Annotated in this window: 59 protein-coding genes, 1 tRNA gene and 1 riboswitch (2 of these 61 only partly in view); of the genes, 49 read left to right on the forward strand and 11 right to left on the reverse strand. The window is 39.0% G+C overall.

What is annotated here, in order from left to right; genetic code table 11:
• The 6 genes from ACPF7B_RS01970 to purH form a co-directional block, all read left to right on the forward strand.
• Positions 1–2,026, forward strand: partial view of a phosphoribosylformylglycinamidine synthase gene (locus tag ACPF7B_RS01970; protein ID WP_490505962.1) — the 3' portion only. Its footprint begins 1,715 nt before the window's first position; the window shows 2,026 of its 3,741 coding nt (coding positions 1,716–3,741); the start codon falls outside the window, past its left edge; the stop codon is at positions 2,024–2,026.
• A gap of 18 nt (positions 2,027–2,044) precedes the next feature.
• On the forward strand, positions 2,045–2,758 hold the full coding sequence (gene purC / locus ACPF7B_RS01975; protein ID WP_490505963.1) for a phosphoribosylaminoimidazolesuccinocarboxamide synthase: 714 nt from the start codon (positions 2,045–2,047) through the stop codon (positions 2,756–2,758).
• Between the two features lie 3 nt (positions 2,759–2,761).
• Positions 2,762–4,129, forward strand: coding sequence for an amidophosphoribosyltransferase (purF, locus tag ACPF7B_RS01980; RefSeq protein ID WP_490505964.1), 1,368 nt, complete (start codon positions 2,762–2,764; stop codon positions 4,127–4,129).
• A gap of 57 nt (positions 4,130–4,186) precedes the next feature.
• The gene (purM, locus tag ACPF7B_RS01985; RefSeq protein WP_490505965.1) at positions 4,187–5,200 is read left to right on the forward strand and encodes a phosphoribosylformylglycinamidine cyclo-ligase; all 1,014 of its coding nucleotides are present in this window, start codon (positions 4,187–4,189) and stop codon (positions 5,198–5,200) included.
• The gene (gene purN / locus ACPF7B_RS01990; protein WP_490505966.1) at positions 5,197–5,763 is read left to right on the forward strand and encodes a phosphoribosylglycinamide formyltransferase; all 567 of its coding nucleotides are present in this window, start codon (positions 5,197–5,199) and stop codon (positions 5,761–5,763) included. Before purM ends, purN begins: the two co-directional genes overlap by 4 nt.
• Positions 5,764–5,858: 95 nt before the next feature.
• Positions 5,859–7,397 carry a bifunctional phosphoribosylaminoimidazolecarboxamide formyltransferase/IMP cyclohydrolase gene (purH, locus tag ACPF7B_RS01995; protein ID WP_490506483.1) on the forward strand — a complete coding sequence of 513 codons (1,539 nt, stop codon included), beginning with the start codon at positions 5,859–5,861 and terminating at the stop codon, positions 7,395–7,397.
• Between the two features lie 197 nt (positions 7,398–7,594).
• On the opposite strand, the gene ACPF7B_RS02000 is transcribed toward purH, so the two are convergent.
• Positions 7,595–8,569 (reverse strand): XdhC family protein, encoded by a 975-nt coding sequence (locus ACPF7B_RS02000; RefSeq protein ID WP_490505967.1) that lies wholly within the window; start codon positions 8,567–8,569, stop codon positions 7,595–7,597.
• Between the two features lie 156 nt (positions 8,570–8,725).
• On the opposite strand from ACPF7B_RS02000, the gene ACPF7B_RS02005 reads away from it, so the two are divergent.
• Positions 8,726–9,100, forward strand: coding sequence for a hypothetical protein (locus ACPF7B_RS02005; protein WP_490505968.1), 375 nt, complete (start codon positions 8,726–8,728; stop codon positions 9,098–9,100).
• A gap of 69 nt (positions 9,101–9,169) precedes the next feature.
• Here ACPF7B_RS02005 and ACPF7B_RS02010 read toward each other — a convergent pair whose 3' ends face one another.
• Positions 9,170–9,772, reverse strand: a complete 603-nt coding sequence (locus tag ACPF7B_RS02010; protein ID WP_490505969.1) for a hypothetical protein — start codon at positions 9,770–9,772, stop codon at positions 9,170–9,172.
• A gap of 370 nt (positions 9,773–10,142) precedes the next feature.
• On the opposite strand from ACPF7B_RS02010, the gene ACPF7B_RS02015 reads away from it, so the two are divergent.
• The 7 genes from ACPF7B_RS02015 (at position 10,143) to ACPF7B_RS02045 (ending at position 18,878) form a co-directional block, all read left to right on the forward strand.
• Positions 10,143–11,702 (forward strand): DEAD/DEAH box helicase, encoded by a 1,560-nt coding sequence (locus ACPF7B_RS02015; protein WP_490505970.1) that lies wholly within the window; start codon positions 10,143–10,145, stop codon positions 11,700–11,702.
• Positions 11,703–11,799: 97 nt separating this feature from the next.
• Positions 11,800–11,922, forward strand: a riboswitch (FMN riboswitch).
• Positions 11,923–12,079: 157 nt separating this feature from the next.
• A complete protein-coding gene (gene ribD, locus ACPF7B_RS02020) occupies positions 12,080–13,219 on the forward strand; it encodes a bifunctional diaminohydroxyphosphoribosylaminopyrimidine deaminase/5-amino-6-(5-phosphoribosylamino)uracil reductase RibD (protein ID WP_490505971.1) in 1,140 nt (379 codons plus the stop codon).
• Position 13,220: 1 nt separating this feature from the next.
• Positions 13,221–13,850, forward strand: coding sequence for a riboflavin synthase (locus ACPF7B_RS02025; RefSeq protein ID WP_490505972.1), 630 nt, complete (start codon positions 13,221–13,223; stop codon positions 13,848–13,850).
• 58 nt (positions 13,851–13,908) lie between these two features.
• Positions 13,909–15,126 (forward strand): 3,4-dihydroxy-2-butanone-4-phosphate synthase, encoded by a 1,218-nt coding sequence (ribB, locus tag ACPF7B_RS02030; RefSeq protein ID WP_490505973.1) that lies wholly within the window; start codon positions 13,909–13,911, stop codon positions 15,124–15,126.
• Positions 15,127–15,234: 108 nt separating this feature from the next.
• Positions 15,235–15,699 (forward strand): 6,7-dimethyl-8-ribityllumazine synthase, encoded by a 465-nt coding sequence (ribH, locus tag ACPF7B_RS02035; RefSeq protein ID WP_490505974.1) that lies wholly within the window; start codon positions 15,235–15,237, stop codon positions 15,697–15,699.
• Between the two features lie 161 nt (positions 15,700–15,860).
• Entirely contained in the window at positions 15,861–18,536 is a 2,676-nt protein-coding gene (acnA, locus tag ACPF7B_RS02040; protein WP_490505975.1) for an aconitate hydratase AcnA, read from the forward strand.
• A 123-nt stretch (positions 18,537–18,659) separates the two neighbouring features.
• The gene (locus ACPF7B_RS02045; protein ID WP_490505976.1) at positions 18,660–18,878 is read left to right on the forward strand and encodes a YMGG-like glycine zipper-containing protein; all 219 of its coding nucleotides are present in this window, start codon (positions 18,660–18,662) and stop codon (positions 18,876–18,878) included.
• Between the two features lie 170 nt (positions 18,879–19,048).
• Here ACPF7B_RS02045 and ACPF7B_RS02050 read toward each other — a convergent pair whose 3' ends face one another.
• The 4 genes from ACPF7B_RS02050 to ACPF7B_RS02065 form a co-directional block, all read right to left on the reverse strand.
• Entirely contained in the window at positions 19,049–20,734 is a 1,686-nt protein-coding gene (locus tag ACPF7B_RS02050) for a coiled-coil domain-containing protein (RefSeq protein WP_490505977.1), read from the reverse strand.
• 254 nt (positions 20,735–20,988) lie between these two features.
• Positions 20,989–22,380 (reverse strand): APC family permease, encoded by a 1,392-nt coding sequence (locus tag ACPF7B_RS02055; protein ID WP_490506484.1) that lies wholly within the window; start codon positions 22,378–22,380, stop codon positions 20,989–20,991.
• A 134-nt stretch (positions 22,381–22,514) separates the two neighbouring features.
• Positions 22,515–24,233 (reverse strand): amidohydrolase, encoded by a 1,719-nt coding sequence (locus ACPF7B_RS02060; RefSeq protein ID WP_490505978.1) that lies wholly within the window; start codon positions 24,231–24,233, stop codon positions 22,515–22,517.
• 214 nt (positions 24,234–24,447) lie between these two features.
• The gene (locus tag ACPF7B_RS02065; protein ID WP_490505979.1) at positions 24,448–26,601 is read right to left on the reverse strand and encodes a YgiQ family radical SAM protein; all 2,154 of its coding nucleotides are present in this window, start codon (positions 26,599–26,601) and stop codon (positions 24,448–24,450) included.
• Between the two features lie 374 nt (positions 26,602–26,975).
• Between ACPF7B_RS02065 and bfr (ACPF7B_RS02070) the strand changes: the two genes are divergently transcribed.
• Complete coding sequence (bfr, locus tag ACPF7B_RS02070; protein WP_490505980.1) at positions 26,976–27,449, forward strand: bacterioferritin; 474 nt, start codon at positions 26,976–26,978, stop codon at positions 27,447–27,449.
• Between the two features lie 23 nt (positions 27,450–27,472).
• A complete protein-coding gene (bfr, locus tag ACPF7B_RS02075; protein WP_490505981.1) occupies positions 27,473–27,946 on the forward strand; it encodes a bacterioferritin in 474 nt (157 codons plus the stop codon).
• 123 nt (positions 27,947–28,069) lie between these two features.
• Here bfr (ACPF7B_RS02075) and ACPF7B_RS02080 read toward each other — a convergent pair whose 3' ends face one another.
• Positions 28,070–28,849 carry a restriction endonuclease gene (locus ACPF7B_RS02080; protein WP_490505982.1) on the reverse strand — a complete coding sequence of 260 codons (780 nt, stop codon included), beginning with the start codon at positions 28,847–28,849 and terminating at the stop codon, positions 28,070–28,072.
• A 262-nt stretch (positions 28,850–29,111) separates the two neighbouring features.
• Here ACPF7B_RS02080 and ACPF7B_RS02085 point away from each other — a divergent pair, with 262 nt between their 5' ends.
• From ACPF7B_RS02085 to ACPF7B_RS02115, 7 genes are all read left to right on the forward strand, one after another.
• Positions 29,112–30,533, forward strand: a complete 1,422-nt coding sequence (locus ACPF7B_RS02085; protein WP_490505983.1) for an aminotransferase-like domain-containing protein — start codon at positions 29,112–29,114, stop codon at positions 30,531–30,533.
• A 180-nt stretch (positions 30,534–30,713) separates the two neighbouring features.
• Complete coding sequence (locus ACPF7B_RS02090) at positions 30,714–32,084, forward strand: cytochrome ubiquinol oxidase subunit I (RefSeq protein ID WP_490505984.1); 1,371 nt, start codon at positions 30,714–30,716, stop codon at positions 32,082–32,084.
• Entirely contained in the window at positions 32,084–33,091 is a 1,008-nt protein-coding gene (gene cydB / locus ACPF7B_RS02095; protein WP_490505985.1) for a cytochrome d ubiquinol oxidase subunit II, read from the forward strand. The genes ACPF7B_RS02090 and cydB overlap by 1 nt, the downstream gene beginning before the upstream one ends.
• A 58-nt stretch (positions 33,092–33,149) precedes the next feature.
• Positions 33,150–33,278 (forward strand): DUF2474 domain-containing protein, encoded by a 129-nt coding sequence (locus tag ACPF7B_RS02100; protein WP_490505986.1) that lies wholly within the window; start codon positions 33,150–33,152, stop codon positions 33,276–33,278.
• Positions 33,279–33,410: 132 nt separating this feature from the next.
• Positions 33,411–33,487 (forward strand) — tRNA-Met (locus tag ACPF7B_RS02105).
• A gap of 396 nt (positions 33,488–33,883) precedes the next feature.
• A complete protein-coding gene (locus ACPF7B_RS02110) occupies positions 33,884–34,171 on the forward strand; it encodes a hypothetical protein (protein ID WP_490505987.1) in 288 nt (95 codons plus the stop codon).
• A gap of 9 nt (positions 34,172–34,180) precedes the next feature.
• Positions 34,181–34,972: a phage antirepressor N-terminal domain-containing protein gene (locus tag ACPF7B_RS02115; RefSeq protein WP_490505988.1), complete on the forward strand. Its 792-nt coding sequence runs from the start codon at positions 34,181–34,183 to the stop codon at positions 34,970–34,972.
• Between the two features lie 754 nt (positions 34,973–35,726).
• Here ACPF7B_RS02115 and ACPF7B_RS02120 read toward each other — a convergent pair.
• Entirely contained in the window at positions 35,727–36,704 is a 978-nt protein-coding gene (locus tag ACPF7B_RS02120) for a phage portal protein (protein WP_490505989.1), read from the reverse strand.
• On the reverse strand, positions 36,704–38,440 hold the full coding sequence (locus ACPF7B_RS02125) for a terminase large subunit domain-containing protein (RefSeq protein WP_490505990.1): 1,737 nt from the start codon (positions 38,438–38,440) through the stop codon (positions 36,704–36,706). The genes ACPF7B_RS02120 and ACPF7B_RS02125 overlap by 1 nt, the downstream gene beginning before the upstream one ends.
• A 246-nt stretch (positions 38,441–38,686) precedes the next feature.
• On the opposite strand from ACPF7B_RS02125, the gene ACPF7B_RS02130 reads away from it, so the two are divergent.
• From ACPF7B_RS02130 to ACPF7B_RS02255, 26 genes are all read left to right on the forward strand, one after another.
• Positions 38,687–39,508, forward strand: coding sequence for a GPO family capsid scaffolding protein (locus ACPF7B_RS02130; protein WP_490505991.1), 822 nt, complete (start codon positions 38,687–38,689; stop codon positions 39,506–39,508).
• 12 nt (positions 39,509–39,520) lie between these two features.
• Positions 39,521–40,552 (forward strand): P2 family phage major capsid protein, encoded by a 1,032-nt coding sequence (locus ACPF7B_RS02135; protein ID WP_490505992.1) that lies wholly within the window; start codon positions 39,521–39,523, stop codon positions 40,550–40,552.
• Positions 40,552–41,202, forward strand: a complete 651-nt coding sequence (gene gpM, locus ACPF7B_RS02140) for a phage terminase small subunit (protein ID WP_490505993.1) — start codon at positions 40,552–40,554, stop codon at positions 41,200–41,202. The genes ACPF7B_RS02135 and gpM overlap by 1 nt, the downstream gene beginning before the upstream one ends.
• A 102-nt stretch (positions 41,203–41,304) precedes the next feature.
• Entirely contained in the window at positions 41,305–41,769 is a 465-nt protein-coding gene (locus ACPF7B_RS02145; RefSeq protein ID WP_490505994.1) for a head completion/stabilization protein, read from the forward strand.
• The gene (locus tag ACPF7B_RS02150; protein WP_490505995.1) at positions 41,766–41,978 is read left to right on the forward strand and encodes a tail protein X; all 213 of its coding nucleotides are present in this window, start codon (positions 41,766–41,768) and stop codon (positions 41,976–41,978) included. Before ACPF7B_RS02145 ends, ACPF7B_RS02150 begins: the two co-directional genes overlap by 4 nt.
• Positions 41,969–42,514: a glycoside hydrolase family 108 protein gene (locus ACPF7B_RS02155; RefSeq protein ID WP_490505996.1), complete on the forward strand. Its 546-nt coding sequence runs from the start codon at positions 41,969–41,971 to the stop codon at positions 42,512–42,514. Before ACPF7B_RS02150 ends, ACPF7B_RS02155 begins: the two co-directional genes overlap by 10 nt.
• The gene (locus ACPF7B_RS02160) at positions 42,492–42,719 is read left to right on the forward strand and encodes a hypothetical protein (protein WP_490505997.1); all 228 of its coding nucleotides are present in this window, start codon (positions 42,492–42,494) and stop codon (positions 42,717–42,719) included. The genes ACPF7B_RS02155 and ACPF7B_RS02160 overlap by 23 nt, the downstream gene beginning before the upstream one ends.
• On the forward strand, positions 42,716–42,958 hold the full coding sequence (locus ACPF7B_RS02165) for a hypothetical protein (protein ID WP_490505998.1): 243 nt from the start codon (positions 42,716–42,718) through the stop codon (positions 42,956–42,958). Before ACPF7B_RS02160 ends, ACPF7B_RS02165 begins: the two co-directional genes overlap by 4 nt.
• On the forward strand, positions 42,945–43,196 hold the full coding sequence (locus tag ACPF7B_RS02170) for a hypothetical protein (RefSeq protein ID WP_490505999.1): 252 nt from the start codon (positions 42,945–42,947) through the stop codon (positions 43,194–43,196). Before ACPF7B_RS02165 ends, ACPF7B_RS02170 begins: the two co-directional genes overlap by 14 nt.
• A gap of 107 nt (positions 43,197–43,303) precedes the next feature.
• A complete protein-coding gene (locus ACPF7B_RS02175) occupies positions 43,304–43,618 on the forward strand; it encodes a hypothetical protein (protein WP_490506000.1) in 315 nt (104 codons plus the stop codon).
• Positions 43,615–43,971 carry a phage tail protein gene (locus ACPF7B_RS02180; RefSeq protein WP_490506001.1) on the forward strand — a complete coding sequence of 119 codons (357 nt, stop codon included), beginning with the start codon at positions 43,615–43,617 and terminating at the stop codon, positions 43,969–43,971. The genes ACPF7B_RS02175 and ACPF7B_RS02180 overlap by 4 nt, the downstream gene beginning before the upstream one ends.
• Positions 43,949–44,389: a phage virion morphogenesis protein gene (locus tag ACPF7B_RS02185; protein ID WP_490506002.1), complete on the forward strand. Its 441-nt coding sequence runs from the start codon at positions 43,949–43,951 to the stop codon at positions 44,387–44,389. The genes ACPF7B_RS02180 and ACPF7B_RS02185 overlap by 23 nt, the downstream gene beginning before the upstream one ends.
• Positions 44,389–45,108, forward strand: a complete 720-nt coding sequence (locus ACPF7B_RS02190) for a hypothetical protein (protein ID WP_490506003.1) — start codon at positions 44,389–44,391, stop codon at positions 45,106–45,108. Before ACPF7B_RS02185 ends, ACPF7B_RS02190 begins: the two co-directional genes overlap by 1 nt.
• An 11-nt stretch (positions 45,109–45,119) precedes the next feature.
• Positions 45,120–45,452, forward strand: a complete 333-nt coding sequence (locus ACPF7B_RS02195) for a GPW/gp25 family protein (protein ID WP_490506004.1) — start codon at positions 45,120–45,122, stop codon at positions 45,450–45,452.
• Complete coding sequence (locus ACPF7B_RS02200) at positions 45,449–46,351, forward strand: baseplate assembly protein (protein WP_490506005.1); 903 nt, start codon at positions 45,449–45,451, stop codon at positions 46,349–46,351. Before ACPF7B_RS02195 ends, ACPF7B_RS02200 begins: the two co-directional genes overlap by 4 nt.
• Complete coding sequence (locus ACPF7B_RS02205; protein WP_490506006.1) at positions 46,351–46,854, forward strand: phage tail protein I; 504 nt, start codon at positions 46,351–46,353, stop codon at positions 46,852–46,854. Before ACPF7B_RS02200 ends, ACPF7B_RS02205 begins: the two co-directional genes overlap by 1 nt.
• Entirely contained in the window at positions 46,854–47,969 is a 1,116-nt protein-coding gene (locus tag ACPF7B_RS02210; protein WP_490506007.1) for a hypothetical protein, read from the forward strand. Before ACPF7B_RS02205 ends, ACPF7B_RS02210 begins: the two co-directional genes overlap by 1 nt.
• A gap of 9 nt (positions 47,970–47,978) precedes the next feature.
• Positions 47,979–48,368: a hypothetical protein gene (locus ACPF7B_RS02215; protein WP_490506008.1), complete on the forward strand. Its 390-nt coding sequence runs from the start codon at positions 47,979–47,981 to the stop codon at positions 48,366–48,368.
• Entirely contained in the window at positions 48,365–48,517 is a 153-nt protein-coding gene (locus tag ACPF7B_RS02220; protein ID WP_490506009.1) for a hypothetical protein, read from the forward strand. The genes ACPF7B_RS02215 and ACPF7B_RS02220 overlap by 4 nt, the downstream gene beginning before the upstream one ends.
• Positions 48,517–49,689, forward strand: a complete 1,173-nt coding sequence (locus ACPF7B_RS02225; protein WP_490506010.1) for a phage tail sheath subtilisin-like domain-containing protein — start codon at positions 48,517–48,519, stop codon at positions 49,687–49,689. The genes ACPF7B_RS02220 and ACPF7B_RS02225 overlap by 1 nt, the downstream gene beginning before the upstream one ends.
• A gap of 7 nt (positions 49,690–49,696) precedes the next feature.
• Entirely contained in the window at positions 49,697–50,215 is a 519-nt protein-coding gene (locus tag ACPF7B_RS02230) for a phage major tail tube protein (RefSeq protein ID WP_490506011.1), read from the forward strand.
• Between the two features lie 70 nt (positions 50,216–50,285).
• On the forward strand, positions 50,286–50,609 hold the full coding sequence (locus ACPF7B_RS02235) for a phage tail assembly protein (protein ID WP_490506012.1): 324 nt from the start codon (positions 50,286–50,288) through the stop codon (positions 50,607–50,609).
• Positions 50,610–50,623: 14 nt separating this feature from the next.
• Complete coding sequence (locus tag ACPF7B_RS02240) at positions 50,624–50,779, forward strand: hypothetical protein (protein WP_490506013.1); 156 nt, start codon at positions 50,624–50,626, stop codon at positions 50,777–50,779.
• Between the two features lie 53 nt (positions 50,780–50,832).
• Positions 50,833–53,355, forward strand: coding sequence for a phage tail tape measure protein (locus tag ACPF7B_RS02245; protein ID WP_490506014.1), 2,523 nt, complete (start codon positions 50,833–50,835; stop codon positions 53,353–53,355).
• A complete protein-coding gene (locus tag ACPF7B_RS02250; RefSeq protein WP_490506015.1) occupies positions 53,352–53,783 on the forward strand; it encodes a phage tail protein in 432 nt (143 codons plus the stop codon). The genes ACPF7B_RS02245 and ACPF7B_RS02250 overlap by 4 nt, the downstream gene beginning before the upstream one ends.
• Positions 53,780–54,787, forward strand: a complete 1,008-nt coding sequence (locus ACPF7B_RS02255; RefSeq protein ID WP_490506016.1) for a contractile injection system protein, VgrG/Pvc8 family — start codon at positions 53,780–53,782, stop codon at positions 54,785–54,787. Before ACPF7B_RS02250 ends, ACPF7B_RS02255 begins: the two co-directional genes overlap by 4 nt.
• 62 nt (positions 54,788–54,849) lie before the next feature.
• Here ACPF7B_RS02255 and ACPF7B_RS02260 read toward each other — a convergent pair whose 3' ends face one another.
• The gene (locus ACPF7B_RS02260) at positions 54,850–57,561 is read right to left on the reverse strand and encodes a type I restriction endonuclease (RefSeq protein WP_490506017.1); all 2,712 of its coding nucleotides are present in this window, start codon (positions 57,559–57,561) and stop codon (positions 54,850–54,852) included.
• A 95-nt stretch (positions 57,562–57,656) separates the two neighbouring features.
• Positions 57,657–57,671: the final stretch of a WYL domain-containing protein gene (locus ACPF7B_RS02265; protein ID WP_490506018.1), read on the reverse strand. 162 nt of this gene lie beyond the right edge of the window; the window shows 15 of its 177 coding nt (coding positions 163–177); its start codon lies beyond the right edge, outside the window — the gene reads right to left on this strand; it ends in the stop codon at positions 57,657–57,659.

A 57,671-nucleotide genomic window follows, 5' to 3' on the forward strand; every position in this document is an offset into this window, starting at 1 on the left:
TGAGTCTGTTGATGCTGTTGTTATTGCAGAAATCACCGAAGACCCAAGATTAGTAATTGAATGGGAAGGTAAAAAAGTTGTTGATATTGCGCGTTCATTCCTTGATACCAACGGGATTCGTAAACATGCAGAAGCAGTTGTTGTTGACAGTAATAAGCCATCTCCGCTCCTCAAGCATACTGATTATAGTGATATTGAAAAAGCATGGCGAGAATTACTTGCTGATGTGAATATTGCAAGTCAGAAGGGTATGAATCAGAAATTTGATTCGACACTCGGGCGCTCAACGGTCTTATTACCCTATGGTGGTAAATGCCAAGCAACCCCAACAGAAGTATCGTTGCAAAAAATACAAGTAGGCAAAGGCGAAACAACGACGGCAGCAATATTAGCGCATGGTTACAATCCATATATTGGTGAGTGGTCACCATTTCATGGTGCGGCTTACGCAGTCATTGAATCGCTTTGCCGTACAGTTGCAGCGGGTGGTGACCCACGAAAAGCCCGTCTCTCTTTCCAAGAATACTTCGAACGTTTAGATGGAATTCCAGAAAAATTCGGAAAACCGGTTGCTGCGTTATTGGGTTCAATTGAAGCTCAAAAAGCATTCAATGTGCCAAGCATCGGCGGTAAAGATAGTATGAGTGGTTCATTTGAAAATATCGATGTACCACCGACTTTAGTCTCTTTTGCTGTAACAACTGTTAAAACTCAAGATGTAATTTCTCCAGAATTTAAAGAGAGTGGGCATTATCTCTATCTTTTACCAATTAAAGAAGATGTTACAGGACGAATCCCGTATGATGAAATTAATCATAATTTCGAAGTATTCCGTCATATTCATCAAAAATATCAGATTCATTCTGCTAGCTCTGTGCGTCAAGGTGGCGTTGCTGAAGCACTTGCTGTAATGAGTTTTGGTAATAGAATTGGCGTGAATATTGAAAATATCTCTGAACATGACCTTTTCCGCCCACAGTACGGTGCTTTCGTAATTGCAACACGTCAAGCGCTCCCTGAGTCAGCAGATTATATTGCGATCGGAACAACCTTGAGTGAATACCGCTTTGATTACGGTCAAACCACTATTTTAGGCACAACATTACAAGCGGCATCAGAAGATCGTTTTGAGAAAATCTATCCGATCTATTGCAAAAGTGAAGGATTTGTTGATAAAGTCGCGGCGAAAAAAGTAGAGAGTATTGTTAATCGCTTAGAGTCGCCAAATCCAACAGTGCTTATTCCTGTCTTTGAAGGAACGCACAGTGAAGAAGATATGGGACGTGCATTTGAAAAAGCCGGTGCGACTGTGAATATTCTTCCAATTCGTCTGTTAACAGAAGCAGATTATCAATTATCGATTCGTGAGTTTACCAAAGCGCTAGAAGCGGCGGAAATTTTTGCATTAGCATCCGGTTTTGCAAGTACTGAGGAACCGGCAGGAATGGGCGCAACTATGGCACTATTCTTAGAACGTTCAGAGGTAAAAATCGCAATCGAAAACTTTATCCAAAAAGGTGGATTAATCTTAGGTATTAATGCAGGATTCAGCGCTCTATTAAGAACTGGTCTGCTACCTTTTGGTCAATATTGCGAGAATAAAGAGGTGATTTTAGCAACAAATCAATCGGGCGAGTTTAAAGCACAGATGGTGACAACAGAAATTGTTAATACTAATACACCATGGTTGAGTGAATGTCGTGTGGGGGATCAACATGTATTGCCATTTGCATCGTTAGAAGGGCGTTTAGTTATGACACCAGAATTCTTCGAATTACTGAAAGAAAAGGGGCAAATTGCTGCACAATATGTGGATCATAAAGGTCGAGCAACTCTCGATAGTCTCTTTAACCCTGCTGTATCTGCGTATTCCGTAGAAGCGTTAACAAGTCCAAATGGTCAAATTTTTGGAAAAATGGCACAGAGTGAGCGCTATGAAGCGGGACTGTTTCTCAATATACCAGGTAATAAAGATCAAGCAATTTTTGAAAGTGCTGTGAAGTCAGTAACAGCTAAAAAGCACTAAATGAGGGAGAGGATTTAAATGTCAAAGTTATTATATGAAGGTAAAGCAAAACAAATTTATAGTACTGATAATGCCAATGAGGTATTAATTCATTATAAAGATGATGCCACGGCAGGTAACGGCGCTAAAAAAGCACAATTTGAAGATAAAGGTGTTTTAAATGCGGCAATTTCCACTATGATTTTTGAATATCTCATGGAAAATGGTATTAAAACGCATTTAATCAAGCAGATAAATGGTCGCGATGTTCTTTGTGAAAAAATTGATATTGTTCTTCTCGAAGTAATTATGCGCAATATCGCCACAGGCTCTCTTTCTAGTCGTTTAGGCTTTAAAGAAGGTACAGTCTTGAACCCGCCTATTTTAGAGTTCTGCTATAAAAAAGATGAACTAAATGATCCATTAATTAATGCTGACCATGCTTTAGCGCTTGGGCTCGCAACTCGTGAAGAGATCGAAAAGATCTCTTCAGAAGCACGTAAAATCAACGAGCTTTTAAAAACTCTTTTTGCTGAAATCGGTGTCTCTTTAGTGGATTTCAAAGTCGAGTTTGGTCGCAATCCTCAGGGGGAAATTGTTCTTGCCGATGAGATTAGTCCAGATACATGTCGCCTATGGGATATCCAAACTCAGAGCAAGTTAGACAAAGATCGTTTTCGTCAAGATTTGGGAAATGTAATTGAGGCTTACCGTGAAATTCATGCGCGTCTGTTAGCTCGCAAGGAGAAATAACGAGTGTTTGCGGTTATTGGAAATTCTAATGCCGCATCTTTAACCTACTACGGGCTGCATAGTTTGCAGCATCGTGGTCAGGAAGGTGCTGGCATCGCCGTTTTGAATGAAAAAGGGGACATTGATACGATCAAAGGCGAAGGGCTTTTATCGGATGTTTTCCCAGATTCATCCATTTTTCAAAAACTTCCCGGCAGTTGTAGTATTGGCAATATACGTTATCCATCTAACGGTGAAAAGGGTTATGCAAATGTGCAACCTCTCACAATGAAGATGAGTGATGAGCAATTTGCAATTGCCTATAATGGTAATATTACCAATACAAAATTGTTGCGGGAATCACTAGAGAGTCAAGGGAGTGTGTTTCATGCATCGGGAGATGCAGAAATTATTGTGCATTTGATGCGCCGCAAAAAGGGCTCGTTTATCGAACGTCTTAAAGCATCACTGTTAGAATTAGAAGGAGCGTTTAATTTTTTCATTCTCCATAATAGTGGTGTCTACGCAGTCAGAGATCAAAGAGGCATTCGTCCACTTTGTATCGGAAAACTGACAGATGGCGGGTATGTTTTTGCCTCTGAAACATGTGCCTTAGGTATTGTTGGGGCAACCTATATCCGTGATGTGATGCCTGGAGAAATTGTTCATATCGACGATGGACGGATTATTTCAGATACTTATAGTAATGATAATTTTCATGCAATCTGTATGATGGAATATGTCTATTTTGCACGACCAGATAGTGACTTAGAAGAGCGAAATGTGCATAGCTTTCGTAAACAGAGCGGAGTAGAGCTCTATAAAGAGACTCATGTTGATGCAGACATGGTTATTGGTGTCCCTGATTCTTCTATTTCAGCAGCAACGGGATATGCGGAAGCTGCAGGTTTACCTAGTGAAATGGGGTTAATTAAGAACCGTTATGTTGGACGAACTTTCATTAAACCAACTCAAGAGCTCCGAGAGCTTGGTGTGCGAATGAAGCTAGCACCTTTACCATCCGTAGTAAAAGGAAAGAGCTTAATTTTGATAGATGATTCTATTGTTCGAGGAACTACGAGTCGCCGCATTGTAAAAATGCTTCGAGATGCAGGGGCAACAGAAATACATATGCGAATTTCTTCACCACCGATCAAGTATCCCTGTTTTTATGGCGTTGATACTTCACATCGCGAAGATCTCTTAGCTCATCAGCTTAATATCGAAGAGATGCGCCGTCATATTAAAGCAGATTCTTTGGCATTTTTAAGTCGTGAAGGCACTGTAAGAGCATTAAAACGATCTGAATCTTTAGGATCAAATTGTGGAACATGTATGGCGTGTTTCACCGGAGAGTATCCTACAAATGTGGATCAACATCTTCAAGATTAAAAGCATGCTTCGCTAAGCGAGCAATATTCAAATATTATAAATTCAAAAGGTATCAGAATGAGTGATGCATATAAAAAAGCGGGTGTTAGTTTAGAAGCGGGATATGAGTCCGTCGAACGAATCAAAAAACATGTAGCAAGTACGATGCGTATTGGTGCGATGGATATTTTTGGGGATTTTGGAGGATCTTTTGACCTTTCAGAACTCAATTATCAAAAGCCTGTTCTTGTTTCAGGAACTGATGGTGTAGGAACTAAATTAAAGCTTGCCTTTGAAATGAATATTCATGACACAATTGGTATTGATGCAGTTGCAATGTGTGTGAATGATATTTTAACGCAAGGCGCTGAACCACTTTTTTTCCTTGATTATATTGCTTGCGGTAAAAATAATCCGGCACAAATTGAAGCGATTGTAAAAGGTGTTGCTGAAGGATCAAAATTATCGGGTGCCGCACTTTTAGGCGGTGAAACTGCGGAAATGCCTGGTTTTTATCAAGATGGTGAATATGATATTGCAGGATTTGCGGTAGGTGTTGTTGAAAAAGATGAGCGTGTTAACAAAGCAAATGTAAAAATCGGTGATTCAATTATTGGTTTACTATCAAGTGGTGTTCATAGTAATGGATTCTCGTTGGTGCGTCATATTATTAAAGAGAATAATCTTGATTTTAAAAAGACCTATGAGGGGTTTGATAAGCCTTTAGGTGAGGTCCTCTTAACGCCGACAATGATTTACGTTCAGCCAATTTTGGAACTCTTGAAATCAGTAAAGGTGCATGCAATGGCGCATATTACCGGCGGCGGTTTCTATGAAAATGTGCCAAGAATGCTCCCCGAAGGGTTAGGTGCATCTTTTAGCAATAGTTCATGGCCTAAACCAGCAATTTTCCCATTCTTACAAAAACAAGCAGGTATTTCGGATCAAGAGATGTTTACAGTTTTCAACATGGGAATCGGCTATATGATTGTTGTGAATCCTAATGATGAAGAAAAGATACTTTCGATCTTAAGAGATGCCCGTAAAATTGGTGTTATTACAGATAGTGGAAAAGTTGAGATAAACGAATGAAGAATATCGCTATTTTCGCTTCAGGAACGGGTTCAAATTTTGATGCGATTATAACCGCAATCGAAAATGAGCAGCTTCATGCAAACGTTGTGTTGTTAGTTTGTGATAAGAAGGATGCTAAAGTCATCGAAAAAGCAGAAAAAAAGAGAATTCCAATACTTCAATTCTCGGCAAGAGATTATTCTGATAAGTCGACTTATGAAACAATGATTGTCTCTGCTTTAAAGGAACGATCTGTTGAATGGGTCATACTCGCAGGCTATATGCGTCTGCTTGGCGAAACACTTTTGGCAGCTTATCCTAATAAGATCATTAATATCCATCCGTCACTTCTTCCTGCCTATAAAGGAAAAGATGCCGTTCAGCAGGCATTAAGAGCGGGCGAAAAGGTGGTTGGCGTTTCAATCCACTATGTGGATGCCGGAATGGATACAGGTGAACTAATTGCACAAGAAGAGATTAAGCTAACAGGGCGCGAAAGCGAAGAAGAGGTACTTGAAATGGTACATCATGTTGAGCATCGCCTCTATCCCAAAACATTAGAAACAATTTTAAATCGATAAGAGAATTTAGGCATAACGATTGTTATCCCTATGTAGCGGAAAGTATCGCTACGCTATTTTAATATGGTTATTTAGAAAGGACAGATCGAATGGTAATGAAACGACGTGCGCTTTTGAGTGTGAGTGATAAAACTGGAATTACTCAATTTGCAGCAAAATTAGTGGAATTGGGTTTTGAATTAATCTCTACTGGTGGCACAAAAAAAGCGATAGCGGATGCGGGGATTGTGGTAAAAGATATTTCAGATATTACAGGTTTTCCGGAGATCATGGATGGCCGGGTGAAAACACTTCATCCAATGGTTCATGGTGGGTTACTTTCGGTGCGAGGAAATGATGTTCACACGAAAGCAATGATTGATAATGGCATTGAATATATTGATATGGTTGTGGTGAATCTTTACCCATTTAAAGAGACTGTTTCAAAGCCCGGCGTAAAGTATCAAGATGCCATTGAAAATATCGATATTGGTGGTCCTTCAATGCTCCGAAGTGCCGCTAAAAATCATGAATCGGTGACAGTGATTACCGATCCACAAGATTACGATAAAGTACTTGAAGAGATTCGAACGAACGGTGATACAACTTTTGAAACTCGTCAAAAATTAGCATTAAAAGTGTTCCAAGCAACTGCCGCTTATGACGCATTAATTGCCCAATATTTTGCAGATGAAATTAATGACCAATTCCCAGAAAAATTGACGTTAACCTTTGAGAAGCAACAAGGTCTACGCTATGGTGAAAATCCTCATCAAGAAGCGGCTTTCTACCGTACACCGCTTGCACAGAATAACTCACTTGCACATGCAACACAGATTCATGGTAAAGAACTTTCGTACAATAATATTCAAGATGCAAATGCAGCAATTAATATTATGTGTGAATTTAAAGAGCCTGTCGTGGTTGCTGTTAAACATATGAATCCATGTGGAGTTGGTTTAGGGGATAATCTTTTAGATGCGTGGAACAAGGCGTATGAAGCTGATTCGACTTCAATTTTTGGTGGTATTATTGCAACGAATAAGGAAGTAGACGCAGAAACAGCTAAAAAAATGAGTGAGATTTTTCTAGAAATTATTATCGCTCCGCGTTTTTCAGATGCAGCAAAAGAGATTTTGATGGCGAAGAAAAATCTACGTCTTTTAGAGAATAATCCACAAGAAGAGAGTATTACAGAGACTCTTACTACAACTGCTGTCAATGGCGGGCTCTTGGTGCAAACATTAGATCGCCATTCAATTAAGCCTGAAGATTTCACGTGTGTTACGGAGCGTAAACCCACTGATGCAGAGATGAATGCTCTTCTATTTGCATGGAAGATTGTGAAGCATGTGAAGTCAAATGCGATTGTTGTAGCCAAAGAGGGTAAAACCCTTGGCATTGGCGCAGGCCAGATGAATCGTGTAGGTGCTGCTAAAATAGCGCTTGAGCAAGCGGGCAGTGAAGCGGAAGGAAATGTGTTAGCATCAGATGCATTTTTCCCAATGCCGGATACGCTAGAAAATGCTGCGAAAGCAGGTATTAAAGCTGTTATTCAGCCAGGTGGCTCTATCAAGGATCAAGAATCGATCGATGTTGCAAATCGTTACGGCATTGCAATGATCTTTACAGGCGTTCGTCATTTTAAGCACTAATAACTCAATCATTTTTACGATCGAAAATTCAACGATACGGTGAATGAATTATTATGAGGTTAATACATTTTAATAGTGTGGTGCTTTTGGCGTATTACTTAGTCGTAATTCATTCAACAAAAAATGCCGGGGACAATAGGGTCTCCGGCATTTAGTTTGGAATAAATTTAAGGCTACTTAGGATTGTGATAGTAGTCTTATGCACCATTTTTACATCTGACTATATCTGCCATAATAGAGAGTGCAATTTCTGCCGGTGTTTTACTGCCAATAGCAAGCCCGATGGGGGCATGGATTCGAGCAAAATCATCTGGTTGAAAATCACTTACTTCTTTTAGGCGAGCAAAACGATTTTGACTATTTTTTGTCGATCCCATTGCGCCAATATAAAATGCTGGAGAATCAAGCGCTGCAAGCATTGTTAAGTCATCGATTCTTGGGTCATGGGTAAGCGAAAGGATAGCCGTTTTAGAGGTAACGCCTTGTGTTTCAATATATTGCGCTGGAAAGATATTGATAAAAGAGACACGTTCTGAATAATTTGCTGCTTTAAATTGCCGAATCTCCTCTTGACGGTCATCCGCTACAATCACAGAAAAACCTAATTTGTCAGCAAAATCGATACAGTAGAGTGCAACAGGGGAAATGCCTGCGATAAAGATAGTAGTATAACTTTCGATAGAAATCGTAAGAGTTTCACCATTTCGTTTGAGAAAAGGGAGGTTGTGGGTACTAGTATTTTCAGTAACAGTTGCTGCATCGCCTAATGTTACTTCTTTAATGATTGTTCTCCCTATACGAAAAGCATTAAGCATATCGGTAATATATGTAATATTTTCTGGTGTTACCGTAATTCGCTCTATTAAAAGATCAATTGTTCCACCACAGGGTAGAGAAATATTGGGACGAAAATCCTTATTTACTTCACCATAAGTAATGATTTCACTTTTTTTAGTAAACCAATCATTCTCTATTTTTGTGAGAAAATCCTCCTCAATACATCCACCAGAAAGGGAACCACAATAATGCCCCAATTCATTTGCAACAAAAAGTGAACCTGGAGAACGAGGTGCTGATCCGTAAGTATGTAAAACTGTTGCAAGCCATATTTTTTGACCTTTTTGTAACCATTTTAATGCGGATTCAAGCACAAGTAGATCAAGCATTTTCATGTTAAATGATTCTCACTTTTGATGAGGAGGATATTTATAGATTGATTTTTATTGAAAAAAATAATTATTATTGAACTTTAGCGTATATTAAACAAAATAATAGAAAATATTCAACTTATATAAAATAGATCTTTGATTAAAGAGGTTTTAAATTAAATGAAAAAAATGAGCGGCAAAATATCGATGCTGTTGATACTTACTATTATGAATATTGGAACAACTTTTGCATCTGATTACATTTTAGCAACGCAGGCAAAAGAATATGAGGGTTATCCAGGTCGTGTGTGTGGAATAGTAAAGAGTATTGAGAAAACATCGAAAGGTACTTTTATCTATTTTGATTATAAAAACGTTCATCAACGCTTTTATGCCGTCATTTGGAGTGACAAAGAAAATATTATCAACAAACAGGTACCTTTTCACACCCTAAAAAATCAGGAGGTATGTGTTACGGGATTGATCGATAGTTTTAATAATGTCCCGTTAATTATTGTCGATAAAGCTGATCAACTAGAGTTAATTCATTATTAAATGAAGCTCTAATTGATCATTAGTTTAAACGAAAATATTAATCATCTTTTTTGATTTAATTTTAGCCGATTAAGGCTTACAACTTAATACCGCTTTATATTCTTCTTTTAAATTCGGAGTTAGTACTGTTAAGGTACCTGTTTCAGAAGCAACAAATTTATCTTTGTAAACTTCGTCTACATCAAGTGTCATGATTAAGTCGCGGTCCATATTGCTCCAAATATGAAGATGTTCAGGTTCTAAATGGGTTTTCTTAACGTGAATTGGGGTATTACCGATTTTAATAATCATGTCATCATCTTTTTCACCCACTCCCATTGCAAGTTCTATTTTCTTTTGATTATCAATCGCGAAAGGTTGTGAAAGAGAGATATCACAGCGATATTTGAGATCTTTCTTTTTGATGGTAGGAAGAGACTTATCTTGCTCATTATCTGTGTTTTTAATAGCGTCTTTATTAGCGATGGGTGTTGTCGCTTTGTTTGAGTTTTTTTCGTTTTCTTTAGATGTATCAGTTTTAGTCTCATTTTCATCAATTAATTGAAAACCAAGTGCTTGGGCGTATTCGGCATCATTCATATTAGGCGTTGTTAAAAGAGGGGTTTTTGCCGTTGCAAATTGTAGACCAATAGTAAGAGCAGAGAAGGCAAAAATTGCGGTGATCTTTTTCATGGGTATTCCTATTTTTCAAATCATTGGATAGTGGTTACATAGGACATATTAATATGGTCACTTTTAAATTTTTCAAATAGATGTATAAGGAGAGTTCATTACAATTGAACAAAATAGTGACAATCATGAGAATAATTGGGATATTCCGCCATAAAAATGCGCATTTTAAATAAAAAAATTGACCTCTATAAAGATATGCGTATAATTACGGATTCCCATCGCCCTGTTGGTTCATAATTTGAGATTATGACATAAGTGTACTTGACACTTATTTGAGATTCGGTCGATGTTTTTTATGGCTGAATGTTCAAGCGCATTCCATTACAAATTAATAAAGGAAATTCCATTTTTTAATGGGATCTATATGTTTATGTCTCAATTTTCTGATTTAAATTTAAATCCAACTCTTCTCGCAGCTATTGAAAAAACGGGTTATGACACCCCAACAGATGTACAAGTTCGTGTTATTCCTGTGGCAATGGGTTGTCAAGATGTGATGGTTTCGAGTCAAACCGGTAGTGGAAAAACTGCTGCGTTCTTATTGCCGATTCTGCATCAAATTATGGCTGATAAAGAGCTCGAGGCTAAAAGTACTCAAGGTTCTGAAAAAGTTGACGATGTGCCGGTTCCTAATCAAAATCGTCGTAATAATAACCGTCGTGGCGGTCGTCAACAACAGCGTTATCAAATGCCTGCTCCAAATGCAATTGTAATGTGTCCAACGCGTGAACTTGCCCAACAAGTTGCGCAAGAAGCGATTCAGTTAAAAGGAAATCATAAAGATTTTCGTGTCGCAACAGTTGTCGGTGGTATGCCTTATGGCCGTCAAATTCGGGAATTACAGAATGTTACGCTTTTAGTTGCAACACCCGGTCGTCTAATCGATCTCTATAAACAACGTGAAATTAGCTTCGATAATGTCCACTATTTTATCGCTGATGAAGCAGATAGAATGCTTGATATGGGGTTTTCTGAAGATTTAGAGACGCTTCATAAAAGCTGTATCAATAACCGTCAAACGCTTATGTTCTCCGCAACATTTCCACCAAAAGTGATGAAACTTGCTGAAGGAATGATGCGTCACCCTCTCCGTATTGAGATTTCTCCAAAAGATACTATTAATAAGAACATTACGCAGATTTTGCATTGGGCTGATGGTCGTGAACATCAGAAGAAAATGCTTTTCCATTGGTTAGAAAATGCCGATATTGATCAAACCGTGGTGTTTGTACCAACACAAATTGATGCTGAAGAGATTGCTGATGAGATCAGGGATCTAGGTTTATCAGTAGATCATCTTCATGGAGGCATGCAACAACGAGTGCGTAATCGTTGTTTAGATAATCTTCGTCGTGGTCGTACTAAAATCTTAGTTGCGACCGATGTTGCTGCTCGCGGCATTGATGTTGAAACGATTACTCATGTATTTAATTTTGGTGTTCCACGTCAAGCAGAAGATTATGTTCACCGTATTGGTCGTACAGGGCGTGCAGGACGTGAGGGGATTGCAGTTACATTTGTTCACTTCAAAGATAAGCGTCTTTTAGATGCGGTTGAAGACTTTATTCAATTAGAGATAAAACCAAGTATCATCGATGGATTAGAACCCAAGAAAGAACCTGTTCGTAGTGCGCCAAAAGGTCGTGGCCGTGGTCGTGGTAATGGTAGTGGTGCTCGTACGGGCCGTGGTCGAGGAGAGGGTCGTCGTGATTCTAGCCGTACTAAAGGTGAAGGTCGTTCGACAAGATCTCGCTCGGAGCGCGACGGTAAACAAGCATCAGGTGAATCGCGTAGAGATGGTAGTGCTCGTCGTGCAGAGGGTCGTAGTGAACGTCCGGCAAGTGCTCCAAGAGAAAATCGTTCAGGCAGAAGACGTGAAGGCGGTTCAGCAGTAGGACGTCCATCAAGAAGAGCTTCTATTGCGCGTTAAATTAAATTGATAAAAATATTCAAAGAGTAATTATTGTTAATTACTCTTTTTTTTTGAACTCAGTAAGGGTATAGTGGTGCTAGATTAAAAATAATATATTTATCTTTGGGGCAGGGTGAGCAGTTATGCAATTCCCGACCGGCGGTTATAGTCCGCGAGCGAAAGCTGATTTGGTGAAATTCCAAAGCCGACAGTAAAGTCTGGATGGTAAAAGATAAATCATTATAAAAATAGAGTTAATTGCTTTAATGTCAATATTTTGGCATTGAAGTGATATATAAAAAAGTAGTAAGCGATCCTCAAGAGGTCGTGAAAATTCTATTTGTAGTGATTATAGATTCCAAGACCCCATAGATATTAGATCATGGGGTTTTTTGATGTCTCAAAATAACGAATCTTTAAATTTAAAAAATGATATTAACTATCTCAAAAAAGCATTTGAACTAGCGAAAAAAGGTTATGGGAGGGTATCTCCTAATCCATATGTTGGAGCTGTGCTCGTGAAGGGTGGCATAATCATAGGCGAAGGCTATCATCAAGAAGCAGGGCTCGCGCATGCAGAAGTTAATGCAGTGAAAGATGCGAGTGAACGTGGGCATAATATTGTTGGTGCAACGCTCTATGTTACACTTGAACCATGTTGCTTTAGTGGCAAAACACCTGCATGTACCGACTTGATACTCAATTCTGGAATAACTAGGGTTGTGACTGCAATGGAAGATCCTAATCCTAAAGTTGCTGGTAAAGGGCATGAAATTCTTCGAAATAAGGGTATTAATGTCACAACGAACCTGATGATTAGCGAGGGTCATGATTTACTTCGTATTTTTACAGTTAATCAATTGTTGAAACGGCCTTTTGTAACACTTAAAGCAGCAATGAGTCTTGATGGAAAGCTTGCTACCCAAACGTATGATTCACAATGGATTACTGGCGATGAAGCTCGTAAAAAGGCGCATTATTATCGGGGATTGCACGATACAATTTTGGTCGGTAAAGGAACCCTTTTAGCTGATAATCCATCACTTACAGTTCGTTATGGCTTTCAAACCAAAACACCTTATAGAGCGCTTCTTCTAAATAACTTTGATGGAATAACACCGGAAATTATTAATGAATATCATTTTTTTAATACTCGCTTAGCGCCCTCTTTAATTCTTTATCACCAACAAAATCAACCTGATGAGGCTTTAGGATATTTGTTGAATCAAAAAGATATAGAACTAGTACCACTTTTTAATACTCAGCCTGTCTCAGTAATGAGTACGCTTTATTCCAAAGGATTTATGAGTATTTTTATTGAAGGTGGGGCTGGAATTTATGATGCCTTTTTAACAGCAGATTGTATTGATGAACTTCTATTATTTTATGGTCCAAAATTGATTGGAAATACTAAAGCTTTAGAGTTATGGCGCAGTAGCCCGATTACTAATTTGTCAGAAGCGCCAGAAGTCACTATTAAAGAGGTCGAGCTGTGTGGCGAATCTATTTATTTGCGAGCACAAAGGGAGCACTAAAATGTTTACAGGGATTATTGAAGAGCGTGGAGTGATTGATGCAATTGTACATCAGTCACATATTTCTCGATTAACTATTACAGCATCAACGGTTCTTAATGATGTAAAGCTTGGCGATAGCATTGCAGTCAATGGTGTCTGTTTAACCGTGGTTGAATTTGGACAAAATCATTTTAAAGCAGATTTAATGCCGGAAACGCTAAAGCGCACAGGTTTTGATCAATATCGCAAAGGGACATTGGTAAATCTTGAGCGAGCATTGCGAGTTGGTGATCGTCTTGGCGGACATATTGTGAGTGGTCATGTCGATGGTGAAGCTTTTTTACGGAAAATCGATGATCTCGGTGATATACATGAACTGAGTTTTGAGCTTAGTGCACCGCATGAAGGACTCATTATTCCAAAGGGGTCGATCGCCATTGATGGAATCAGTTTAACGGTTATTAGTGTTAGTGATAAAGCCTTCAAGGTTGGGATTATCCCCCATACATTCGCGGAAACAAATCTTGAAAAACTTACAATAGGTGGGCGAGTTAATATCGAATTTGATTTAGTCGGGAAATATATTAAAGCACAACACCAAGAAGAGAGTGGTATTGACTATCAACAACTTTCAAATTGGGGTTATTGATACTTAAAGGTCAATTTGAAAAAAGAATGATCAAAAATTGAAAAAACAAGGATTAACAATGAAAACGTTTACTCATGATTTTGGTTCTATCGAGAAAGTGCAACAGGCTATCGATTTTATACAAAAAGGTGGCATGATTATTGTCACAGATGATTTATCTCGTGAAAATGAAGGGGATCTCATCATGCCGGCAGAAATGGCAAAACCAGTTGATCTAAACTTTATGATTCGTCATGCCGGCGGACTGATTTGTGCACCATTATCGAAAGAAATTGCTGAGCGTTTAGAGCTTGAACAGATGGTTATGAACAATAAAGACTCTTATAAAACAGCCTTTACTGTTTCAATTGATCTTGCAACAACTCATACTGGAATTTCTGCCTTTGAGCGAACAGAAACGTTAAATGCATTAGCAGATTATAATAAGGAAGCGCACGATTTTAATCGCCCTGGACATATCTTTCCATTAATAGCTAAAGATGGTGGTGTATTAGAACGACGGGGGCATACTGAAGCAGCCATTGATATTGTAACTTTAGCGGGTTTTAAACCAGTGGCAGTGATTTGTGAGATTTTAAAAGAAGATGGTGAGATGGCAAGGGAGCAAGACTTAATTCCTTATGCAAAAAAATATGGTTTACCACTTATTTCTATTCAAGATATCGTCAATTATCGAAAAATGCTTGAAGACACAACCGCTCTATTACCATTAAGTGATGCGAATTTACCGACGGAATTTGGTGATTTTCATATCTATTCATTCCCGAATAAAAATGGCAAAGAACCGCATATTGCATTGGTTAATAAAGATCGTGATAAATCCCAACCTGCAACTGTTCGTATTCATTCAGAGTGTCTGACGGGCGATGTATTCTCATCGATTAAATGTGATTGTCATGCCCAACTACAATTTGGTTTGAAGGAGATTGCAGAATCCCCGAATGGCATTTTGCTCTACCTTCGGCAAGAAGGTCGTGGAATAGGGATTGTGGAAAAGTTGAAAGCTTATAAATTGCAAGATCAAGGGATGGATACAATTGAAGCAAATCGCCAGCTAGGTCATGGTGCAGATGAACGTACGTATGAAGAGGCGGCTGAAATTTTACAATTCTTTGGCGTTCGGGAAATCAATCTTTTATCGAACAACCCCGAGAAGATTGCAGCAATGAAGTTAGCAGGTATCAAAGTAGTAGAGAAAGGCACACCACGATTTGAGACAGATGAAAATCATGATTATCTAGATGTAAAAAGAGATCGTATGGGGCATAAATTGTAACGATGTAAAAGTCATTGTGATTGTTGAATGGCATCGCCTGCAAAACAAAGTTAACAAAAGTATTTAAATATTTTAAAGTTTTATTATTTATAAGTTAGGAGAAACAGTATGAAAGTATTAGAAGGCCAATTAAATATTAAGGGTAAAAAAATTGCAATCGTTGCAGGGCGCTTTAATAGCCTTATTACAAAACAGCTTATTGATGGTGCAAAAGATGGTTTAGTCCGTAGTGGACTTAAAGAGGAAGATATTACTCTTGCATGGGTTCCTGGAGCGTATGAGATTCCGCTTATTGCGAAGAAATTTGCTGAAAAGAAGGACATTGATGCTGTCATTTGTCTTGGCGCAGTTATTCGAGGAGCAACAGCTCACTTTGATTATGTCGCTGGTGAATCTGCGAAAGGTATTAGTAAAATAGGATTGGAAAGTGGTAAGCCTGTGATGTTTGGCATTTTAACGGTTGACTCCATTGAACAAGCGTTAGAACGAGCAGGGACAAAGGCAGGAAACAACGGATTTGCTGCTGCTATGGGCGTTGTTGAGATGCTGAGTTTGATTGATGAAATCGCTTAAGGTAAAGGGATTTACAATTCCTTTTATGACTTAATCTTGCTATTATTGTTGGAATCATAGAAAAGGTATGGCACTAATAACAAAAACTAAGCCTAGAAACTTTTATAAAAGAATATATTACGATTTTAAGCAGATTTTTTTATTAAACTTAGGAGGTCAACATGAGTAAACTAGACTCATATAATACTCTCTCAACCCTCAATGTAGGTGGCAAAGAGTATCATTATCATTCAATTAAAAAAGCAGAAGAGAAATTGGGAGATCTATCAAAACTCCCAAAATCGATGAAAGTACTCTTAGAAAACTTACTTCGCTTTGAAGATAATATCACTGTGAACGCTGATGATATTGCTGCGATTGGTGAATGGGCAAAGAACCGTACATCAAAACGTGAAATCCAATATCGTCCAGCGCGTGTTTTAATGCAAGACTTTACTGGTGTACCTGCGGTTGTAGACTTAGCAGCAATGCGTGATGCAATGGTAAAAGCAGGTGGTGATGCAAAGCATATTAATCCATTAGCACCTGTGGATCTTGTTATCGACCACTCAGTAATGATTGATAAGTTCGGTACTAATGCAGCATTTGACGAAAACGTAAAGCTCGAAATGGAACGTAACGGTGAACGTTATGAGTTCTTAAAATGGGGTCAAAGTGCGTTTGATAATTTCCGTGTTGTACCACCAGGAACAGGTATCTGTCACCAAGTAAACTTAGAGTTTTTATCGCAAGTTGCTTGGACAACTGAGAAAGATGGTAAAACTTGGATTATGCCTGATACCTGCGTTGGGACAGATTCTCATACACCTATGGTAAACGGACTTTCTGTCCTTGCATGGGGTGTAGGTGGTATTGAAGCAGAGGCGGCTATCTTAGGTCAGCCAATTTCAATGGTAATTCCTGAAGTTATCGGCTTTAAATTAACGGGTAAGTTAAAAGAAGGTGTTACTGCAACTGACTTGGTTTTAACAATTGTTGAAATGCTCCGTAAAAAAGGTGTTGTCGGCAAATTCGTTGAATATTATGGTGATGGTTTACAAGAGCTGCCACTTGCAGATCGAGCAACAATCTCAAACATGGCACCGGAGTATGGTGCAACAGTTGGTTTCTTCCCAGTAGATGAGACCACTTTGAGTTATATGCGTTTAACAGGGCGTGATGAAGAAGTGATTGCGCGTACTGAAAGCTATGCAAAAGAGCAAGGTCTTTGGGGAAATGCTGGCGATGAACCTGTATTTACAGATACATTAGAACTTGATTTAAGCACTGTTGAACCAAGTATGGCAGGTCCTAAACGTCCTCAAGATCGCGTAACATTGCCAAATCTTAAAAATGCATTTGAAAAATTTGTCACAGACAATAATGAAGATCTTTCAAAAGCTGCAGATATTTACGTAGAAGGTAAAGAGGTAACACTTAATCAAGGGGATGTCGTATTTGCGGCAATTACATCTTGTACCAATACATCAAATCCAAGCGTAATGATGGCCGCTGGCTTAGTCGCTGAGAAGGCCGCAAAACTTGGCTTGACGCGTAAACCATGGGTAAAAACTTCATTAGCACCTGGATCTAAAGTGGTTAGTGAATATCTCGACAAAGCGGGATTGACTAAATATCTCGATGAAGTTGGATTTAACTTAACAGGTTATGGTTGTACAGCTTGTATCGGTAACTCAGGTCCATTGATTAAAGAAGTTGGTGAAGCAATTGATGAAAATGATTTCACAATGGCCGCTGTAATTTCTGGTAACCGAAACTTTGAAGGACGTATTCATCCACAAATTAAAACAAACTGGATTGCTTCGCCGCCGCTAGTTGTTGCATTTGCAATTGCTGGAACAACGCGTATTGATATCGCGAAAGATCCAATTGCACAAGATAAAGCGGGCAATGATGTTTATCTTAAAGACATTTGGCCTTCAAATCATGAAATTGCAGAAGCAGTTGCAAAAGTTGATGGTACGATGTTCCGTAAAGGATATGATGGCGTATTTGATGGTGATGAGCATTGGCAAGCACTTGATGTTGCAAAAACTGAAACATTCCAATGGAATAAAAAGTCAACATATGTACAACATCCTCCATACTTTGAGAAAATTGATCAACCAATCGAAGCGGTTAAATCAATTGAGAACGCAAATGTATTAGCATATTTTGGTGATTCAATTACTACTGACCATATTTCACCTGCTGGTGTCATTATGGCAGGTGCACCTGCAGGGCTTTATCTCCAAGATAAAGGGGTACAACCTAAAGACTTTAACTCATATGGTTCACGTCGTGGTAATCATGAAGTGATGATTCGTGGTACTTTTGCGAATATACGTATTCGTAATAAAATGTTAACGGATGTTGAGGGTGGTTATACCAAGCATATCCCTTCAGGTGAAACTTTACCAATTTATGATGCAGCGATGCGTTATGCTGAAGAGAACACTCCGTTGATTGTTCTTGCGGGTAAAGAATATGGATCAGGATCAAGTCGTGACTGGGCAGCAAAAGGGCCGAATCTTTTAGGGGTGAAAGCTGTTATTGCTGAGAGTTATGAGCGTATTCACCGCTCTAACTTAATTGGTATGGGTATTCTTGCACTGCAATATAAAAATGGTCAAAATGCTGAAAGTCTTGGTTTAACTGGTGAAGAGTCATTCTCGATCAAACTTGATGACAATATTAAACCAGGTCAAGATATTGAAGTTGTTGCGAAAAAAGCAGATGGTTCTGAAGTTAGATTCACAGTTCTTTGCCGCATTGATACATTGAATGAAGTAGATTACTACAAATCGGGTGGTATCTTGCATTATGTTCTTCGTGAAATGATTGCTGAACATAAGTAAGTCGATATTACTGATTTAGCGATGAAAAAGAGAGTGCAATTTGCATTCTCTTTTTTATTTGCTGTGTTATTATTAATATAATCAATAAAACTTTATAACTCCAGATACGATTTGAGGTGAATTATGAAAAAAATGTTAAACGTAATGACTGTATTTGCAATATTCTCATTTTTGGCTGCATGTTCAACATGGGACGGAATGAGTAATAAAGAGAAAGGTATGGTTATTGGTACTGGTGCAGGGGCAGTTGCCGGTGCAGCAGTAACAGATACTATCCTTGGTACTGCCGGTGGGGCTGCTGTTGGTGGTTTAATCGGTAATGAGATCGGTAAAGCGCTCTGATTTTTGGTCATCTGTTTTTTGTAACCGTTTGATCGAATATAATTAGATATTAATGTCGTCATGATAAATATCTAGATTTATTCAGAAGTTTGAAAAAAGCTCAATGATTATTTTCATTGAGCTTTTTATTCTTCATATTTTAAAAATGAATGATATTTTCATCGATTTTTTTATGAAGGATTTGCCGGGATTTGTCGATTTTGATGATCACGCATTTCAATATTTGTAAATGGTAATTCCCATCCTTCTTGCTGGGCACAACGCAAACATGCTTCCTGTAATTTACGCCCAGATTGGTAGTAGTAAGGGGCAGAAGAACCCTTCATAGCCACGATTACTGTATAAACAAGAGATAAACCTTCGTTAATCTTACGGAACTCTACACTGATAGAATCATACTGATCGTGCAGTGCGGTTTTCGATAAAAAATCAACAATATAGGTTTTCAATTTTTGGAATACTTCATCCACAGGAGTGTTGAAATGTTTATAAGAGAGTCCAAAATCTACGGTTGTATAATAGCCGCGCGAGAGATTTGTTGGTGCATTAGCAATAAAATCTGCCGTCGGGTAGATAATCATACTATTAAATGAATCTAAATAGAGTGATTCAGGTGTTTGGCGTTTTATTTCAACATATGTGCCATTAGGTAGAAGGAATGATTCTCCAACTTTAGATGGGAACCAAATTTCATCATTATCAAATGGTCGTGAGGTTAATGTGCTGAGTTCAGGTAGCATTAAACGGATACGACCGTTATCGAGTGATGGATTATAAAGTGTTGCTGAATAGAGCGTAATACGCTCAATAATCCATGGAATACCACGATAGATAACACGTTCACCTTGACGAGCTGATCCTAAATTAAGAAATTGACGAATCTCAGAGAAATATTTTGGTAAATAATTGCGGAAAGCAAAAATTAATGCCAACAAAATTAAGATAGCTAAACCAAAAAGCACCATATCGCCCATTGCATGAAGGACAATTAAGAAAGCAATAACGGACACAATAACAGAGAAAATACGGTAGGTTAAAAGTAGTAAACGTGCTTTAAGATTAACTTTTTGTTGTCCTTTTAAATTACGATTACGACGCTGAATAAGGAAATCGACAACTTTGGTTAATAGATAAAGAACGATAAAAAATGTAGCAAAGGATGCAAGTAGAATTAATCCTCGCCCTTTAATAAAGTTAATCGTTCCATCTTTTAGCGACTGGAAGAAAGTCTTATCAGTCGTTAACGTTTCTAAAATAGCAAGATTTTGCTCTTTGTCTCGTTTTAACTCATTGAGAAATACAGTCCAATTACTATTGATCGTTTCAAGACGCGTTTTCAGCTGAGGGTCTAAATTTTGCTCCGGAATATTATTGAGATACTTTAAACCTTGCTCAAGTTTTGTGATTTTTTCATTAATGATCGTGAGTTCTCGATTAATTTCTTCACGTTCACGAGTTGTTTGTGTGAGGCGTTGTATCTCTGAGAATACAGGTTGTACAATTTGGAGCAATTCTGCCTGCCAATCGTAATTCATTGTCTCTTCAGTATTACTTTTAGTAAGGAAATTTATATCAATTCCTCCCAGAGCATACTTTTCAAAATCAACACGAGCTTGATTTAAACGAGTTTGAAGCTGTTGTAGGCGCTCTTCAAGAGCAGCCTTACCTTCGTCTGAAAGTGTTTGAGCAAGTTCGTTTTTAACATCTGCAATACTTTTTTGTAGTTCTGTAATCGATTCTTCGGTTGTTTCTAGAATCTGACAACATTCAATAGCTGGTTGTTTAGGCGGTGTCGCTTCACTTTGAGCATAGGTATAAGAACCTATAACAAAGAGGAGGGTGAGGGGGTATCTCAAAAAATTTCTCATATTGATCATAATCTCACAAATTCTTCTTGTTTAGTCTTAAAGGGATATATATATTATCAAAAAGTCGCTATAAAATCATTTGACTAGCCATAATTAGTACTAATTCTTATATTGTTCAAAAATATTTAAAAATGAGAAAATAACTTAAGAGTTTGTTTTGTAATATATTTTTTTAATTTATTTGAAATTAAAGCTTAGTCAAATAACACAGCGATTGAGATGTTGCTACGGTTACAAGATTATCAAAAAGATTTTTCACGCGCTTCAATGATCTCTTCAATTTCATCATGTCCAATTTCTGGAATTGGTTTTTTGAAGAATTTAGTCATATAAAATAGATAGAACATACCGCCAGCAAACCATAATAACCCGATAGTCATTGCATGACTGTCTAGACTAGTCCAGAGCCAAATTGTCAACAGAATGCCAATGACAGGTAGTAAACCGTAAGAGAAAAATCCTTTGAGATGGAAGTTTTCGCGATTTTGAGTAAAGAGATGACTTTTAATGACGCAAGCGTTAACTGCGGCAAAGGCAACTAACGCCCCGAAGCTAATCATGGAAACAACGAGATTTAGTGGGATAACTAATGCGATAAGAGAAAAAGTAGCGACACATATTAAGGCTAGATGCGGCGTATTATATTTAGAATGAAGATTATAGAAAATTTTTCGTGGCAATACTCCTTCACGGCCCATCGCAAAGAGAATCCTAGAGACACTTGTTTGAGATGTCATTGCTGAGGCATAGACGCCGGTAAGATAAGCAGCAAGGAAGAGATCAGAAAGTAATTTGCCGCCAACTCCGCTCTTTTCACCGACACGACTAATAACATCTAAACTAGCCGTATCTTGACGAGAGATATCAATAAAGTCGGTCCATTCAGGATAGGCGATATTCGCAAAGTAGGCGATGACTAAAAAGATTGATCCGGCGATGACGACCGTTAGCATGATTGCTCTAGGAAGTGTTTTAGGTGCATTTTTTGTCTCTTCTGCCATTGTTGCAATGGCATCAAAGCCCAAAAATGCAAGACAGAGAACAGCTGCGCCAGAAAGTAGTCTACCAATTTCTCCACTATGAAGAGTTAGCGGTTCAAACATTGTTTCAGCTGTAAATTCAGAGCCTTGGAAACTTAATATCAAAAATAGGCCGATAAAGATTATTTGTAATGCAATTAATATAAGGTTGACCGGTGTAATGAGTTTAATCCCAATATAATTCAGGATTGTTACGGAAATTATTGAAATAGTAATAAAGACTTCGGTTGGAATCGCGGGAAATGCTTTATTAAGATAGAGTCCTAAAACAACGTAATTGACGATAGGTAAAAAAAGATAATCTAAAATCTGCACCCAACCGACAGAAAATCCAATAGCCGGCCCGAAGGTGCGTTGCGTATAGGAATAGGCCGAACCGGATAAAGGGAGCAAAGTAGACATACGGCAGTAGCTCAATGCTGTAAAAAAGATCATAATGAGAGTTATAATGTAGGCAATTGGTAAATGCCCGCTACTTAGTACAGTGACTTGTCCATATGTTGTGAATATTCCGAGGGGAACCATGTATGCAAGGCCAAATAAAATCAAGACAGGTGTTGTTAAGACACGGTTCATTGCAGGGTTGGTCATTATTATCATCTCCTATTGACCGCCCACATTTCATTGAGGGTGATCCGTTATTATGGCGTTTATCAGTCGCCTTGAAAGAAAAGACCGTTGCTATCTATTAAATAGCAACGGCATCTACTAAAATTTGTTACTAGCGTCTATTTGGCAGTTTTGGGGTAGACTGTTTTTCCCCCGATGACTGTTTCGACAATTTGAACATTTTCAATATCGCTTGGGTCATTAGCAAGTGGATTACGATCAAGAATGATATAGTCAGCAAATTTATCAGGTTCAAGCGAGCCAATAAAATCATCTGCACCAAGCATAAAAGCTGCTTCAATCGTTGCTGAACGAAGAACTTCAGTTAAAGTAACATTGCGATCTGTATTGAGACGGGGATTATTCGGTGCTTCCCCTTGTCGTGTTACTGCTACTTTAAAATCGAACCATTCATTTAGAGGATCGATTGGCCAGTCACTTCCGAAAGAGACACGGATGCCTGCATCATAAAATTTTCCTGCTGTCTCAAGATAATTGAAGCGCTCTTCTCCTAAAATATCATGCATTTCTTGAGCAAATTCTTTGGTATACCCCGCCCACTGGAATGAAAGACAAGGAATTGCCTGAAGTGATTTAAAGCGAGCATATTGATGGGGTGCTACAAGCTCGTTGTGTGCAAGGCTTGGGCGAATATCTTTTCCGGGTAATTCATTGCGCATCGATTCAATTGCATTAAGTGTTACTTCGATCGCTCCTTCTGCAACGGTATGCATATGTGGGTGGAATCCACGGCGGCTAACTTCGGTAATTAGTCCTGTTAAAATTTCATTACGATAATAAAGATCCCCATAATTATTAGAAGATTGCCAGTTAGGTGCTTCTTTAGTACCAATATTTGTACGGTATGGTTGGAGAAGTGCTGCTGTATTTATTGGTGATTGCATCACACCATCAACAAAGAATTTTGCATGGGAGACAAAAATATTGGGGTCAGTTGTCCATTCTAAATCGCTATATTTTTCAGCAAATTCAATCATAGTATCAACCGCTTTAGGGATATCTTTTACTTCAGGTGCCTTATCAGGAGTGATTTCACGAGCACCAAAGAGGCGTAATGTTAATGTCTTTTCCTCTTTAAGAACCTTGAACGCATCCATTTGCAAATCAACTGCGCGAGCATCCATAACCGTCGTCACTCCTTGACTATTGAGTAATTCTTGAACACTTCTAGCAACGGTCACAGCACTTTGGGCATCAAGCACCGGAATGCTTTCAAAGGCACGCATGGCTGGAGCATCTTCTAAAATTCCATTAAGTGAACCATCGGGGTAACGCCGAATTGTCCCATCAACGGGAGTTGGGGTATTTTCATCAATTCCAAATAGTTCTAATGCTCGGCTATTCGCCACTAATGTATGGCAATCATTGGAAAACAGGATCACAGGACGTTGAGTATTCAAAGTATCTAAATCGCGGCGTGTAATATCAGTACCTAGTGGTAAAACCGCTTGGCGCAAAAAAGCTCGTACTTGCAGCCAATCTGTATCTGATCGATGATCACGATCTTGATCGATATAGTCTTGAATAAATTTTAAGGTATCTGTTACCGTTAAGCTCGCATAATCGAGGTTACATCCAAATAATTGTAATCCGCCCCAGAATGGATGTAGATGTGAGTCTACAATGCCGGGCATCAACATTTTGCCATCAAGATCGATCATTTCGGTTGAATCTGATTTGAGCTGTTCGAGTTCAGTTTTATCGCCAACTTTTAAAATTTTCCCATTGGCAAAAGCAATAGCGCTAGCGATGGTGTTTTCTTTGTCTGAGGTGAAGATTGTACCGTTATAATAAATTTTTTCTGCTTGTTGTGTCATTTCCTATCCCCTTATTATTGTCGCGGTTCTTTAGTGCTACTAATTCTTGCACAATATTTCCATATTACTGATTTATTAAAAAATTACTAAACGTTTTTATTTTTTCAGAAAAAAGCTTAAGGTGATATTGCCTTAAGCCTTTGTAAAGATGGAGGTTAGTAAGATGTATATAAGATGAAATTCTTTCAAAAAATATCTATTTTGCCTGTTTTATTTAACGATTACGATTATTTTTTTTATTACGAGGAATTCCTTGATGATTGGTGGTAAATTTATTACCTTTAATCGGCGGTTTTACATTACCTTTTCCTGTTAATCGCGCTCTTTCTCTGCGGCTTTCTGCGGGTACTAAACATTCTTTTCCTGATCCAATCAAATCAACTCTCCCCATATAGCGTAACGTTTGGCGCAATAATGGCCAATTTTCCGGATCATGATAGCGTAAGAATGCCTTATGTATTTTGCGACGCTTCAGGCTTTTAGCAGTTCCTACCTGTTCAGAGTTTTTACGAATAGGTTTCAATGGATTGCGTTCTGAGTAGTACATAGCCGTTGAGAGCGCCATCGGTGTAGGTAAAAATGCTTGGACTTGGTCAGCACGAAGATCATGCTTCTTAAGCCACAAAGCGAGATTCATCATATCTTCATCAGTTGTTCCGGGATGTGCTGCGATAAAGTAGGGAATGAGGTATTGCTCTTTGCCAGCTTCTTTTGAGTATTTTTCAAAAAGTGTTTTAAAATCTTCATATGCTTTCATAGAAGGCTTCATCATTTTTGATAATGGTCCTTCCTCTGTATGCTCAGGCGCGATTTTAAGATACCCCCCAACATGGTGGGTAACGAGTTCTTTGATATATTCGGGGTCTTGTGAGGCTAAATCATAACGGACACCAGACGCGATATGAATGCGCTTAATTCCCTCAATATCCCGTGCTTTGCGATAGAGCTGAATAAGCGGCTTGTGATTGGTATTTAAGTTTTGACACACGCCGGGGAACACACATGATAACTTTCGGCAATGTTTTTCAATATTTGGGTCTTTACACGCCAAACGATACATGTTGGCAGTTGGACCACCAAGGTCTGAAATATATCCGGTAAAATCAGGGCTACGATCACGAATCTCTTCAATTTCATTTAAAATTGATTGCTCCGAGCGACTCTGGATAATTCGCCCTTCATGTTCTGTAATTGAACAGAAAGAACAACCCCCAAAACAGCCACGCATGATACTAATGGAATGTTTAATCATCTCCCAGGCTGGGATATGCGCGTCACCATAGTCAGGATGGGGCGCTCGCTCGAAAGGAAGTGCGTAAACAGCATCCATCTCTTTAGTCGAAAGTGGAATAGGTGGCGGGTTAAGGAATACATCTAAATCACCATGTTGCTGTACCATAGGGCGTGCATTAAAAGGATTTGTTTCGAGATGTAAAATACGGCTAGCATGAGCATAAAGTGCAGGTGTTTCGGAAACATCCTCAAAGCTTGGTAGTCGTATAGTCACATCCATTCGTGTGATTTTTTCGCTTTTACTTGCTTCTAATTCTGTTGGTGCTTCAAGCGCGACATTGGTATCACACTTTTTAGCATCTACTGAATCACCATAAGGATTAATATAGGGATCGATTTTACCAACATGATCAAAATGGGTTGAATCAAGTTCGTGTCGATTAAATTGATGCTTTGCATGGGGACGAACTAGTGCTGATCCGCGAATGTCGGTAATCTCTTCGATACTTTCACCATTTGCAAGTCGATGACTCAGTTCTGTAATAGAGCGCTCACCATTACCAAACAATAGTAGATCAGCAGCACTATCGATAATAACCGAGCGGCGGATACTTTCTGACCAATAATCATAATGTGCCACACGGCGAAGAGATGCTTCGATTCCACCAATGATAATAGGTGAATCTTTAAATGCTTCACGCAATTTTTGTGTATAAACTATCACAGCACGGTCAGGTCTTTTTCCATTAACATCTCCAGCAGTATAGGCATCATTACGGCGAATTTTACGATCGGAAGTGTAATGATTCACCATTGAATCCATGTTGCCAGAGTTCACGGCAAAAAAGAGATTGGGTTTGCCTAGTTTTTCAAAATCTTCGAGAGAACGCCAATCAGGCTGTGAAATAACACCAACGCGGAATCCTTGTGCTTCAAGTAGACGGCCTAAAATAGCTGTACCAAAGCTTGGATGGTCAATATAACTATCACCAGTAACAAAGATAATATCGCAGCTATCCCAACCTAGAAGATCCATCTCTTCTCGAGACATTGGTAAAAATGGTGCGGTACCAAAACGGTGAGCCCAATATTTACGATAGGAAAAGAGTGGGGTGACATCTTCAAATTGACGCATAATATGTAATCCAGTTACTGTAAGATGGAGAGTAAAGTAAGATACTGATGATACAATTTTTTTAGAATAAATTCATTATGATTGCGGATGATCAAATCCCACTATTTTTTGCGTAAATATTACACATTCATTAGAGAGTATTTCTTTTTCTTATCTGTAAATAATTTTCATTATAGAGGGTTAAAATTTTTAAGGAGTTGTAAATCCTTCACTTCTTCAGTATCTAAAAATGGAGTGGCAATCATCCGTATATGACAATCGTTTTTGTTTGTAAGGCATTGATTAAGGCAGTTAATCTCAACTCGTATTTCGGGTATTAGTTGTTATACTGTAAAGAGGTTCAAAGATTATAAATTTCTAAAGGGAATAAAATTATGCAAGGAAATAGAGAAGTTATTGATTATTTAAATGTGCTTTTAGCAGGTGAATTAGCTGCAAGAGATCAATATTTCATCCATTCATCAATGTATGAAGAGTGGGGATACATGAAGCTCTATGAGCGTATTTTTCACGAGATGGATGATGAAACAGATCATGCAAAACAGATCATAGCGCGTATTTTGTTATTAGAAGGTACGCCGAAAATGGTACCCGATCAAATCCATATTGGTGCGACAGTTCCAGAAATGCTACAAAGTGATTTAAATCTTGAGTTGTCTGTTCGTGAAGCTCTTAAAAAAGGGATTACACTTTGTGAAGAGAAACAAGATTATGTAACTCGTGACATGTTGGTAGTGCAGTTAAAAGATACCGAAGAGGATCATGCACACTGGTTAGAAAAACAATTGCGCTTAATTGATACAATTTCATTACCACTGTACCTTCAAAAACAACTTGGGAACGAATAATTGACGTTTTCTAGGAGGTAATTATGAAAATTGAACGAACTGTTTTACAGCATCTCAATAAGGTATTAGGGCAATATTTAATATCCATTAACCAATATTTTTTGCATGCTCGTATTCTCAAAAATTGGGGGTTTGAAGAGTTAGGTCATCCTATTTATAAAAAATCGATTGATGATATGAAGGAGTCAGATGAAATCATTGAACGTATTTTATTACTGGAAGGTCTGCCAAATCTTCAAGAGCTCGGAAAATTACTCATCGGGGAAGACGTGCCTGAAATCCTCAAATGTGATCTTGCTAGAGAATATGCAAAACGCGCTTCATTAGTTGATGCCATTGAGCACTTAGAATCTATGCAAGATTATGTCTCTCGTGAACTTCTAGAAGAGATGCTCGATGATAGTGAAGAATATATTGATTGGCTTGAAACTCAGCAAGAAAATATTAAGTTAATGGGGCTTGAAGTCTATCTTCAAAAGATGATCGCTAATAAATAAGTAGTTTCGCATAACGCTGTTAAGCTTCATTTTTTAATTAAAAGAATAGGTGAGCCCGATCTAGTAAATCGGGCTTAATTTTGTTTTTTGTTACTGGTTTTCATGATAGAAGTAGAAAATTTTTTACTGAATTTCATAGATCATCGCTTGTAATCTTTTTCGATCAATCAGTATCACGTCAAGTTTAATGGCTGCATCAATTGCTGCTCTTGTAAAACCACTATTGGTAATAACAACTGCACGATCAAGTTTATAGAGCTCTTTTGCAGTATAGATCTCCTGAATGGCTGAAAGAGGAATATTTTTCTTCCAGCGCTTACATTGAAAACCGTAGTGTAACCCTGCGAATTTAGCAGATACATCGAGTCCATTATCTTGACTATATGAAGTCACTTTAATATTTTTGAAATTGGACTTAGCTAGTAGATTCGCGATGTAATGTTCAAAGCATTCGCCATCCATTTCATCGATCTCTTCTATTGTATACACCTCAACATGGCGATAACGTCTATAACCTTTGTGTTTTCCGAGAAAAATAAAAATATTTTGTAGCAGTTGAGAGACATAATCGCCAATTATTTTAAATGCGGGAACAAAGGAGAGTAGTAAAAATAGAAAGTTATAAGCGAAACTAAAATGTGAAATAGTAGCGATATAAAAGAGAAATCCATTTAAAGCAAAAGCAATCATAAAGGATTCTGAAAGAGAGAGTTTCAGTAAGCGGCTCAACTGCCATAACGGGAATAGCATTAATACGATACCAATCGTAAGACCTAAAAAGGCTAAAATAATATTCGTTGAATAGAGTAGTGTTAATGAGAGTAAGCTCGTTAGTATAATTGTGATAGTTGGACTCACAATATAACTAAAAAGAAATTTTGAAATTGAAAATGCGCAATTCATATTTTATTTTCTGCGCCAGATGCCGCTATTCATGAATGATTTGAGCTATTCATCATAGCATTAAATCTGATTTTTAGATAATAAAAATCGGGAAAAGCCTCTAAATATCGGAGTTGTAAGAACTTATACGTTAATTTTTGCATTAAAAGAGTAATTCATTGTCGTATTGTTATCTCAAATAGTGAATAGTAACCATTTATTTGTTGGTTTTTGTGTTAAATTTATACTTTAGTAATTTGGAGATAGCAGACAGGGATAAATAATGAAACATTATGAAAAAATCGCAAATGAGATTCGAGAACTTATTCATAATGGAACACTTTCAGCATTAAAAAAATTACCTTCGATCCGTAAAGCGAGCCAAATTTTTCATGTAAGCCCATCAACAATACAGCAAGCGTATTACTTACTTGAAACGCAAGGGATAATTTATGCAAAAGAGCGCTCGGGCTTTTTTATTAAAGGTGTTTTTAATGGCTCGTTAGAGCCGGATGCATCGCATAAATTAAAGGTCAAAGAGACGGATGTAGAGATGAGTGATTTTATCTTTTCAGTGCTTAACGCCCATAAAGATCAAACCAATATTCCGTTTGGATCAGCATTTCCAAGTCCTGAGTTTTACCCTATAAATCATTTAGCTGATAGTATGTCCAAAAGTTTCCATAACTTGGCATCTATACCGTATGAACTGGTCACAGATATGAATGGCGGAAGTACAGAGCTGAAACGCCAAATTCATCTTCGTTATCTTCTCAATGGATTTCAAACAGAAAAAGAAGAAATTGTTATCACAAGTGGTGCAATGGAGGCGTTGAGTCTTTCTTTGCAAGCAGTGACGCAACCAGGGGATCTTGTTGCTATCGAATTTCCTTGTTTCTATGCAATATTACAGATTTTAGAGCGTTTGCAATTAAAGGCAGTTGAAATACCGGTTTATAGAGAAACAGGCATGCATATGGGATTGCTAGAACAATCGCTTGAAAAGATGGAGATTAAAGCGATTGTATTAATGACGAAATTTCAAAATCCTACTGGTGCAACTATTCCTGAAGCGAATATTAAACAGCTCTATTCTTTGATGAAAAAATACCAAGTTCCAGCGATTGTTGATGATGTCTACTCTGAGATCTATTATGGAAAACGTGTACCATTTTTTTTAAAGTCACTCGATTCTGAAGGATTAGTATTACATTGTGATTCTTTCTGCAAATCGCTTGCCCCTGGATTTCGGGTTGGTTGGGTTGCAGCAGGGCGTTATGCGGAAAAGATTGAACGGTTAAAATTAATGACAACTATTTCGCCTTCAGTGCCATCACAGCTGGCCATTAGCCACTATCTTTCACATAGGAATTATGATCGGCATTTAGCAAAGCTTCGTGCTGAGTTTCAAAAGTCACAGCGAAAAATGTTTAAAGCGATTGAACGTTATTTTCCAAAAAATATTCAAGTCTCCCAGCCAGAAGGTGGTTATTTTCTTTGGATTCGACTTCCTGAGGGTGTTTTGGCGCTTGAGCTCTATCGGCAAGCATTGGATCACCACATTAGTATTGCACCGGGACCTATTTTTTCAGCATCTCAGCAATTTCAGAATTATATTCGGCTTAATTATGGAATGCGGTGGAATATGCAGCTTGAATTAGCAATGAAGAAATTGGGGGCGCTTATAAAAGCGGCTATCGATTAAATTTTACCCAAAATAATTATTTCGCAAAAATTGAGCAGTACAGTTGTATTGATTTTTATAGTAAAAGTTTTAATTTGTGAATCTGTACTGCTTTTTTTGTGAAATCTGTATCTATTAATTGGGATAAGTCATTGTTACGCTTGTGCTCTTAATTCTTATTTACTAACTTAGGAGCGCTAAATGTTCGGCATTGAAGCACTGGATCTTGCACGTATACAGTTTGCATTTACGGTCTCATTTCATATTATCTTTCCAGCGATTACTATCGGTCTAGCTGCATATTTAGCGGTTATACACCTTATGTGGTACAAAACTGGAAAAGAAAAATATCGAAATATTTTCAAGTTTTGGAGTCATATCTTCGCAGTAAACTTCGGTATGGGTGTTGTATCAGGCGTTGTAATGGCATTTCAATTTGGTACTCATTGGAGTGAGTTCTCTCGTTTTGCAGGTGGTATTACTGGACCACTTTTAACATATGAAGTAATAACTGCATTCTTTCTTGAAGCAGGATTTTTGGGCGTAATGCTCTTTGGGGAAAAACGTGTGAGTCGTGGTGTTCATCTTATTGCAACATGGTTAGTTGCACTAGGAACATTCCTCTCAATGTTTTGGATTCTATCATCAAATAGTTGGATGCAGACACCAGCAGGTTATGAAATTATTGATAATCGTGTTGTACCGATTGATTGGTTAGCAGTTGTCTTTAACCCATCATTTATTTATCGTTTAATGCATATGGGCTTTGCAGTATTTGTGACAACTGCATTAATGGTAGGTGCTGTCGCTGCTTGGCATCTTCGTAAAGGTGATCAAGCACCTGAATTCAAAAAAATGTTTTCAATGTCGATGTGGTTTTTAGTATTAACCATACCGGTTCAGCTTTTTATAGGGGATTTACATGGTTTAAATACTCTACATCATCAGCCAACAAAAGTTGCGGCGATAGAAGGGCATTGGCGCAATGAAGGTGATGAGCCAACTCCATTAGTTCTCGTAGGTTGGCCAGATATGGAAGCTGAAGAGAATAAATACGCAATAGAAATCCCTATGTTAGGAAGCCTGATTTTGACACATAGTACAACAGAGCAGGTTCCGGCGTTGACCGATGTGCCAAAAGCCGATCGACCAAATGTTCCTTTAGTATTTTGGTCATTCCGTGTAATGGTTGGCTTAGGTGCTTTAATGCTCCTTGCTGCTGTTGTGAGTCTGTATCAACGTAAAAAAGGTACTTTCTATACCAGTAAATCTTGGTTAACTTTTATGGTTTGTATGGGGCCAGCAGGATTGCTCGCAATTTTAGCGGGTTGGTTTGTGACAGAAGTTGGTCGTCAGCCATGGGTTGTTCAAGGATTACTTCGTACCACTGATGCCGTATCGCCACATTCAACATTACATATGAGTTTAAGTTTAATTAGTTTTGTCGTTATTTACTGTTTGATTTTTGTAACGGGCTATTTCTATATGCTCCGTCTAATGGGTAAAGGTATACACCATGACAAATCATCAGCAAATGATACGAATAATGTGCTTTCAAAAGGAGCTAAATAATGACTTTTGACCTTTCATTTGTCTGGGCGCTAGTAATTCTTATTGGTGTGACAGTCTATATCGTTGCAGATGGTTTCGACCTCGGTGTTGGTATTCTTCTTCCTTTCGTAAAAACAGAGAAGGATCAAGATGACTTTGTTAATTCCATAGCTCCGGTTTGGGATGGAAATGAAACATGGCTTGTATTAGGTGGAGCTGCATTAATGGGGGCATTTCCCGTCGCTTATGCGGTGATTCTGAATGCTTTTATGTTACCGATAATCATTATGCTTTTCGGGCTTATTCTTCGAGGTGTAGCATTTGAATTTAGAACGCATTCTCCTCGTAAACATAAGAAAATTTGGACACTTGCATTTGTTGTTGGTTCATATGTAACCACTTTTATGCAAGGAATAATGGCCGGTGCTTTTCTTGAAGGATTTACAATTGTTCAAAACGCATCGGGAATCCATTTTGCCGGGAAAGATTTAGATTGGATCTCGCCATTTTCATTCTTCACAGGCGTAAGTCTAGTAATTATGTTTGCATTATTAGGTACATATTGGGGTGCAATGAAAGGGCACACAAGCTTGAAAGCACAGCTACTTTCGCGTTCAAAAAGTATCATAGTCCTATTAATGCTTGTTTTACTAGGCTTAATGATTGCTATGTTCTTTTCTGATCGTTTATCGCCACTTTTAACAGGCATACGTCTTTACTTAGTGGTTGGCACAATTGTATTAATTGCATTTATCTTATTGTTACTTCTACAAAATAAAACGTTCTCTAACGGAGTTCGCTTTACATTAACGGTACTTTCGGTTGTTATTGGTATGGTTGGATTTGTTTCACTCTTCTTCCCGTATATCGTGCCACCAGAGATTACGTTACAGATGGCATCATCGGCTGCATCAAGCCAAATGTTTGGCTTAGTGGGAACATTGATCTTATTACCATTTATTATTGCCTATCTTCTTTGGACTTATTATGTATTCCGAGGAAAAGTAGTTTCAGGTGAAGGCTATTAATCAAATGAAAAGCCGGCATTAGTCGGCTTTTTAAAAATTGAGAAAGGGAAAGAACAAAATGCAAAGTTCATCAAAATTAAAGCAATTTGGTTGGTTAATTCTACTTTGGTGCGGTGGCGTTGTATCGCTTTTTGTTATTGCCACAGTTATTCGTTTCTTTATGACTTTAGCGGGTCTTAAAAGCTAAAAGTAAATAAACTCAAAAAGATAAAAAGCAAGTTTAAATGATGATTTTGACTGAATGGTATAAATTGTAAGCAAGTTGGAATATAGTGTTGACAGAAAGTGTGATACCCTATAAAATCCTTTTCAGTTCTTAGGACATATAGCTCAGTTGGTTAGAGCACAACACTCATAATGTTGGGGTCGCTAGTTCGAATCTAGCTATGTCCACCATATACAATATTGAAAGCCCGCTGTTTAGCGGGCTTTTTGTTTGACTGAAATATATGTGACGGGAATTTTGACGGGAATGCCTTTAATTAGAGATGCACGTAGTATCCTAATCAAATCAGTATTTGTATAAATATCAAACAATATTATTTTTTTGACCTCTTACCCTAAATACGCTATATTCAGTTCAAGGTCGTCAAAAGCCAATAAAGTAGCGGAATATTCGCCCCGTCAGCGCGGTTTTTTTGTGCTATCAATTTTTCTACGCCGAGAGGGTGAGGAATACAATACCCGTAAGGGAAATAACTCCGGCCGTTCTACTTGTCGGCTTTTGAACCTCTTGGCACCCAATTCCTTTGGGGTCTTATTTAACTTCAAAATTAACAAGTAGGTCAAAATATGAGTAAGCACGCAAGAAGAGCACAAACGCTCTATGAATTAAAATCTGAACTTTTTTCTTTAAATCTTCCAGAAAAAACAATAGAAGAGATCAGCCAACTTGAAAGGCGATTAAATGATACGGCTGAAGATGTCCGTGAGCTTTCAATTAGCTTAAAAACTATCGTCGAACTCTTTGATTTTAGCCGCGAAGAAGCAATGTCGCTTGAACAATTGCATGCCTTGATGAATCCTTATATGGAAACATTGACTAAAAAGTCTACCGAATTAATCGATATTCTAAGTTAGGAGGAAAGTATGCAATTAATGTCAGTACCATTTCACCAAGATAATCTTGTTTTAGTAAATCAGGACAATGAACCCTTTGTGGCAATGAAACCAATCGTGGTTCAAATGGGGTTAGATTGGAAAACTCAGTATCGAAAAATTGAAGAAAAATTCAATTCAACTATGGTCATTATGACCACAGTTGGTGAGGATGGAAAACTACGAGAAATGGTTTGCCTACCACTTCGTAAATTACCAGCATGGCTATATTCCATTAGCCCTAATAAAGTCGCACCGGAGCTCAAAGATAAGATCATTCAATACCAGGAAGAATGTGATGATGTGCTTTGGGAGTATTGGACAAAGGGGTTTGTCGGAAAACAACCGCAAAGAACAAGCGTTGCACTTTTAAGATATCGTCTTCAACTTATTGAAAAACTCGAGAAAGAGAGACATAGCGTTAAAAGAGAAGCTATTTATGAACAACTTAAACTCGTATCCCAAGAGCTTGGATTAACTACGCCGGAAATGGATAGCTTAGGATTTAAGAGTGCTTATGAGGAAATATTAAGTGAATTCTGGGAGTTTTATAGTGAAAATCAAGATCGATTTAACCATTCAACTAACGATAATATGATCGCTATTAATTTAAATGAGGTACTAAAACCCTTTATTGAGTATCGAGGGAAAAGTTTGACTCGAAGCACATTACAACAGGCTTTTCAGTCATGTGAGTCCCCCAAATATACCGAAAATAAAAGTGTTTTTAGCGTACTGAAAAGGGTCGCTGTGAGGTGTTATATTTTTGCGGGGAATGTCTAATTGATAATTATCTAAATAGAAGCCACTGATTTTCAGTGGTTTTTTTGTGTCTTTAAATAGGGAAATGATCTCAGCGACTTGATAATTTTAGTGAGTTGTTTGTTCTAAAAGCGTCAAAATCGAAAAAAATGCACATTTAGAGTGGTAAAACCGTTGAAAAATTTTTTTAATCGGCCCCTCCTCGCGCACCGGCGGCTTTTTTCTGTGCTTATTTGTTACAATTGGGATTTTTAGCTAGATGTTGCGATTGCTACTGAATAGTAGTTTAGGAGACTTACAGAGTATTACAGATAATTGCAGCAGTCAATTTCTAATCAAACATTCATCTCCGGGTTACATTACGTAGAGGAGATATTCTTAAAATATATATAAATGATAATAGCCCAAAAGAGGCTATACTAGGCTCATTTACTAGATTGAATCTATCGGATGGGGGGTCTTCGCAAGTGCATATTATTCATAATGTTGTTTTTTGAAGTTTAAATTGATTAGGTATTGCAATACTTTTAAAGAACTTAAGATTTGTAATATTCTGATAATGTCACATAAGAAAATTATGCAATGTTTTGTAATTAATATCGTTTTAAAAACCGCATAGGAATGGGGCTTTTGAGGGTCGTGTAATATTTGTTACTCCACATTATGTGAAATAATCATATTCGTGATTGCCGAAAGTACCGATTCTAATCGCTTTGATTTTTAGTTGAAAAATCACATTACGTGTAATATGCCCGTGCGAAGGTCGAAAGTTTTTTTAGTCCTCTATTTGATATTTATTGAATTGAAAAGCCTTGATTCCAAGTTCACGATTAAAGCCTTGCAATAGTATTTGTAACGGTAAGATCTCATTTTTATAGAAGACGGTTGCATGTTTCGCAGGGTCGCCAAATCCGCCCGCATTTTTAGGTGTGATTCCCATCAAGACAGGTGGCACTCGGTGAGCGGTATTAATATCTTCATCAGTGATGCGTTTGATATTGAAGAATTCATCCTTTGCCGCTACTTCCGAGATCGGTATTAATTGGATGCTTTTATCGTTGCCTTCGGGGATGTTCAAAACGAGGTTGCGGAAATTACCATCACCTTTTGTTTTTTGCAGATTATCTGTAATACGATCCATGATCTTTTTATCGATCTTCCCATTAATTGAGAGAATGAATCCCGCATGTGAGCCGTTTCGATAATATTTAATGCGGAAGTAGGTGGCTTCACGATTCAGATCCACAGAGCGCAATGCAGAAAGATAATTGGGTCGTCCGTAAATGTTTTGCACTGGATCATAACTTGAGAAGACAGCGACCTCATCTTTTTTAAATTCGGTTATGTCATCCACTGTATTCGCTACAAAATAGTAGTTATCTTTACGGCCAACACGCATGTAGTAAGCCATTAGATGTTGAAGTGAAAGATTATTGCCAAGTTTTGATTTCGTTGTATAGAGATACCCAGATCCGTAAATCAAGTAATCGGTAATGAACTTATTGAAATCTATCGCTGATAAATATTCATTTTCAATAAAGATTGAGGTAATGATTCCGGCTTTAAAATATATAGATGATTCATGCAATGACGCTGAATATGTAGCATTATTGAGATCTTTATAGTTATAGCGTGGAGGATAGTAGAGATCCGCATTATAACCATCTCCACCGATCAGGAAATCATAAAACTCACGATCACTAATGTGTTGTGCTGTATCAAATGTAAAAACATTCGCAGTATAATCTTTCATTAAATCCAAACTCCTGTTGCTTCGTTGTCTTCTGACGTTGTGCCGTCGATATTGATGTAACTTAATCCATACATAATTGCCCATGAGAAATCAGCATGTGCGGTTTGAGTGTTGCGCACTGTTTCATATAAGATCTGATTGCGACCAACTTTTGGCCTGATTGCAAGATATGATTCAAAGACATCGGTCCAATCTTTTTCAAAGCGGAGCATTTTCTCTTTAAACATCTTGCGCATCTGCATTACGAGATAATTTTTCAGCTCGGCTGAACCTTTCATCTCTTTAATTGGAATCGTTTTACCAATTAATGAGCGTTCAACACGAGCAGATACCGCAGCACCAACGCCGGTCGTGTCGATACCGATATGCTTGACGTTATAACGAGTGGTAAGATCAACCACTTTCGCAGCTTGATCGTCGTAATCTTCACCAAACCAATTGAACTTTTCGATCACGCGGTGATAAGGATGCTCTTTTGTTGGCAGGGCAATAACGACACAAGCGGATATATCAAGCTCTTTTGCCGGATCATAACCAATAACGACCTCTTTATTACCATAGGGTCGATCGAGTCCTTGCGAGATCCATACATCTGGCCACTCTTCAAATGTATCAACCATACACGATAAGATTTGTCGTGCATTAAATGCAGATTCACCGGCTTTCATCCAAACACCCATAAATAGCATTGGGTAAGTTTCGGGATGTCGTCGTTTTAGACGCTCAACATTAATGAGGTCATTGCCTTGTGCCACAGCATCTTCAACCGTAATAATTTTCCGGAAGATACCATCACTACACATAATCCCTTTTTGAGCTTCTTCATAGCTGAACTTCACCGCAATTCGATCTTCACCAATTCCCATCCAAGCATCATAAGCAGGATGTGATTCGTGGCTTGGTGTTGAACTCATCACAATATTAAATTGTGAGAGTGTTGCACATGCTTTTACAACTTCGGTTAACTGTTCAAAATCGAGCATCCATGCATATTCATCGACCGTTACATCCGCAGAGAATCCTTGTGCTGTACGATAATTCGCTCCTAAAAATTCAATCACTTCACCACCGGGCAATTGGATCCGTTCAACACCGGGAACTTTGATTCCCCATATATCGAAAATAACGCGTTTAATATCATCTCGCGCTTTAAATGCTTGTCGTTGTGAAGCAGAGATATAGACTTGATCATTCCCTCTGTTTATCGCTCGGCGCAGTGTTCTACCAATTGCCAATGCCCATGTAAATCCTGTCTGTCGTCCTTTCAGGATCATTGCTTGGCCATCAGATTCTGGCAGATCTAAATAATAATCTGCCTCTTTGATAAAGTCTTTTTGATAAGGGAATGCATGTTCTTCCCAATATTCGTTAATCTTTTCTCTGAATTCTTCAGGATCAATCTTCATAAACGCTTTAATGCGTTTCTTATCTTCTTTCTCTTCTTCGCGAACAGGGAAAAAGAGTTGTTTGAGTGTCTTGCATATTCGATCAAATTCTTTGTAATCGGCATTACTCTTATTTTCTTTAAAGAGCAGATGCATATACCGCAGTTCTGTACATGCTTGTAATCTGTCGAATGTTGTTAATGTTTCCCACTTCTGTTTATCCCGCCAATAAGCGACGGTGCTCACAGCGGTATCAAGCCGAGTAGCAATATCACTCAAGGTCCATCCAGCAAAGAAGAGGATCCTTGCTTGGTGATCTTTGGGCAGTGTTAGTGGTGGTAAATCAATCATGACATCTCATTTATTCAGTTATTCAATGCTGTTCATTGTCTATTTTTTCGTGAAAAGCTGTTACTGATCGCTGCTTGTATTTCTTGCTTGTATATTTTTTCGAATCGTTAGCGTGCTATGCGGTTTGCGAGCATTTTTTCGAAAAATAATACAAGCAGAGATAACTCGCATAAGAGTTGCAAAAAAGTAAATATGTGTCTCAAGGCTTGGTGTGAGCACGATTTATCAATTTTTATGGAGCTAATTATGAGCGAAGCAATTCGACATGGATTAAAGAAAACAAAGTTTTTCCGAGTAGCAGTCTCGGGTAAAACGGTTGATGGCCGCGAAATTACAGCGGAACAAATCGACCAGATGGCGGCAACATACAATCCTGAAACGTATGGTGCGCGAGTAAACATGGAGCATATTCGCGGTATCACATCGGATTCTATATTTAAAATGCTTGGTGATGTGATCGCACTGAAAGCCGAAGATGTCACGATCAATGGAGAGCAGCGTCGCGGACTATATGCGCAATTAGCTGTTTCGGATGACCTGATTGAAATAAATGAAAAAGCACAAAAGATCTATTCATCTATTGAAATGATCCCTAATTTTGCCGGCACAAATAAAGCTTATTGCATTGGCTTAGCGGTGACGGATTCACCCGCGAGCTTGGGTACGGAAGCATTGCAATTTTCTAAGAACTTCAATATCGAAACGTTCAAAAGTGAAGCGCTGGAAGGTGAGTTAGCCTTTGATGAGAATGCAAAACAAACAGATCAAGCACCTGAACAGGATGCGAATTTCTTTACAAACTTGGTGAAAAACCTCTTTAAGAAGAAATCTGCATTTGATCGCAATGATCTTGAACAAGCATTTACCCAAATTGCTGATGAGTTCACAAAACATGATGCAAAACGTAACGCCGATATTTTAGAGCTTACAAATAAGTTGCAAGCTCTCGAAGAGAAGTACACATCACTTTCCAAAAAAGTCGAAACGTACAGCACAACGCCGGCCAATAGTTATCAAACGCCAAAAATCAGTGATCCTGAAGGCGAGTATGAAAAATCAAAATTTTAAGGGGAATCAATAATGACAGTTTTAACACGAGAAGCTATTGCAGCAACAGAGCAATTCACACTTGATCAAGCAGAAATGCACTCAATTACGCCAGAAGCAGTGAGCGCAGGCGCACGTTTTACACTTGCACCTGATTCAGAGCGCAACTGGTTAACAGCAGTACAAAACAGCAATGAGTTCTTAGCAAAACTCGATGTCGATACTTGTGATGCACAAGTTGTTGAGAACCTCTATTCCGAAGAGTTGGGGCTTGTTTCTGGCCGTACCGATACGAATGAGAAAGATCGTCCAACCTCAGATCTAGCGGGTCTAATGGGAATCAGCTATACAGCGGTAAAAACCCAACATGATACCCATATCACTTTTGATGAATATAACCGCTGGGCACGCCGTAACCGCGCGAAGTTCCAAGCTTATATTGCAGAGAAGCGATCAGCATCAAAAGGCAACGATATGATGAAAATCGCATGGCACGGTAAAGAAGCCGCTAAAACAACTGACAAGGCAAAAAATCCACTTGGACAGGATGTGAATATCGGCTTTATCGAACGTGTTCGCAAGCATTATCCGCAAAACATTATCGATGGCACTGAAGAAGGGATCACGATTGGTAAAGGCGGTACTTATGAATCACTCGACCAAGCAGTAATTGCGATGAAAGCAATGATTCCAAAAGAATTGCAGAACGGCTTAGAGCTCTATGCGTCGGATGAATTCTTTGTTGATCGTGATATGAAAATGGTTGAGAAAGTGACGGTTACAGAAGCGGGCGATAAGAGCTTGCAGAAAGTATTTACCACTGTTGCCGGCGGTATTCATGCTGAAACACCACCATTTTTCCCGGACAACACACTCATTTTAACCAGCCCGAAAAACCTTGCGATTCGCACCCAAGAAGGATCGGTACGTGTGGGAATGCAGAAAAACCATGCTCGCTCTCGTGAAGAGTTCTACAACGAAGCGAATGAGTTTTATGCGGTTAAAGACTATCGCAAGATCGTCATTTTAACGAACGTGAAATTGGTAGATGCGGAGGAAGCATAATGCCTTTAAGACTGCGACAAATTCAGCAGCGTAAAGCAGCGAGATCTTGTAAAGATCAAGATCCCGCGCTCTTAAACGAGACGGTTTCATTGCTTGCTGATTTACATAATGATTTAACGGTACTCAAAAGCTTTGACGGTACACCACGCAAAGTGGCTTACAAAAAAGAACGTATTGGCCACTACATGCCATGGGTGAAAGGGCTTATTGAAGGTGATCAAGGTCATGAAGATAAGATCTTGCAACACATGTTGGTTTGGTCAATTGATATTTGTGACATCGATCAATTCTTGATGATTGCTGAATATATGGCAAAGCATGAGCTTAATCCACCGTTTGAAACCAAGCTTGCAAGTTTTGTATCGGACAATGCCAGAGAGCAGATTGCAGCGATGTCGATTGATGAAGCATTAGCGATTGAGTCGTTCTTATCGGATAAAGATGTGAATGAAAAAACGCATGCGCAATTCTTACGATTACTCGGTGAAAAGCTCTTAGAGACTGATGAACCAACCGTTGAAGTTGCGGATGAAGTTGAAGCGTTTTGGGCAAGAGCATTAGAGCTTGATCAAGATGTCGGCGTTAAAACAAAGCTCAAAGCATTAACGAAATCGATTGAAGAGCGTAAAGCATTAGAAACAGCAGAGTAATTATCGCCCTCGCGCGGCGTTGGGGGCTTGTGCAAGTGCTGAATAATCTATTGAAAGCACGAAGCACATCCACCCCCATACCTATTTATAGATGAGGCAAATATGTCAGTTATTGCAAAATCAGAAACAAGTCATCAGCTTACATTAACCACTGGAGATTTTTGGCCAGATATTAATGTGAAGGATTTTCGCGATAAAGCCAGAGTCCCGACCATTGTTGAAGATAAAGCGGCACGCTATTTCTTAGAGCGCGCTTTTATTGTCTTTTTAGATGATGTTGCGGATTACGAAGAGATCCAAAGAACAGCAGGCTATCAACATTTGAGTGAAGTGCCATCTGCAAGCGTTGGAGATCGTAACCGACAAGAGATTCTCTTTGAATCTGCCATTTTTGCGTATGCAAAGAAACTTACTTGTGATGACTACAAAGACATTGATCTTGCTCGCAAAACAGGGCAAGACAAAATGCAAACTGTCGATGAATCCGCAGACGCATGGAATGCGGAGTATCTCAAAATGGTACGGATGTTTCTTGGAGAATCACAATCATTTGCGGAGTTGATATGAACGTCGCTCGAGAAATTACAACAAATGGTTTTGAAACGATTGATGGCTGTATCTACCGCAATAACATCAATGTCGCTATTGAAGATGTGTTGAATCTCGAAGCGAATCGTCATCTTGCCACATTACCGCCAATTTTACCGGTGCGAACGGTGATCTATATCCCGCAAGAGCGCCCAAAGAATAAGGAAACAGTTAATTTATGGGATTAGATAAATATCAAGAAGCCCGATTCCAAGCATATACGGATGAGGTGATTCGTATTGAAGGCGGTTATGTGAATGATCCGCATGATCCCGGTGGCGAAACAAACTACGGAATCACTAAACGACTTGCCGAAAGCTATGGTTACAAAAAACCAATGATCAATATGACCAAAGATGAAGCGAAGGAATTGTATCGCAAAGCATTTTGGAATGGATCGTTAGCATCAAGCATCATGCATGATGCGGCATTCAATTTGTATCTGCTCTCTATTCATAGCGGGAATAAACAAGCTGTCTTAATTCTACAAAGAGCAATTGGCGTAAAAGATGATGGTGTAGTTGGCCCGAATACATTGAACGCAATTTCTAATGTTTCAGAGTCATTACTGATAGAAGCGCTGTGTTACAGGACTTTAGATTTTTACGTCATCATCTCACCAAAAACACAATATCGATATATCCAAGGATGGCGCAATCGTTTACTTGCAAGCCGTCGGATTAATTGGAAGGAGCGTATCAATGAATATGAAAGAACACTTTAAAGTCTTAATGATGACGTTCGCACTCGCAATAGTCGCGATCGTAATCGTTGCATGCTCAAACCCACGACCAGAGTTTAGCGGTGAATTGATGGAGAGTCACTTTTGCGAAAACTATCAAATGCAAGTGATCGAAAGTAGCGACAACAACGCAGAACGCATCCGCAAATTACAAGAAAACACAAACTTTCAAAGGATTTGCTCATGAGATTACAGCTTTTAGAACTGCTGAAGAATAGTGAGAACCGCGTCGATACCAACAAAGGATTAGCACTTATTGGTGCTCTGGTCGGCGCTGTGATTCTGATTATCGCAACACTTCAAAAATATGAAGGCATTGAATGGCTGTTAACAGTTTACCTCATCGCAACAATGGGGCAATTGCCATCAAAGGGACTGAATGATCTTGGGCGATTGAAGATTGAGAAAGAGCATGAAAAAGATTAAATCACTACTCACAAGCGCCGGGCTCTTATTTGTTCTGATCTTTGGGCTTCTCTTCAAGCGAGAGCAATCGAAGCGAGAGCAAGCAGAGAAAGAGCTTGAAGCGAGCAAACAGCGAGTTCAAGCAGCGGAGAAAACACACAAGATTTTAAGGGAAAAGAGAGATGCACAAATTCGCAATAGTCTTGATGAGCGCTCTGTTACTGAACGCATGCGCGACAAAGGTTACTTACGAGATTAACCCCGATCCTTGCATTATCTTTGACCCGATTATTGGTTCGAGCAAAGATACCGAAGGAACCAAAGAGCAACTCGAAAACTACATGGATTTATACACAGGAATTTGCAATGAAAACAGAATTTAACGCAGTTTTAGATCAGCGCTTACTCAAGATCGTGATCGCAGTTTTAACGATCTTAGTATCGACTCTGATATCGATCGGGACATGGCATCTCAATAGTCAATCGAATCAGATCAGAACTTTAACAGAAGCTGTGAATGAGTCTGTTATTCAGCAACGTGAACTCTTTATCAAGCTTGAGAATTTCGAGAAGCATTTAATGCGATCAGATCAAGTGATCCAAGATTTAGAGCGACGGTTAAATTTGATTGAATTACGCGTTGAGCGTTTTGACGAAAAATTCAAAAAGGATAATCGATGATTAATCAGTTAAAGAAAGTCTTTAAGCCTTATGTGCGATCTGAAGCGGATATCGACGCTTGGATCGACGAAGGACAACCAAGAATGATTGGCCGCTCCTTAATAACGGATGAGGATTTTGTAGTAAACGTTCGTCAAATCACCGCAGATACACATGCTGTTATCGCGGCGGCTGCGATCTGGTACAGAGATAACGCCGGCACAATCACGGATGAGGATTTAGAGAAGGGCTTAACCTACGATGTTTCAATCATTAATGAAGATGAATATGAATTGCAGTTTGTCTTCAAAGTGAAGCGTAAATTCATCGTGAATGAAGGAGATCAGATCAGTGTTCACGAATGCATTGAATGAACAATTTGGTGAGATTCTCAAACGAGTTAGCCCGGCAGAGCGTCGGAAGTTTTCACGAAAAGTGGCCATTGCTCTAAGAGCTCATCGCTCTGATGAGATCCTTGCAAATAGAAATGCCGATGGAACACCGATGACACCGCGAAAGCCCCAACGTCGAAGCAAAAATAAAAACATGAAGATGTTTCAAAAGCTCGGTAGAAGAAGCTCAATGAGAGTCAGAGCAAATGCAGGTTATGCATCAGTTCGATTTCAGCCGAAAAATCACAAGATTGCAGAGAATCACCAATACGGCAAACGAGTACAAGTGAATGAGCATGCACGAGTGAAGTATCCAGAGCGAACGCTATTAGGAATGGATAAACAAGAAGAGAAGATCGTATTCGATCATCTTTATGAATTAATTAACGAGGCTTTTTAATGTTATTACCAACCGACCAATTACGCAAAATCAATGAAGTTATTAAAACGGCGGAAGTTGCAAAAATCCGCACGAGTAATGGCTTTATTGAAGTGCAATGCGAGTTTGAAGAAGGCGTAATGTCGCCTTGGATGCCGTATTGCTTGCCGTTTGTGGGCGGTACGTCAATCTTCTGTTATCCACGAGTTGGTCAAGGTGGCGTAATTATGTCGGAAGGTGGCGAGAATAATCTCAATCGCTTTCTGCCAGTACTCGACACAAGCCAACAATTCGCCGGGCTTGGGGAGTTTGATTTTAAGATCTTGTTTGAAAATGGTGATTTCATTCATCACAACAGCGGAAACCTCACGATCAATAGTGCGTCAACAGTTGTCGTGAATACGCAAGATGCAACGGTCAATGCTGAAAGTAGCGCAACAGTCAATACGACTAAATCAGAAGTAAATGCCGATACATCAACCGTTAATGCGAACCAATTTAGCGTTAATGCGCCGACCATTAATTTAAACGGGAATGTCTTTATATCGGGCGGAATCAGTGCCGGCGGCGGTACAAGTAGAAACGTTGTTAGAGCGGTATTTAATTACCCGGTGATCTTCCAAGCCCATGTCGAAGCAAATGCGGGCGTAACAGTAACGCCGGATATTGAAGTCAGTGGCATTTCATTCACTGGACACACTCACAACACACCTGCCGGCATGAGTGATGAACCGCAATAAGGAGCTTAGCAATGATTAGCAGAATTACAGGACATACGATTACAGAAGATGAACACATCATCCAATCAATGCTCGATATTGCACTCACAGCCAAAGGTACACGCGTAATGCGCCGTAACTACGGAACGCTGTTAGTTCCGAAGATCGATGCGCCGATGAATGATGAATACCGAATGATGCTGATGAGTAGCTTGATGATCGCGTATGCAGAATTTGAACCTCGTGTTGAGGTGCGAAGAATCAACATCAACATCGACACACCGGGCAAGCCCACATTTGAGCTTGAAGCAGTGAAAAAAAATAGTAATGAAGTTTTGCAGTTTAACCGAGGATTTTATCAATGAGATTTCAAGAGAGTAAATACATTGTTGATCTACCAGAGCCGACGATTTACAAGACGATCGACTTTGAACAGATTCTTGCAGAGATCATCGCTGATTTTGTCGCTCGTGAACCTGAATATAACGAAGTTGTGCTTGAGAGCGATCCGGTCAAGAAGGTATTCGAATCTTGGGCTTACGATCGCATGATTCGCAATAACGAATATAACGAAGACCTGAAGCAGACGCTTTTGAAGTATGCAACGGGCGATAACCTCGATGCGATTGCAGCAAACGTCTTGATCTATCGCAGATTGATTCAGCCGGCAGACGATAAAGCAAATCCACCAATTCCGGCAATTTGGGAAGATGATGAGAGCTTACGATACAGAGCGCAAACCGCTGACAGACTCGAACAGACGGCGGGACCAAAGTCAGCTTATGAGCGTTTAGCACTCGAAGCGAGTGAAGAGGTAAAAGAATCATCAGTGCTTTTACCAACGCCAACGCCCGGTGAAGTGCATGTTGTGATTCGATCAAAAGAGAATAACGGCCAAGCAAGTGCCGGACTACTGAAGCAAGTCAAAGAGTATCTTAGCGCGGAAGATAAGCGTCCGCTCAATGACATTGTGATTGTGAAGAAAGCGACATTAGTGAAAGTTGATATTGAGCTAATCGCAACATATTACAACGGTTACGCAAAAGAAGAAGTCGCGAAAAATGTGCAAGAAGCATTGTTGAAGTTGAACGAGCGCATGACATTCGGTGACTCGCTCACATACAACTTGATTCACGCAACAGCACGGATCCCTGGCATACAAAATATTGAGATTGTGAAGCCGATGGGTGATGTCGATATCGATCAGTCATCTTACATCATGATCAACTCAGTCAAAGTCACTGAAAAAGCGGAGGAAGAGTAATGCAGACGCTTCTACCCAATACCTCAACGAAGTTTGAAAAAGATCTTGAGCAGACCGGATTTTTCGCCAATCGACCGCCTGAAGGATTTAAATTCCAATGGATTTGGAATCCGCATCTCTGCCCGAAAGAACTTCTTCCGTGGCTTGCATGGTCGCTCGATGTGGATGACTTTCAGCATGATTGGCCAGAGCAGAAAAAACGCGATGTAATCGCCGCAGCACCAACGGTCAACCGAAAGAAAGGCACGCTCGAATCGATTCGCAGAGTGATTAGATCGGCAGGACTCGGCGAGATCACAATTACGGAAAATTCAGAACATTGGGCTGAATACGATGTGCAATTTGAGAATCATCTCACACTTGCGCAATACAAGAACGCAGTCAATCTCTTGTATTACACCGCACCAGCGCGAAACAAATTACGAGCTGTACGCTACGAGCGAGCATTACTACATAATCGCCGAGCGTTACACAACGGCAAATATTTATATGGAGGCATGTAATGATTGATACAGAACGCAAAGAAGATCTGTTTCTCGATACAAAGCTGATTAAATCAGAAAACAAACTCGGTAAGCTCCGAATTATTGACGAATTACACCCTGTACTTGGCGGACAACCGACGCATGAAGCGAACCAACCGAACGACAATAATCCTTTTTTGGATCTCGCTTGTACGATGCAATTCACAATCGACAAAGTCAATGCCGTCGATAAGAAAGCAGATACAAAACTCGCCAAAGCACAAAACCTAAAAGATGTCGCAAACGTCGCAATCGCTCGAGATAATCTCGGCTTAGGCACATCAGCAACGATGAACGCAACATCAACACTATCTGATCGAACAGATCAAGTTGCAACGATTAAAGCCGTGAACGATGTGAATCGTGCAGCATCAACAGCGCAGAAGACAGCAAATACGGCAAATGATAAAGCGAATGCAGCACAAACAACTGCAAATCAAGCAATAAGTGCGGCAGCAACAGCAGATTCGAAAGCAGTGCAAGCACAAACGAGAGCAGATAGTGCTTACAATCTTGCAAATTCAAAATGGTCACCGCAAGCAACAACAGGTACTGGAAATATTGCTCGTATGAGTGAGGTTAATAAAAAGAGAAATAACACAGACAATCTTTTTCTAGGTAACGTTGTAAATAAGAGTAATTCTCAATGGTCTGGATATATGTTCCAACGAAGCAATGGTGTTTTATCAAAATATTTGGCACTCGATAGCAATGGCGATGCTGTAAGAATGTATCACTATGATGGAAATGGTAAAGGTACTTTTAATCAAACATTTCCCAATAAGTCTGGAACATTAGCTCTTACAAGTGATATCCCTGCAAACCAACAAATAGGGGTGAGTCAACGTTGGCAGAATGTAAAAAATCAAAGAAGTGCCAATACTAATTATGTAAATAATACAGGCAAGCCGATCTATATCTCTGTAAGAGATGGAGGAGGAGGAACTCGGCAGCTACAGGTAGATGGCATTGTGGTTGCAGATTTAACAGGGGTCGGTTATGCCCCATACATGTCTACTTTAGTGCCTGTTGGTTCAACTTATCGATATGTATTAGGGTCAGGAAATATCAGCTATTGGTCTGAATTAAGATAGGAGTAGATCATGAAACACTACACAAACAAAAAAACAAACGAAGTATTCGGTTATGAATCAATCGAAGATGCGCAAGTATTCAATGATGATTTTAAAAATCTCGTTGAGATGACTGATGCGCAATTCATTCAGTTTCGCGATCACCGTCCACGAGGCGGCAAATGGACTTATCAGGGCTGGATTATTGATGAAACGCTTCTTGCAGAAGAAGAAGCACTCGAAAAAGCCCGTGAGCTTCAACAGCTAAAAGACAGTTACGACGCGATTGAGAAAAAGATCACACGTCTTGAGCGCATAAAACAACGTACAGAATTAGAAGAGCAAGAGCTTGATCAGTTGATTGATGAATCAACCGAGCTTTACAGAGCAATTACAGCAGCAGAGGGAGAGCAAGCATGATTGTAGTTAGAGAGTTCAGAATCGGTAACCGCCGATTCACCAAGGGTGAAACTTACACCGGTAGCGATGCGAAAAAATGGCTAGATGCAGGATATCTGCAAGCCAAAGCGGCAGAGAAATCCGCAACAGTTAAGAAGGAGACGAAGTAATGAGTACAGCATTTCAACATGGAGTTCGGCAGACGTTTAATAAGTCTGGCTGGACAAGAACACCGACAATTTCAACATCAGTGATCGGTGTTGTGGTCACTGCTGATGATGCAGATACAGAGATGTTTCCGCTCAATCAGTGTGTATTGGTTACAAACTTTGATACTGCAATTGCAAAAGCAGGTAAAAAAGGGACTTTGCGCAGTACGTTACTCAATATTAGTAAAGAAGCGATCACGCCGACTGTTGTGGTTCGAGTTGAAGAAGGTGAGGATCTTGAATCAACGATCCCAAACATCATGGGGAAAGTGACTGATGATGGCAAACGCACCGGCTTAGAGCTCTTGGAGCTTGCGAAAGCGCAAACAGGCATGCAACCGAAGATCTTTATTTGCCCGCAATATGACGTGGTGGAAGTCGTTCGCTTGAAGCTTGCAGCGCTTGCAGAGAAGTATCTTGGTTTTACTTACTGCTCTATTGAAGATCAGAAGAGCGTGCAAGATGCTTTAAAACTCGCGGATAAGGTTGTATCGGATAACCTGATGATTATCTACAACAATCCCATCGCATACGATCAGGATTTGGAAGCAGAAGCGGAGCAATATGTATCTGCACAAGTTGCGGGATTGCGTGCAAAGCTCGATGTGGAAGTGGGTTGGCATCGTTCGATTTCTAATAACTTCTTATCGCAAGCCACCGGAACAACCAAAGAAGTGACATTCCAACCGATCAATCCAGCCGGAACTGAAGCGAATTCACTCAATGAGAAGAAAATATCTGTGCTGGTTCGTGATGATGGTGGAATCAAGGTTTGGGGAAACCATTCTTGTCACGCATCTGATTCATCTCATATCTTTGAAGTTTATACTCGCACGATGAATTTCTTGGGTGAAGAAGCGGCGCAAATGCTGAAAGATACAGTGCAAGATAAGCCGATGACGCGAACATTACTCGAAGAGTTCGCAATGCGCTATAACAATCGCTTAGCTGAACATCAGCGCGCCGGCAGAATCATTGGTGGTTATGTCGATCTTCATCCGGATAAGAACGGCACAAATGATCTGATGGAAGGCCGACCAGATTGGCTGTTGAAAGTAACGCCAGTGCCACCGGCTCAATCTCCGGGCATTGAACTTGTATTAACCGATGAATTTATTAAGCAATTAGTGTAAGGGGCGAATGATGAGTCAGAATTTTCCAAAAGTCCTAAAGAACTTTGATCTTTATATTGATGGTGATTCCATCGGTCGTGAAGTAGAAACGGTGAAATTACCCTCTACAACGATGAAGTATGAAACACTCGAAACAGGTGTATTCAGCCGTCCGGTTGATATCCCTGTTGGCTTTGAAAACTCGATGGAGTTAGAGATCGCCACCAAGGGCATCAACTTTGATCTGCTTGTCCCGCAAGGGTGCGGATTGGCAAGTACAACATTGCAATTAAAAGGGTTTATCGAAGATCCCGGCACTTGCGACAAGATTTCTTTCACGGCCAATTTTACCGGTCGTTTTGGTACTGAATCCGATGCGCTGAAGAAAGGTGAAGCGATGGGCGGAACAGTTACATTCAAAGCGGTAACGGCGGAATATATTGTCAATGGAACTTCGATCTACGAAGAGAGAGTGCTTGAAAATATACTCGTTGTGAACGGTGTAGATCTTAAAGCAGAAGAGAATGCAGCGCTGGGTCGTATGTAAATTAACTCGAACTGTTCGGGAATCCCGAACAGTTCACATCAATAATTAAATATCGAATTAGGAATCAATTATGAAAAAGATTAAAACAATCACCGTAGGTTTAAACCAACCTTTAACCATTGCCGATAAAGAGTTTAAAGAGATCTCTGTTCGTGAACCAATTGCCGCAGATTTACGCGGAATTTCGATTACGCAATTACAAATGAGTGAAGGCGATACAGTTATCAAACTATTAGAGCGAATCACAGATATTCACGCTGATAATTTAGCTCGTCTTTCTATCTCGGATGTAAGTTCACTTGGCAATGTGATCTTGGGGTTTTTATTTCCGAAGCAAATGAACACTATTTTAGAGAGCATCGAAGCGGGCGGAACAAAAGTGAAGGTGGCTTAAACGATTCACTCTATGTGGAGGATATAACGATTGGTATCGGCTTAACGTTTCCATTTATGGATTACAAAAGCATGATGCAGCTTTATGTTTCGGAGTTGTTCTTATGGCATTTTAAAGCCATAGAACATAACGAGCGGATCCGCGAAGAGCGTGAAAAGCACAATCAATAATGAAGAGAGCCAACCCACACCAAGCCGGCTCTCTTTTTTTATAGGTAAAAGATATGGCGAAGAATTTAGAGTTAAAAGTCGTACTCACTGCAATCGACAAGATGACAGCGCCGTTGCGTGGCATCCAAAAGCAGATGGGAATGACAAAAACAGGCTTTAAGCAAGATATGGGGCAATTAAATACCGTTTTAAATGCCACTCAAAGTGCTTTGAAAGATGTGCAGAAAGAACAGAAACGGTTGGCATCTATTGGAAAACCTGTATCAAGAGAATTAATACAAGCAGAGCAAGAGCTTTTACAGCAGATCAATAACACCAACAAAGCCATTGATGTGCGTAAAACGAAAATGAATGAAGAGATGGCCATCATTCATAAACGTCAAGCAGCTTTATCACGTGGGAAAGATCAATTTCGTTCGGGTGCAATCAAAGTTGCCACGGCAACAGGTTTAACATATGCAGGCGCGAAGTTCATGCAACCAGGCTTTGATTTCGATGAGCAGATGAGCAAGGTTCAAGCGCTTACTCGTCTTGATAAAAATGATCCGATGTTTGCAAAGTTACGAGAACAAGCAGAGTATCTCGGTGCAACGACTTGGGCAAGTGCAACGCAAGCAGCAGACGCACAAGCATTTTATGCGATGGCTGGTTTTACACCAGAAGCAATTATGGATGCATTACCATCTACGCTCGATCTTGCAAAAGCAGGGGATGTTGATGTTGGACGTGCGGCTGATATTGGCTCAAATATTCTGTCTGCTTTTGGCTTAGATCCATCAGAAATGGATAAAGTCGCCGATATTCTTGTTAGTGTTTTTACTCGTACAAATACAAGCATTGAGATGCTCGGCGATACGATGAAATATGTTGGGCCTGTTGCTCGGGAATTAAAGATTCCGCTAGAAGATGCAACCGCGATGGCGGGGATTCTTGGGAATGTTGGTATTCAAGGAACACAAGCGGGTACGGCAATGCGTGCGCTACAATCTCGCCTAGCAGCTCCACCTGCAGGCGCTAAAAAAGCATTAGAAGAGTTGCAAGTTAGTACGAAAGACACACTTGGGAACTTTAGATCCATGCCCGATATTTTGGCGGATATCATGAAAGCAACAGCAGATATGGGGAATGCAGATAAGCTCGGATATCTCAAGGCAATCGCAGGGGAAGAAGCAGGTTCAGCATTTGCTGCTTTTGTTGATAAAAATAGTTTTGAAGAGCTGCTAAAGGTTATTGAAGCGGCGAACAACTCCCAAGGGGAATCATCTAAAGTTGCTAAAACAATGTCCGACAATCTCAAAGGCGATTGGGTTGGTTTAATGTCGGCTATCGAATCGGTACAGATTGCTCTGTCAGGGCTAGAAGGTGGTCCAATGCGGAAAATAATTCAATCAATCACCAAAATAGTGCAATCAACGAGCAACTGGATTAAGGAGAATCCAAAGTTAGCCAGTGGCTTATTAAAAGCCGGTGCAATTATTACCGGGATTATTGGCGGACTCGGCGCTCTTTCAATGGCAATGGGTGTGTTTAATATGGTTGTTATGGCCAATCCTATTGTATTCATTATCGGTGCAATAATTGCCGCGATTGTGGCATTAATCTACTTTAAGGATGAGATTTGGGAATTCTTCAAAACCTTTTTCACAGCTCCGATGACCTATATAAACAAAGCCATTGATTTTCTCGATGGTTTGTATGAAACAATCGTGAATTTCATCGGGGATATTCCCGTTATTGGCCCACTTTTAAAAGTAATGTTTGAGATCGCATCAGCGCCTATTCGTCTTGTATGGGAATTGATTAAACTCATTTTCAAAGCATTTGAATGGTTAGGCACAAAATGGGGAACAATTAAAGGCTGGTTAGTTGCGATTTGGGCACCAGTTGGTGCGGTAATTAAACCTGTGATCGAATGGATTGGCGATGTTATTAGTGGATTTATGAATATGATTAGTTATGAAGGGTCAATTTGGGGCTTCTTCAAATCATTTTTAGATGCACCTAGTAAATATATAAAAGCGGCGATTGAATGGCTTGCCGGCATACATGAAAAGGTGAAAAACTTTTTAATCGATCTACCCGTTGTAGGACCTTTGTTTGAAGCATTCTTTACTGTTACGGAAAAAGCAGCGTCGCTGTTACTTAAAGGATTTAACCTCATTATTGCGGGGATTAAGTATATATGGGATAACATCGGAAATGTCGGCAAGATATTCGCGGACTCATGGAAAGGCGTTAAGGTTGCAATGCAACCCGTGATCGATCTCTTTGATTCGATCTTGGGGTTGATCAATACACTGATCACAAAGGTCGCGGAATTTTTCTCATTTGAAACGCCCGAATGGATTAAAGAGGTGAGCGGTTGGGTCGGTGATAAATGGAATAGTGCAACATCAAGCGTACAGGAGTTTTTCGGCGGTGCATCATTAACGCCAGCACAGCCTGTTAGCAATGATAACCGTACCAACAATCTCACAATCAATGTTGAGACAAAATCAAACGCATCGGCAGCGGTAATCGCTTCGGAAACAGTGAATGCGCTCCACAGTAGCGGTTTAATAGGAGATCTACGATGACACAATTAATCTGGGGCTTTGTGCTCTTTCGCTCTAATTCATTAATTTATAGCGAGCTGAATAAAACATCCAACTATCGACATGTGCAAAATGAACGTATTGGCCGGCGTGCTAGTAATCAATTTATCGGGATTGGCGATGAAACAATCATTATCCCCGGGAAGCTCGCACCGATTGTGACGGGTGGGCGAACAACGCTGCAATTGTTACGGGCGCAAGCAGATTCAGGTTTACCATATCCGTTAATTGAGGGCAACGGCTTAGCGCATGGATTCTATGTGCTTACCGACTTAGAAGAGGGTGGAAAACATCACCTAGCAGATGGCCGACCAAAGATTATTGACTATACGGCCACTTTTAAACGAGTGGGTGACGACAAGATCGACTACTCGCAAATTGCACTTGGAATGGCGGGGTTACTATCATGATAAAGGATGCTTTAGAGATTTTTGATAATCGTCCTAATTACTTTTTAACGATCAATAACGCTTCTGCACCGTTTTTGAATAATCATATTATGAGTATTCAACTTACAGAGAACCGGGGGTTTGAGGCTGATACGCTTCAAATTACAGTTGATGATTCAGCAGGGAATATTCTATTGCCAGAGCGTAAAGCCGAGATCCATTTAAAGCTTGGCTTTGGGATGAACCTCGTGGATAAGGGGAAGTTTATTGTCGATGCTGTGGCACATTCAGGTCCGCCTGATGTGATTACGATTGGCGCACATTCTGCCGACTTTAAGAAAGATTTTATCGAGCGTAAAAGCGCACTCTACGAAGAGATGACGCTTGAAAAATTGATCGAAACAATCGCTGGGAAATACGACTACGAATTTGTCATTGCGGAGAGCTTAAAATCGATAATGATTACTTCAAAACAGCAAGCGGATGAATCCGATGCGAATCTTCTTACGCGTCTTGCCGAAGAGTATGATGCTGTGGCTACCATCAAAATGGGTAAATTGCTTTTCTTAGAACGTGGAGCGGGGAAGACCGCAAGTGGACAAACGATGCCGGTGATTCATCAGGATCGATCGGACGGGGATCAGCATAATTATGCGATCAATGATCGTGACCAATATACCGGTGTTGAAGCACGCTATTTACTACAAGGGGAAGCCAAGCGAAAGAGCATCATCATCGGTGAAGAAGAGCGGCTCTATCGACTACGCACTATTTACGAGAGTGAAACAGCCGCAACAATCGCCGCCGAAAAAGAGCTACAACGGATCCAACGCAACAGCGCCAGTATCAATGTAAAATTCGCACGAGGAAATCCCGAACTCACAGCAGAAAGCCCGCTAAAACTCACGGGCTATAAGTCAGATATTGAAATACTTAATTGGGTGGTCGTTACCGTAACGCATAAATTAACCAGTGGCAATGGATTGGTTACGGAGCTGACGGGGGATGTTAAAATATATCCTTAGAAGTTTGCTTTTATTATTTTCTTGCATTACCCTAATACTTATTGTGTATGGGCTAATTTGGATCAATTAGCAAAATTAAGACGAACTTTATCTTTAATATGTGGATCGTGGTGATCAATGGTTACACATATTATTTCCCCTAAAGAATAATTATGAGTAGAGATTTTAGAATTATGAATTAGTCCATCGATTAAAAATTTATTATCTGTATTAAGAGTGACAAATATACCTAAATGAGGAACTATATTTTTTATAGTTCCTTTTAATTTTGTGCCAACTGGGTATTCATTACAGAATTCAATCCATTTTATAGACTCATCGTTAGTGAATAAGTTTTTAAATCTTTCGATAGTTGCCTTTGGTTTTTCCATGGAAATTAGGATTTCTAATTGCTCCAGTTTAGAGTATGTGCGATAGTTACTTAACATTTTTTGAACAATATCATCGATGTATTCTATAAATTTTGAAGCAATGTAGTATACTTCAGGCAGTCTAAAGCTTTGCTCAGGGTCTACTATAAGTCCTTTTATATCATTAACAAGATTTTCATCAGTAATTCTAGTATCTTCCGCGATTGTGGCTAAATAGGTTATATCATTTTCTAATAATTCTAGGTGTGCATACCCCGCTGGAGCTAGCTTTATATTTGTATATAAATTAATATTTTCATATTCAAAATCTTCTGTTGTAATGCACATTGCTTTACCTAGATAACCAATTTGATTAATGATAGGGTCCTGTTGAAATCCAAATTGCCCAAGTGTGTTTAGTAGTTCTTCAACAGTGAAGTAGCCTTTTTTTGCACTTCGTTTTACATCACTCCGTACCATCATTTTTAACCAGCGAAGTATACATAAACGTATTAAGTAGACAGGTATATCTTTCTCATCCATTTCAGCATCGAGGAGATTTTTTATATGAGAAAATTTACTTATATAATATCGACGATTTCCTCTCATTAATGCCCTAACTGCAATATGCCCAGGCATTGTATAACTGTCTGATGACTTTCTTATTTTAATTATTTCTTCATTAGGAATGTGCCCACTACTACAAAAGTTAAGAAACATTTCTAAAGCTATTCTTATATTACCTCCGGATAGTCCCGTTAGTAGTCTTCTAATGGAATTTTCATTATTGAGGACTGAATTCAACATAGATAGTAGATAAGTTGACCCATCATTATTAGGATCAAACATGACATACATATCATTTTTTAATCTAATTTTACTTTGTTGGGGCTTTGGGTCATTATTTTCTTTTGATATTAGATCTAATGCTAGTTGTACTCTTCTTGTTAAAACTGTTTGAAATCTAGGGGCTTCTATTCTGAAACTATATTGTTTTATCGCTGTATCTAAAGGCTTTTGATCTTTGTAATTATCATAAGTCTCATCACGTAAAGGTAAAAAAACAATTGATTTTAAAGTATCTTTTGCCCAGTTTGCTACTTCAAACATTAATAATTGAGAGTCTTTATTTTTCTTATCACAATTATCAAAGACAATTATTACCGACTTAGCTCTTTCATTTGCTAAATATCTTATATAGCATTTTAGAGTTTGTTCTAGATTATTTTCGCATTCCTGTAGCTTATCGGCTAAACCTATTTTATATTGCTCGGAGTCTTCTGGAAAAATAGAACCTCTGCCTCGTTTATAACTATTAATTTCAACTGAGTATAGTTTTAGTAAAAAATCAAGACTTTCGAAATCAAATTCATCTTTAAATTGCTCTTGTAGATTATTAATTATTTCTTGTTGGATCCAACTATAAATTTTCTCTTTTTCTAAAGGAGCATTATTGAGATTTAATCTGACCCATATTAATTTATCCTGAATAGGTTCAGGAATAGTATTTGTATACTGTAAATAATCAATAAAAGTTGATTTTCCAACACCGACTTTACCGATTAATAAAATTATTTGATTATATGCGTGTTCTGAGAGAGCTTTATATATTTCAACAGGTCTATCAGTCCTTTGTATCTCTTGAGATATTAATTCACTAGCAGAACTGGATAACCTTACTAGTTGATCAACTTCATATCTATTTCTTTTATTTAAATCAGTAGATATGTATCCATTACTGACTATATATTGACGATGTATTTTATTGTCGGGATTAAATATCCATTGATATGTATCGCTTATAGTTTCCCCTAATGGGTTTTTTTTAATTTCTTTTTCCTGAAAAGCTTTGCCTCCTAAAACCATTCTAGGTTTTTTTATAAATGGAGGTACTAAAGTTTTAGAAATAGTATTGAAATGCTTTTCTAGCCCTTCAATACCCATACTGTCGGATAGCATAACTAAGTATTTTGACCCACATATTAATTCTTGTACTTTACATTTAATTAATGGTGTACTGGAGCCAACTTCACCAAATTGCAAACTAATTCCATTTGTTGCTAAAAGAAACTTAACAGGGTTTAATTCTTTTGGAAACTTATCATTAACTTCATGAGCGTATAACCTTGCTTCTCTATAGGCTTCATCTAGATTTAAATCAGATGGCTTTTTTGCTTCAATGATGGCCATGGGAAATCCGCGATTAACTAAAATATAATCAGGATAATAAATTTTTTCTGATTGCCCTTTGCCTATAGGATACCGATTGATATTAGTTTTGGTTAAAAAGTTAGTAGTAGATAAATTTAAACCATAGGGTTCGCTAGAAGTTAGAAGAGGGGTAATAAACTTTTGTTCTACGTCACTTTCAGTTGTTGATATATTAAAATTTAAATTATTTATATCTAGGTTTTTTTCTGACATCTTATATAGCCTTTTAAATCTATTAATTTTCTTTTATAGTTTCGTCTGAACTTTACTAATCTCTAAAAAGTGAAGAAATTCATCCTCTTTTATTATCAATCCATCTCATC

It is taken from the genome of Ignatzschineria sp. 22MB058224 (assembly GCF_058188435.1).

Bases quoted from the DNA above. Each gene is read 5' to 3' on its own strand.
- purC (WP_490505963.1), top strand. From the start codon at position 2,045: ATGTCAAAGTTATTATATGAAGGTAAAGCAAAACAAATTTATAGTACT.
- purM (WP_490505965.1), top strand. From the start codon at position 4,187: ATGAGTGATGCATATAAAAAAGCGGGTGTTAGTTTAGAAGCGGGATAT.
- purN (WP_490505966.1), top strand. From the start codon at position 5,197: ATGAAGAATATCGCTATTTTCGCTTCAGGAACGGGTTCAAATTTTGAT.
- purH (WP_490506483.1), top strand. From the start codon at position 5,859: ATGAAACGACGTGCGCTTTTGAGTGTGAGTGATAAAACTGGAATTACT.
- ACPF7B_RS02000 (WP_490505967.1), bottom strand. From the start codon at position 8,569: ATGAAAATGCTTGATCTACTTGTGCTTGAATCCGCATTAAAATGGTTA.
- ACPF7B_RS02005 (WP_490505968.1), top strand. From the start codon at position 8,726: ATGAAAAAAATGAGCGGCAAAATATCGATGCTGTTGATACTTACTATT.
- ACPF7B_RS02010 (WP_490505969.1), bottom strand. From the start codon at position 9,772: ATGAAAAAGATCACCGCAATTTTTGCCTTCTCTGCTCTTACTATTGGT.
- ACPF7B_RS02015 (WP_490505970.1), top strand. From the start codon at position 10,143: ATGTCTCAATTTTCTGATTTAAATTTAAATCCAACTCTTCTCGCAGCT.
- ribD (WP_490505971.1), top strand. From the start codon at position 12,080: ATGTCTCAAAATAACGAATCTTTAAATTTAAAAAATGATATTAACTAT.
- ACPF7B_RS02025 (WP_490505972.1), top strand. From the start codon at position 13,221: ATGTTTACAGGGATTATTGAAGAGCGTGGAGTGATTGATGCAATTGTA.
- ribB (WP_490505973.1), top strand. From the start codon at position 13,909: ATGAAAACGTTTACTCATGATTTTGGTTCTATCGAGAAAGTGCAACAG.
- ribH (WP_490505974.1), top strand. From the start codon at position 15,235: ATGAAAGTATTAGAAGGCCAATTAAATATTAAGGGTAAAAAAATTGCA.
- acnA (WP_490505975.1), top strand. From the start codon at position 15,861: ATGAGTAAACTAGACTCATATAATACTCTCTCAACCCTCAATGTAGGT.
- ACPF7B_RS02045 (WP_490505976.1), top strand. From the start codon at position 18,660: ATGAAAAAAATGTTAAACGTAATGACTGTATTTGCAATATTCTCATTT.
- ACPF7B_RS02060 (WP_490505978.1), bottom strand. From the start codon at position 24,233: ATGACACAACAAGCAGAAAAAATTTATTATAACGGTACAATCTTCACC.
- ACPF7B_RS02065 (WP_490505979.1), bottom strand. From the start codon at position 26,601: ATGCGTCAATTTGAAGATGTCACCCCACTCTTTTCCTATCGTAAATAT.
- bfr (WP_490505980.1), top strand. From the start codon at position 26,976: ATGCAAGGAAATAGAGAAGTTATTGATTATTTAAATGTGCTTTTAGCA.
- bfr (WP_490505981.1), top strand. From the start codon at position 27,473: ATGAAAATTGAACGAACTGTTTTACAGCATCTCAATAAGGTATTAGGG.
- ACPF7B_RS02080 (WP_490505982.1), bottom strand. From the start codon at position 28,849: ATGAATTGCGCATTTTCAATTTCAAAATTTCTTTTTAGTTATATTGTG.
- ACPF7B_RS02085 (WP_490505983.1), top strand. From the start codon at position 29,112: ATGAAACATTATGAAAAAATCGCAAATGAGATTCGAGAACTTATTCAT.
- ACPF7B_RS02090 (WP_490505984.1), top strand. From the start codon at position 30,714: ATGTTCGGCATTGAAGCACTGGATCTTGCACGTATACAGTTTGCATTT.
- cydB (WP_490505985.1), top strand. From the start codon at position 32,084: ATGACTTTTGACCTTTCATTTGTCTGGGCGCTAGTAATTCTTATTGGT.
- ACPF7B_RS02100 (WP_490505986.1), top strand. From the start codon at position 33,150: ATGCAAAGTTCATCAAAATTAAAGCAATTTGGTTGGTTAATTCTACTT.
- ACPF7B_RS02110 (WP_490505987.1), top strand. From the start codon at position 33,884: ATGAGTAAGCACGCAAGAAGAGCACAAACGCTCTATGAATTAAAATCT.
- ACPF7B_RS02115 (WP_490505988.1), top strand. From the start codon at position 34,181: ATGCAATTAATGTCAGTACCATTTCACCAAGATAATCTTGTTTTAGTA.
- ACPF7B_RS02120 (WP_490505989.1), bottom strand. From the start codon at position 36,704: ATGAAAGATTATACTGCGAATGTTTTTACATTTGATACAGCACAACAC.
- ACPF7B_RS02125 (WP_490505990.1), bottom strand. From the start codon at position 38,440: ATGATTGATTTACCACCACTAACACTGCCCAAAGATCACCAAGCAAGG.
- ACPF7B_RS02130 (WP_490505991.1), top strand. From the start codon at position 38,687: ATGAGCGAAGCAATTCGACATGGATTAAAGAAAACAAAGTTTTTCCGA.
- ACPF7B_RS02135 (WP_490505992.1), top strand. From the start codon at position 39,521: ATGACAGTTTTAACACGAGAAGCTATTGCAGCAACAGAGCAATTCACA.
- gpM (WP_490505993.1), top strand. From the start codon at position 40,552: ATGCCTTTAAGACTGCGACAAATTCAGCAGCGTAAAGCAGCGAGATCT.
- ACPF7B_RS02145 (WP_490505994.1), top strand. From the start codon at position 41,305: ATGTCAGTTATTGCAAAATCAGAAACAAGTCATCAGCTTACATTAACC.
- ACPF7B_RS02150 (WP_490505995.1), top strand. From the start codon at position 41,766: ATGAACGTCGCTCGAGAAATTACAACAAATGGTTTTGAAACGATTGAT.
- ACPF7B_RS02155 (WP_490505996.1), top strand. From the start codon at position 41,969: ATGGGATTAGATAAATATCAAGAAGCCCGATTCCAAGCATATACGGAT.
- ACPF7B_RS02160 (WP_490505997.1), top strand. From the start codon at position 42,492: ATGAATATGAAAGAACACTTTAAAGTCTTAATGATGACGTTCGCACTC.
- ACPF7B_RS02165 (WP_490505998.1), top strand. From the start codon at position 42,716: ATGAGATTACAGCTTTTAGAACTGCTGAAGAATAGTGAGAACCGCGTC.
- ACPF7B_RS02170 (WP_490505999.1), top strand. From the start codon at position 42,945: ATGAAAAAGATTAAATCACTACTCACAAGCGCCGGGCTCTTATTTGTT.
- ACPF7B_RS02175 (WP_490506000.1), top strand. From the start codon at position 43,304: ATGAAAACAGAATTTAACGCAGTTTTAGATCAGCGCTTACTCAAGATC.
- ACPF7B_RS02180 (WP_490506001.1), top strand. From the start codon at position 43,615: ATGATTAATCAGTTAAAGAAAGTCTTTAAGCCTTATGTGCGATCTGAA.
- ACPF7B_RS02190 (WP_490506003.1), top strand. From the start codon at position 44,389: ATGTTATTACCAACCGACCAATTACGCAAAATCAATGAAGTTATTAAA.
- ACPF7B_RS02195 (WP_490506004.1), top strand. From the start codon at position 45,120: ATGATTAGCAGAATTACAGGACATACGATTACAGAAGATGAACACATC.
- ACPF7B_RS02200 (WP_490506005.1), top strand. From the start codon at position 45,449: ATGAGATTTCAAGAGAGTAAATACATTGTTGATCTACCAGAGCCGACG.
- ACPF7B_RS02205 (WP_490506006.1), top strand. From the start codon at position 46,351: ATGCAGACGCTTCTACCCAATACCTCAACGAAGTTTGAAAAAGATCTT.
- ACPF7B_RS02210 (WP_490506007.1), top strand. From the start codon at position 46,854: ATGATTGATACAGAACGCAAAGAAGATCTGTTTCTCGATACAAAGCTG.
- ACPF7B_RS02215 (WP_490506008.1), top strand. From the start codon at position 47,979: ATGAAACACTACACAAACAAAAAAACAAACGAAGTATTCGGTTATGAA.
- ACPF7B_RS02220 (WP_490506009.1), top strand. From the start codon at position 48,365: ATGATTGTAGTTAGAGAGTTCAGAATCGGTAACCGCCGATTCACCAAG.
- ACPF7B_RS02225 (WP_490506010.1), top strand. From the start codon at position 48,517: ATGAGTACAGCATTTCAACATGGAGTTCGGCAGACGTTTAATAAGTCT.
- ACPF7B_RS02230 (WP_490506011.1), top strand. From the start codon at position 49,697: ATGATGAGTCAGAATTTTCCAAAAGTCCTAAAGAACTTTGATCTTTAT.
- ACPF7B_RS02235 (WP_490506012.1), top strand. From the start codon at position 50,286: ATGAAAAAGATTAAAACAATCACCGTAGGTTTAAACCAACCTTTAACC.
- ACPF7B_RS02245 (WP_490506014.1), top strand. From the start codon at position 50,833: ATGGCGAAGAATTTAGAGTTAAAAGTCGTACTCACTGCAATCGACAAG.
- ACPF7B_RS02250 (WP_490506015.1), top strand. From the start codon at position 53,352: ATGACACAATTAATCTGGGGCTTTGTGCTCTTTCGCTCTAATTCATTA.
- ACPF7B_RS02255 (WP_490506016.1), top strand. From the start codon at position 53,780: ATGATAAAGGATGCTTTAGAGATTTTTGATAATCGTCCTAATTACTTT.
- ACPF7B_RS02260 (WP_490506017.1), bottom strand. From the start codon at position 57,561: ATGTCAGAAAAAAACCTAGATATAAATAATTTAAATTTTAATATATCA.